Below are 57671 nucleotides of genomic sequence, written 5' to 3' on the forward strand. Positions count from 1 at the left end.
TTGCAGCTTCAATTTTTAAAAAGTTAAAAATTAAACTCAGGTAATGTCAAAAGTTAAAGTAGGTTTTGTGCAAATGTCCTGCAATGGCAATAAGGCTGATAACCTCGCCAAGGCAATAGAGCGGGTACGTGAAGCGGCAGCTAAGGGCGCGCAGATTGTATGTTTGCAGGAATTGTTTACTTCCCTTTATTTCTGTGACGTGGAGGATTATGATAATTTCTCCCTGGCAGAACCTATTCCTGGTCCGTCTACCGAGACTTTACAGCAGGTAGCAGGTGAGCTGGGTGTGGTGATCATCGCTTCTCTGTTTGAGAAACGTACGCAGGGTATCTACCATAATACGACTGCTGTGCTGGATGCTGACGGCAGCTACCTGGGCAAGTACCGTAAGATGCATATTCCGGATGATCCGGCTTACTACGAGAAATTCTACTTCACGCCGGGTGACCTTGGCTATAAAGTGTTCAAAACTAAATTCGCCACTATTGGTGTATTGATCTGCTGGGATCAGTGGTATCCGGAAGCGTCCAGGATCACCGCACTGATGGGTGCAGAGATCCTGTTCTACCCAACTGCTATTGGCTGGGCTACATCCCAGGACGAAGCGACCAATACGGAGCAATACAATGCCTGGCAGACTATCCAGCGTAGCCATGCAGTAGCCAATGGTGTACACGTAGTGAGCGTAAACCGTGTAGGTTTCGAGCAGGAAGGCGCTATGAAATTCTGGGGCGGTTCCTTCATTGCCAATCCGTTTGGTTCTATTATCTACCAGGCAGATCATGAAAAAGAAGAGGTATTCGTGCAGGAACTGGACCTGTCCAAGACTGACAGATACCGTACACACTGGCCGTTCTTACGCGACAGAAGAATTGATTCCTACGCTCCTATCACCAAAAGATTTATCGACGAAGCATAATGAACGGACAACCAACTTTGAAACAGCAGGGATACTTCTTCCCTGCCGAATTCCATCCGCATGTCGCAACCTGGCTGAGCTGGCCGCATAAAGAAGCCAGCTGGCCCGGAAAGATCCACACGATCTATCCCTATTACAGCCAGTTCGTGAAATACCTGGCGGAGAGTGAAATCGTCCGTATCAATGTGATTGATGAAGCCATGAAGGCTTTTGCTATTGGCCATCTCCAAAGAGCGGGGGTCAATATGAACCAGGTGGAGTTTTATTTTAACCCGACGAATGATGCATGGTGCCGCGATCACGGTCCGGCATTCCTGATCAATCCGGCGGAGAAGAAGAAGGTCATCGTCGACTGGAATTATAACGCCTGGGGCGGTAAATATCCTCCATTTGACCTGGATGACGTAGTACCAACGCGTATTGCGGAGCATTTCAACCTGCCAGTCTACCATCCTGGTATTATCATGGAAGGTGGTTCCGTAGAGTTCAACGGTAAGGGCACTGTCCTGACATCACGTTGTTGCCTGCTCAATGAAAACCGTAATCCGCACCTGAATCAGGCGCAGATCGAGACGTTCCTGCACGATTTCTATGGTATGGACCAGGTGTTGTGGGTGGATGAAGGGATCATCGGGGATGACACTGATGGTCATATTGATGACACAGTCCGCTTTGTGAATGAGGATACGGTGCTGACGGTCGTCGAGTCCAATAAACAGGATGAGAACTATGAGCTCCTGCAGCAAAATCTCCGAGAACTGAAACAGATGCGTTTACTGAATGGTAAGCAGCTGAATGTAGTGGAGCTGCCGATGCCAGATCCAGTAGTGTTCGAAGATCAGCGTTTGCCGGCTTCCTACGCCAATTTTTACATTAGCAACAAGCATGTGATCGTGCCGGTGTTCAATTGTAAGCATGATGACAAGGCGCTACAGGTGATCAGCGAGTGTTTTAAAGACCGTGAGGTGGTTGGAATTGATTCTACAGAGATCATCTGGGGATTGGGCAGTTTTCACTGCCTGAGCCAGCAGGAACCTGCGGTATAGATTTTTCTTATAATTCTTTCGGGCAGCACCACGGGTTTCCGTGGTGCTGTTTTTTTTTTGTGATAGCGGATTCGCGATCTGCGTTATTTCGTTTGTATTCGTTTATGGCATATTGTTAATGCTTGTTTTGAGTTTGGCATGTTTTATTCCGGAATACAGTTGTAAAGGCTGTTACTTTGTTTTTTGCGCTGCAAGATCTATTTGGTTTCGGTTGATTTGTCTGTATCTAACTCGGACTTATCGAATTCCCTTTTAAAGTAAAAGTGATAGACGTTGGTGCCTGTACTGCTTGTGATAGGAAACGCATTGACGAGCTTCCAGCCGATGCCGCCCATATAGTTCAGCGCATCAACGACAGAGTTAAATTTCTTCACTTTGCCCAGTTCATCTTTTATGCGGTGATCTTTCATTTCGAATAATCTTCTTTCTTCTCCAAAGTCGACGTCAATGGTGACTTTGTTACTCATCATTCTTGCCTGTGCCACGACTTCACAATATTGTTCGACTTTCTCCTGGGCAAATGCTGATACCGGTAGGAGGAACAATATGGATATAAATAGTTGCTTCATATGGAAATAATAATTAGATAGTATATAGGTTTCGTTGATGCCTGCAAGGTAACATATCGGGTGTGCTGAAAAAACAGGAGATTTCCCCTTTTAATAAAAAACAGCCGGACGATAATGCCCGGCTGTTTCAGCTTTTCAAATATTAAAAAATGGCCGCTACTTCTTCCGCGCTGTTCCCCTGTAGATCCTCTGCCGTAATGAGAATTTTTGCACCAGGGAAGAGCGTCCTGCTTTTGCGGAAGCACGGTTAGTGTTTAGGAAACGATGACGTCCTTCTCCGTCTTGTTGCCCGGTACATCCGTTACTGTTACGACCACGCGTGTGCCGGTAAGGGCAGCATTAGGGGCAGTTACAGTATAGATCCAGGTACGCCGGTCTGTCTCTTTCAGCACGGCAGCTCCCTGCTCCAGTTCAACACCAGCCTGCGAGAAGATGGTAACTATTGCTGATTTCGGGGTAATGACATCCCTCGCTCTGATGGTGATCAGATCACCTGCCGCGCCCTTGTAATCGCCGATGTTCACATCATCAATTACGGGCGGACTTGTGGCATCCCGGAAGGCGGCGTTATAAGCGGTTTGCGCTCCTTTTGCTGCTTTCTGATATTGAGCCTTGATGACAGGGTCTTTTATGGCCCCCTGTGCGTACAGCGTGGCTGTGAAGAAATTCTCGCGTGCTTCCAGTTGTGCAGCTGTTGGTGGTGTGGTGCTTGGACCACGTTTGATACCAACGATCGTTTTACGCTTCGTCACACGGAAGTTCATCTTTTTACCGATAGTGCCGGATACGCCACTAACGAAGATGTTGTTTTTTACATATGCCATTGTGATGCAGTTTTCGTGATTAAAAAGTTGATTAATCACAATCATGATCACCAGGTCAAACAGGAGGCACCTCACTCCTGCCTTAGGTGCAGCCCCTTGATCGCGATTGCTGACACAATGTTAAGCTGATTATTACCCCGATCTTACGCTATGTACGTGAACTGCAAAATCATGTACGTAAACCGCATAAATCCGGGGGCGGATATTCTAAAATAGTGTTAGAAGCATTCAAAGTGATTGAGCAACTCAGCCTTATGCTCCCTGCCGATAGGGAGTTCATCGCCATTTTTCATGATCACCGTTTCGCCAATCAGCCGCACATGGTTTAGACGCACAACGTAACTTCTGTGGATACGGCAAAATGATTCCGCAGGAAGACGTTCCTGGGCTAACTGCAGGCTGGACCTTATTTTAAATTTGCGGTTATCGGTTAATTTAAACTCAACGTAGTTATCTGATACTGAAAAATAAACGATCTCTTCATCCTGGATCGCTTCATTTACGCCATTCTTGGTAACGAAAAGCAGGGGACGTCCCATATTTCTTAATAATAGAATTAGATGTTGAAGAATAATTGTGGTAGGAAACTGAGTATTGGGCTAGCTGTAGGACAGGTAGTCGTAGGACGGATAGTAGGTATAGTCGTAGTCGTGGCTGTGAAGTCAGGTGGGATAAACGGTACTGAAGGAGGAAAAAGTTAACAATGAAATTTACTACTGATACGGGTCTGATCAAATAAAGCATTTTATACATTTAATTTCGAGGGTTAATACGTGGATCATCTGTGATACACGTAAGGTTTCTTTCTACAAGTTTAAGTAAAATAACAGCTTAAAGATCAATCTGATAAAAATTTTCCTGAAAAATTAGCAAAAAACAGTGAGGCAATAAAATGAGTAAAACATTGAAAATTAATATATTACCCAGCAACCAACGCGACTACATGGCGGCCATTGTCTACTATTATAGATTGTTCTGGTACTCTTTGAGGATGAACTGATTGTCGGATACGGATGTACTCCGTTTTGTGATAGATAAAGGACTTGTTATTGCCATCGTTCTTTTGGTAAACTCTGGGAAAACGGGATGGCGGGTTTTACGTGATTTATAACAAGGGAAGGCTGGATGGTACTATTTATTGCAACTTACCTAATTCATCACTCAAAACCCTATCATATAGCTGACAGCGAGAAAAAAATACAAACTAGTTGGTATTGTACAACATACTTAATACCACTAATTTAGGATAATATAATCCCATATGAACACATTAAAAATAATAGTAATTGTGGCGATTCTCTCGTTAGGAATCTATGTTGCCCTATCTCCTGGGGTGGTGTATGCACCAACTCCGAGGATAGTCCTATATTTCCTAATCTGCTTTCTGCCCAGCCTCTTGCTAGGAGCCGAAGCTACATCAAGATTTGAACTACAATTGCCAGGTTTTGTGTTCACTACAGCAGGAGCATGTGCAATTTGCTTTGGAGCCTTACTGTTAGTCACCCACCTGGCGAAACCCGAAGAGAAGATAGCCGTCTTTCAAATATATGATGAGCACAATGAACCTGTTGCTTTAGACTGGGATGGTGCAATAGATATTCCTATAACCGCGCAGGGATTATCTGTCACAAGGTTCATTGATAGAAATAGTGTTATCGTTATATTTCCAGAACAAGTTAGTCTCGTTGAAATTCGCATAAAAAAATCCTATACAGGCCATACATATACTGGGAATATTAGTTATTCAGGCAATAGAACAGCAAAGATCGTCCTGGGAGAATCGTTAAATTAAAACATTACACAGGTATGCCACATCAAAAAATTGACCTACTTACATTAAGCATCATACTGCTATTCATTCCCAGCATAGCAAATGCCCAAATAGATCAGGAAAAACTCGACAATTTACGAGGTAAATATCCGTGGGGCAGCATTTACGTAACGTATTCCTCTATCATAAATCTCAGCTCCATCCTAAAGGACGATAAAAGGACTCCCCGACTCGAGCAGCAATACTCAACAACAGCAATGTCTACTCTCAATCAGTTTTTACAAGGGTTCAGAAATAGGCCCAGTAATGAAAACATTTCATTCATAGAAATTGACCTAAATAGAATCGAAGCAGGCTATAAGAGGGCCAACGATGTAGGAGGTGAAATAACTTCAATCGCATGGAGTAAAGAAAACGTGGTGAATATTGCTGATATATGCGACAGACAATTAATAGTACTTGTCAACTTAAAACGCACTCTTTCACTGATGTCGAATGATTCAATCTCTATTCAACTGGCTTATGATAATCTTAACTTACTCAAAAGCGATCTACTATTATCCGACGAAGCTTATTTTCTGGCCGCATCTGAATTTCAGCTTTTAATGGTAAAGAAAGATTATAATGACATTGCAAACCTCGACATAAAAATCCGATCCGACATAGCAGCATTCCTTAAGGACTATGACAACAAATACATGCAATTGAAGGATTTTAAATTGTCTAACGACAACATTAAAAACAAAAATGCAAATTTATTTCTGCAAAATATGGCCGGATTAGAAAAAAACTTATATCCCAACCGTAGAACGACATCCCTGGGCGACACTGTTAACTTCTGATAATTCAGGCAACAACGTTGATTACGTTAGACACTAGCCAAATAGCAGCATAGCACCTGATGTCATGCTGACACATCAATAATATAATTGCGCTATAATGTAGAATCAAGAACTAGTGCAGCTGAACAAGTGCGGTGAGTCTATAATGACAATTCTAATGAAGCTACGGCATTAAAATTATTAATCGATACTATGACATACTGGATCAAATAGTAGAGCACAATATAACCGAAGAGAAAGAGGCAAGGCATAGCGACATTGAATTTAGACATTGGTACCAGGAGTCTAAAACAGTAATTAGTTCGTCAAGGCAGCGGTGCGAAGCTCTTTTGGCTGAACGAACTGACACCTTTATCAGCAAGCTACTAAGACCAATAGATACTTACAAATCGGGAAAAAGCAGGAGCCTGATTATTTCCGAAGAAACTGCATTCTTTGAATAAAACCAAGACGGTAAATACGTTCCAATAGTATCATTTTGATTTTCCATAAAAAAATCATTAATTGCAGTATTAACTTATCTTATTTGTAATAATTAATCAATCCCAATACGTTATGTCCCTTTGAAATTTGGTCTGTTTAACCAACATTAAGATTATAAATAAGCAAAATTAAAGATCCAGGATACTATTGCTATATCAGGCAACGATCGCCTTTTATAGGCTGATAGCAAGCTTTATTTGATCCATACAGTAGTATGGATATTCCATCCTGTATTATCATTAAGCTTCAAATCGTCTCTATACGTTTCAGTTAAAGAAATACTTCGTTACAACCACTACAATCACCCAATTTCATGGCCGTCACAAAATTGATACTAAAACCGGTTTGTCAGCTCCGTGGTGAGCGTTTTTACGTCCCTGCCTATCAGAGAGGATACCGGTGGACTCAGATGCAGGTATTAGCCCTGCTGGAAGATATATGGAAGTTCAGGATTGACAATCATAATTCCCAAAGGGAAGTATTCTATTGCCTTCAACCGCTGGTTGTTGCCCAGTCACCCCAAGGGTGGATTGTCATAGATGGACAACAAAGACTAACCACCATTCAACTCATTATCATTTATTTAAGAACGCTCACAGAAGATCCTGAATATTTTAAATTTGTCCTCTCCTATGAGACGAGACCTGAAAGTCAACGGTTCGTTGAAAACCTACATACCATGGAACATGCAGATAATATTGATTATCATTACATGATTGAGGCCTATCACGCAATCGATACATGGTTTAAAGGGAAAGGACCAAATGCAAAAATTAATTTCCAACAAACGTTATTGAATGATGATGAAGACGGGAAAAATGTAAAAGTAATTTGGTACGAAGTGGAACATGCAGAGACTGCCAATCACATTGATATTTTCACCCGTCTCAATATTGGCAAAATTGCATTGACAAACGCAGAATTGATCAAAGCCTATCTTTTACAAAAAACCCATTTCAGTCCTGAAAAGGCTAACCTTAAACAAATTCAGATCGCCTCCGAATGGGACTACATTGAGAAAATGCTTCAACGGGACGACTTCTGGTACTTTATTTATGATTCCTCTGACTCATCGGCATATGAAAACCGGATAGAGTATCTTTTCGACAGAATGTTTGACCGGAAACCAGAACATGATCATTATTATACGTTTTACTCATTTATTAATGAAAGGAATCTTATCAAGGATCAAAATAACAATGTAGACGTTGGCGCGATGTGGATAAGGGTCAAAAATTACTTCCAGGTATTTGAAGAATGGTTTAATAATAACGACCTCTATCATTTAATTGGATACCTGATTTGTTGCGAATATAGAATCGATGCACTAAAGCAAACTGCAGATAACCAAACTAAAGACAGCTTTGTTCAAATCCTAAATCAAAAAATACAGGATACTGTTAACTTCTACATTGAGGACCTCGAATACGGTGCAGACAATGATAAGATTAAAAAAGTATTATTACTTTTCAATATACGCACTTTGATGCTCTCTAAGGGAGATAGCAGATTCCCATTCAATTTATATAAAATGAATAGATGGGACATTGAACATATCAGTTCTCAAACAGAAAAAGACATCGACAAACGTTACAGAAAAGAATGGATGGCTGATATTATAACCTATTTTTCAGGGCAAAGCATAGATACTATCGTGGAAAATGAGCAGCCGGAAAGCGTCCTTTTTATTGGTTTGAACGATCGGGACAGGAGTATCTGTGAGCGGCTATTCAAACTGTATACGAAAGAAACAGTTAACGACCGTGAATTTGACAATGTGAAAAATGAAATAGCAGAGCGGTTTAAGGAAGGTGTTAAGGCAACCAACAAATATATGGATAATATAGGTAATCTGGCCCTACTTGATTCAAATACTAACCGCGGTTACAAAAATGCATTTTTCCCTATTAAGAGACAACGTATCATCGAGAATGACAGTATCGGAAAGTTTGTGCCAATCTGTACCAAGAATGTATTCCTGAAGTATTATTCAGATCAACTAGGAGACGTAATGCACTGGAAAGAAAGCGATGCAATATCCTATACCCATTCAATTAACCGCATTTTGGAAAAGTATCTACCTCAAAAGAAAAACAACGTACCATGCAACTAAATGAAATAAAGATTAATGAAGGGAAACGTTTGTCTTTTTTCCAACTGTTCGCTACTGAACAGTTAAATGTTGAGATCCCAATTATTCAACGTGACTATGCACAGGGAAGAAAGTCTGCTCATGAGGTGAGAACGCAGTTCCTCAAAACACTGCATGGTTATCTTGAAGAGAACATTCCCAATAGAGACCTTGACTTTGTATATGGTAGTATTACGAGACCGGCAAAGGGAAATCCTTCGCTTATTCCACTCGATGGGCAGCAACGGCTCACTACCCTGTTTCTGCTCCACTGGTATTTGGGTAATCTGAGCGGAAATATCAGGCTCTTGCGTGATCGGTTACTGGACGGTCGGAGATCAAGATTTACATACGAAACCCGCGCAAGCGCCAGGGAGTTTTGCGATGCATTATTAATAAATGATATTGACTTCTCTCTATTGAAAGAAGGTCGTAGGCTGTCTGCTACTATCATGAACGCGGGTTGGTACTTTCAATCCTGGGAATATGATCCCACTATCAGATCGATGATAACCATGCTGGATGCTATTCATGAGATGTTCGATGATAAGGAAGCATTCTTTGACAGACTGATCCAGACAGCATCTCCTGTCATTACATTTCAGTTTCTTGATATCGGAGAACTACACCTGACAGACGACCTGTATATCAAAATGAACTCGAGAGGCAAAGAGCTCACTCCATTTGAGAATTTTAAAGCCAAACTTGAAAAAGAGATAGACGACCTGTTTGCAAATGACGATCAGCGCTGGGAATTCGTGTCAGGTGGAAAAAAAAGCCAACTGTCAGCTCATGAATATTTCGCCCATAGCATCGATACCAAATGGCTGGATTTTTTCTGGTCCCGATCCCTCAATGACGGGAAACCAGGCTTCTCGGACGAGCATATGATGAATTTTATACGTGTTATACTTACAAATGAATATGCCTGCGGTGCCGGATTTGAAGATCGAAACCTCAAAATATTACTGGATACCCAGGATATCAGGAATGATCCTGAATATAGTAAGAATTTATCTTTCTTCATTTATAAAACCCTGGGGGTCCTAAAGCCCAGGGCTATTACATCTCTTATTTCCTCATTTGATTGTCTGTTGAAGATCCCAACAGTATTACCTGCTCACATGCCTGAAGAGTTTCATTATGCTCACCAGGACATACTAAAAAAAGCATTCCTCCATGATCTCAGAAACTTCGATAGGATCAGATTCCATGCGTTTCTGAAATATATCACAGCAAATATTGCTACTGATGGACTTTCCGAATGGATGCGGGTTGTCTATAATTTGACTGAAAACAGCGATTTCGATGACGCAAGAACACTTGCGAATGCAATGAGAGAAGTAGAAAAACTAGCGCCACATATGCAGAACATCCTTCAGCATCTGGCCAGCGGAGAAGCCGAACTGGGCTCTTTTTACAGTCAGCAGATAGAAGAAGAGAAAATAAAGGCCTGCCTGATCCTCAAAGGACCTCGCTGGTCAGAACATATTCTGAGTATAGAAAAGAACCCTTTTGTAAGAGGACAGATAGGCTTTTTACTAGAGTTTAGTGGTATACTTGATTATTATGTGACCAATAGGCATTGTAACTGGACGCCGGAAGAAGACGAGGCATTCTATGATACGTTCAGATGCTACATGCGCAAGTCTCTTTCATTATTTGACTATCTGAATAACCGCAATGCCAGCGAAGACGATAATTACCTTTGGGAAAGATCAGTACTGACGAAGGGCGACTATCTGATCGATGCAACTTACTGGCGGAAAAACTTCCTGCATAGTTCCAACAATATGCGGGATTATAGCTGGAAACGGCTGCTAAGATTGAATGGCAGGTCTGATGCTGGAAATGATTTACTGTTAAAACGTCGAAAACTGGTTAAAGATGTATTCGACGATGCCCGTTATGACCCGGAGAATTTTCAGGCGTCCTGCATCAAAATTATTAGCGACGTACCCAATGACTGGCGGGCGTACTTTGTGACAAACGCAAAGTTGATTAAAGTTTGCAAACAGGGTTTTATACGCGTTGAAAATAATTATGAAAAAATCCGTCTGCTAAATAACAGTAAATTGACCTACCATTATGAGTTACTTACCTACCATCTTTTTACAGAAAAAATGGAAGGCCGGCACTTTGGCCCATTTGACTCCGTCCATTATGAGGAAGATTATGGAGATACCGGAGTTCCGCGAATTGCGCTCAGAGGACTGAATTATGGGAATAAAGCTTACGGCATTAACATTTTCAACAAAGACAGAATATTCATAAACTTTAAGCTGATAAATGGGATTGGTGATGACATCTCTTCGTATGATGATGTCATTCTGGACATTTTGGAAAAGGCTGATTTCAACTACCCGGACGATGAACATGGTGGATATTCAAAGGCAAAAAGTTTTGACTCAATATTTGAAGAAATTGAAATGCTGTGTACGCACCTTCATACTATACATAGTGTAACCTGACGAAATGTACTTGCTCCCTCTATCGGCCCAGGTGTAATATGTAATATAATTGTATTAATAACTTCACCCTTTACAGTTTGGGGGTACTGCCCCCAACTGTTATGATCAATTTTAGCTTGAAAACAACATTTTCCGGATAAGGTTTATATAAATCAGTTTGGCAATCGCCATATTTTCAATACCCCTCGCCCATAAATCAATATACTATGCTATGTCCGCGGTCAACAGGCAATGCGGAATAGGAGTCAATCCATTTTCTGATTTGTATTTCATCCGTACCTAACTCACTGAGATGAATCCGTACAGATAGGCAACTATTCGAAAGATTCATTATCAGATGGGTATATGATCCAACTTCACTATCGCGATAAGTAATCGTTTCAAAATCAACTATCTTATCCCACGTCATCATTACCCCTTCATGTTTCATACCATATTGATCGATGAGTAAAATGACGTCTCTCCTCAATAAGACCATCCATTTATACAAGGACAGCAGCGAGAAGATGATCAGTAATATCCATGTCAAACGTGTTCTCTCCGCGTAAAGAAATATAAAAACGGGTAGCGTCGTTACAAGCAGACATCCGATCATTGTTTTCGTAAAGTCGGCTTTGAGTTTTATTTCATTCTCACGCATAGGTAGTATTGCTCTTTTCACCATAGGGTTTAAATATTTGTCAGGGATGATGCATTTCCTTTACCTGTCTCGTAAATTTACCGGGTACCATCATCAATATCAGCTGTTCATGTAGCCTGAATCTGCGCACCTTTCTATAAACGCAAAGTAGTAACGGTACCACCCGCGGGCGTCCCAGGGCAAGTAACGAGTTCACGTGTTTTGACAAGAGCGACCGCTGAATATCAAGCAGGAGAAAATAACGAAATCCCCCTAAATGCTTTCTGTATTGCTTAAACAGGTCTTCAGTGAAGGAACTTTTTAAAAGGTTACGGATCACCTGGTTTGCATAGATCTCTTTCCATTCGCTGTAGTCAGCGGGGAGATCCTGTATGTGCATTTGCCGGCCAATCCTGGCGAAGGTGCGTACAATTTCATCTTTTTCCTGGTTACTTAATTTTCTTTCCAATAGTTCGAAAGAAGAGATCGAGTAATAGATCAACATGTACAGCACGTCCTGGTAGCCGTCATTCGAGATCTTATGACCACGGGCCGACTCTACATGCTGGTGTATCGTATTTATTTTCTCAATGGATGAAATAGCCTCTTTCTCTTCCCTGAAAATGATATGCTGCGCATATTTTACAGTTGAGAACAAGCGTCCTATAGGATCACCGGGTATTTTACCAGTAAAATATAACCAGTCCACCTCTCTGTTTAATGCAAATTCTGCAGCAGCACCCGCGAAGATAAATAAGGTAATATCCGTAGTACTCCATATTTTCTTGACAATTGATGCATCGTCCACAAACGTATTCATCGTAATATGATTTAAGCGGCTACCGGCGTCAACTGCCCTATCTTCTTGTGGCATATCAGCAGGGGAATTATGCCAATAATGCCGAATGAACAGTCGATCAGACGCCAGAAAACAGGGCTCTGCCTGATGTACCCGGCTATAAATAATCTATGCCTTTATTACTCGCCTTGTTATCGCTGTTTGCATAACCATAAAAGCGCTTTGCAATACAAAGTAAGTAAAGATATTCCACATTTCCAAGCATCGCTTCAATCACTGGGCAAACACCTATCAGTAACCATTGTTCCCCTCCTACCCTGCTCCCCGTTTTCTTAAACTAGTTCAATGGTTTGGGAATTCCGCTATATCTATCTTGCAATGCAATAAAACGCAAGAACATGGATAGAAAGGATTTTCTAAAGAAAGGCTTACTCGGAACCGGCATGTTTGCAGCAACAACGGCACTGGGAAATGTATTAAAGAATGACGTAGATGAGATCAAACCGCTGGAGATCATTGGATATAACCATCTACCCAATTCAGAAGATGTAGATGTACAGGAGAACACCGTTTTACATAAAGCCACTACAAGGGGAAAAGCAGACCATGGATGGCTGTTATCATGCCACACCTTCAGTTTCGCCAATTACTATAATCCCAAACGTATGCATTTCGGCGTATTACGGGTACTAAATGACGACCGCGTTGAAGCGGGTATGGGATTCGGCACACATCCTCATGACAACATGGAAATAATCAGCATCCCGTTGGAAGGTGACCTTGAACATAAAGACAGTATGGGCAATGTGGCACTTATCAAAAATGGAGATATACAGGTCATGAGCGCCGGTACAGGCATTACGCATAGTGAATACAATAAAAACACGGACAGACAGGTAAAGTTCCTCCAGATATGGGTGTTCCCCAATAAAAGGAACGTGACACCAAGATATGATCAGATCACGCTAAAACCCGGGCAGCGACATAATAAGTTTCAGCAGATAGTCTCTCCTGATCCTGCTGATGCTGGCGTGTGGATCAATCAGGATGCCTGGTTCCACCTGGGGAAATTTGATAACAATTTTGCTTCGACATACACGGTGAAGAGAAAGGGAAATGGTGTATACGCATTTATCATTAAAGGTAGTGCCATTATACAGGGACAACAGCTGGAAGGAAGAGACGGATTTGGTGTATGGGACACTGCAACGTTGAGTATTAAAGCGACTTCTCAGGATGCGGAAATTCTGCTGATGGATGTTCCGATGATGCTATCTTAAAAGATTACAGCGAATACCTGGCCTCTACAATCAGGTATTCGCTGAGCTATAAATACCTATATAGCTATACAGGCCTAACCCCACCATACAATTCCGCTGGAGGGGCTCCATTATAGTGCCCAGCTGTATCTTCAATAAACTGCTTTACCGTATGTCTTCCAGTTGCATGTAGAAATATTGCCTCAGGCCAGGGATCCATTGTGATCATCTCTGGACCGTATGGATCAAAGTCCGGCTATCTCCGGCCGTTCCCTTATTATTCCCCCCACACTTTCACATGGGGCAGGGACCAGCTGTAGCGCACCGCTAATAGCCTTATTACAATGATCGTCACAATTGTACTTATAAAGATCACATCCCGGGAAAATGCAAAGTATTCTCCCGCAAAGAACACAACACCTCCCGCCATACAAGCCGTAGCATATACTTCTTTGTGAAAGATGGCAGGTACTTCATTACAGAGTATATCTCTGATCACACCTCCGAAACAAGCTGTTACAGTGCCAAGGAGTACACATACCAGTGGATGCAGGTTAACAAGCAATCCTTTCTGAATACCAATAAGCGTAAAAATTCCCAGGCCGATCGCATCAAAGAACAGCAAGGACAATGGTAGTTTCAGCAACACTTTCCGGAAGAGAATTGTAATGACCACCGATCCGGTTACTACATAGAAATTTGAAAGGTCCGTTAACCAGGTAACAGGAAAATTACCGATAAGTATATCTCTTAGTGTGCCGCCGCCAAATGCAGTAACGATCGCAATCATCAAAACACCAAAGATGTCCATCCTTTTTTCGATTGCTGTCAATGCCCCTGAAATAGCAAAAGCGATGGTGCCTATATTATCCAATATTGAAAATAACATATTACCAAATTCAGTTAAATAAAGCCCTAAATATAAGGAAATCATCTAATTCAAACTGGCCCATCCGGGCAAAATTTAGGGCATCTTATACTATAAAATGGCTCCGATCTAAGAAATGGTATCATAGTTGCCATAGACAACAATGGGGCGACAGATTGTCCTGAATGTTCCGGATAAGGCACCAGGATGATCTTTAAAAAGCCGGTAAAACCACATTGGGAAGATGTTCCGGGGCCGCACATCGTAAACTACTATATTAACAATGGCTATCAGGTTAGAAGTGAAGAAATCTATGATGCAAAGGGTGAAAGTGATTTTTGTGGGTTTATTTATGATCAGTAGCCTCGTTGCAGGCGCCCGCACTACACAGGATACTACAAATCGGGCACAAAAAACCGTTTATCTTTTCAGCGGTCTGGGGGCTGACTCCACTATATTTATGAATCTGAAACTGCCGGGGTACCGAAAAGTGTACATCAACTGGATTCCCGCACTGCCAAATGAAACCATTACCGAATATGCAGGCAGAATCAAGAGTCAGATCACTGTTGAAAATCCGGATATCATCGGGCTTTCCTTTGGAGGGATCGTTGCGGTGGAAGTCTCCAAACAGCTGAACGTAGATAAAATGGTATTGATCTCTTCCGTGAGAACCCGACGTGAACTGAACCGCAAACAGTTCTTTTTCATGAAACTGGGTCTCTATCGTATCATACCCGGGGCATTGATACAACGTACTAATTTCCTCACCTACCAGTATTTTGGCGCGCGGTCACAAAATGACAAAACAACGTTAACAAATTTACTAAAGCAAACAGATGTAACTTTTTTTCGCTGGGCCCTGAAGAGTATCGCCTACTGGGACAACACGTCGGCTCCGGAAAGGACCATTCAGATACATGGCACGGCTGACAGAGTGATCACCGGCAGACGTGTTCATCCTGACTACCGCATTAAAGGAGGAGGCCATCTCATGGTTTTTAATAAAGCAGATACGATCAGTAAGATCATCACGAACTATTTTCATGAATAATTACTATTAAATCGTTATATAATAGATCCGTGCAGATCAGCTGATCTACACGGATCTATTATATGATGTGATGAACTACAACTGCTTTTTAAAGTTCTTATCTATATATTCATCCAGTTTATTGTCGTCGTTAGCCGCTATCACTTTCTCGAGCGCCTTATTCTTCACTACGGCAAGTCCTTTCTGATATACCCTGATCACTGACAGCAAACCCGCCTTTGCTGCGGCTGCCTTATCCGCTGAAGACTGCTTGCTGATACAGTAGCTGGCATAATTAGCCATATAGACCATCAGCAGCTGAGGATTTTTATCAAATACTTTCAACAACGGATCTCCCATTTGAACCGTGACTGTAGGTGAACCGGTAAGCCATTCCATTAGAAAGCCATTGGACAGCAAACGCTCATCTTTTTGTTTGTCAAGATCTGTCTCGGTGATCCATTCTGTTAATTGCTGGAACAGGGGTTCTGCTTTAGCATAATCTTCCTTTGCTTTAAGTGCAGGGAACGCAGGCCGGTTCTGTGCGAACGTCGTTAGCCCCAGCAGCAGTGCAAACGTTACTGACAATAAAAATTTCATATTTATGAGAGGGTTGTTTTAGACACGAAAGAAAATTACAGGATTAGTGGACAATAAAAAAAACGTCATCACGTCTTTGGTAAACGGTCAGCGTTCAAGTTAAGTATTATCTATTAATAAAATATTAAAGAATATGTTAAAATAAACCGGGACCATTGTGATCACCTCCGGATAAGGAACAGATCTGTTCCGGCCTCATAACCGGCAAATGCCATGAAAGTACACAGATAACTGCACTGAGATTGTCTACATTCATGTATTGTTTGTTTTTAGCACTTAATTCCAATCCACATGAAAAACCCGATCTTATTGTTTCTGTTCCTTCTTTCTTGCGTCACCGGCCATGCACAGGTCCCCTGGTTATACGTAGACGGTAACCGGATCAAAGACTCCAGTGGTAACAATGTCACCCTGAGAGGTGTGTCCATCCTGGCCCCGGAACATAATAATGAATGTACGACCTGCGCCAGCAAACCTATCAGTGAAATGCTGGAATGGCAGGCAGATGCCGGCAGAGGTTGGCAGTCGCGCGTTGTACGCCTCCAGGTCACGTGCGCAAAAGTAAGCGACCCCGCACAGAGCTTCGCTGATATTATAGACCCTTATGTACAGCAGGCCATTGCAAAAGGGTTGTATATCATCGTCGACCTTCACTTTGTGTCGAACTACGGATCAGGTGGCATACCACAGGTATTTGTGATGAATTTCTGGAAATATGTAGCGCCGAAGTATGCCAATACCCCCAACGTGCTGTTCGAAATTTATAATGAACCTATTAATCCGGATGTATGGACAACATGGAAAAGTTACATCCAGCCGGTAATAGATACGATCAGGACAGTAGCGCCAAGGAACATCATCCTGGTAGGTGGCCCCCAATGGAGTACAAGAGTGAACAGTGCCGCCGCCAACCCTATGACAGGCGGCAATCTGGTGTATGTATATCATATTTATCCCAATCAGGGAGCCGCCACAACGGCTAACCTGAATACAAGGTTTGGTACAGCTGCACAAACGATTCCCGTGATGGTAACTGAATTCGGCTGGAATGATAACAGTGATTATTCAGATGGGGTAACACGCGGTACGACCACCGGCTGGGGTACACCTTTCAGGACTTACCTGGATGCGCATCCTGAGATCGGCTGGACGGGGTATATCTTCGATAACTTCTGGAAACCTCAGTATTTTGACTGGAACTGGAACCTGATGAGTGGAGAGAACCAGGGGCAGTTTATGCAACAATGGTTTGCCGGTAAGAAAAATGACGGACAGCCCGAAGCCGTACAATTAAGCGCCTACCCTGTCTCGCCAACTGCGATTAACCTGACATGGCCAGCTGATTCAACAGGTGTCCTGAAGCGTGCTACGATTAGCGGCGGCCCTTATACGGTCATTGATTCTCTCACTGCTACTAATTATTCCGATACGGGCTTAACCGCCAATACGACCTATTATTATGCGATCAATGATGGTCCGGAAATAGCTGCTACGACAGACCCCAACGGATATGCCCCTGATGTGCCGATGTACCTGACAAGCATCGCCGGCAATGCGGCTATTGAATTGAACTGGTGGAAAAATGCAGTAGGTGCCACCAGTTATAATGTTTACAGGTCTACGGCAGCAATGGGGCCCTACACGCTGATGGCAACAGGTATTACGGGCACCACCTATACGGATGCCAGTGTGACAAATGACGTGACCTACTATTACAGGATCTCATCAGTGAGTACTGTAGAAAGTGCACAGGGCCATGCAGTAGCAGATGTGCCCTCCGCCAATATGGTGATCGTGGATAATGTTGCTGCGGTGGCCACCGGTTCATGGACAAACAGCACGTCGTCCCCCGGGTATTATGGTTCCAATTATATGGTAGACGGGAACACAGGCGCGACCGGAGGCAGGCAGATGCAGTTCACACCAGCGCTGCCCGTAGCAGGCACATATGATGTGTATATGCGCTGGGCATCGGGCACAAACAGGGCTTCCAACACCCCGGTTGATATCAACTACGATGGTGGCAGCAGCAGTTACCGTATCAATCAGCAGATAGAGAATGGTGTATGGAAATACCTGGGGACTTACAATTTCGCAGCCGGTACTACAGGAAATGTCGTGATTCGAAACGACTCCGCAAATGGATACGTGATCGCTGATGCTGTGAAATTTGTGCTACGTCCGGCGGCATTATCTGCCAGCATGCTAAAAAAGACGAACGTACAGGCGTTCACCATCTATCCTAATCCGGCTACAAACACGATCCGGTTCTCGGGGGTGGATGTAAGCGGCAAGATCATCACGATACACGACCTGTCGGGGGTACGGAAAATGTATGTGGTAGGGAGACAGCAAACACTGGATATATCAGCATTACAACCGGGAATGTATTTTGTAACGATCTCCGGGGAAAAAATATTAACAGGTACTTTCATCAAAAACTGAGGGCTGGCTTTTGGCAGCTATAGCCAGGTAGCAACAGATGACCGCTAACACTCATCTGCAAAATATGCAGAGAAATGTTGGCGGTCTATCCGTGATCTGCATGATCAGTGTCCACCTGTAATATCATCCGCCAGCTCCACCACTACTCCGCTGTTCTGCCCGCGGAATAGCGCTGGCGAGGCTTCTTATCAATAATGGCGCACTGGCACCTACCTGCGCCACCATCAGCGTTGTATATTTAACCTCACTTCCGTGAAACGTACAATATCCCGCGAACCCTCCCAGGAGAGGTGCAGCAATATAGGGTATCCAATACGTAAAACGGGTAAAATCCGGGGCTCTGGAAGCATCCAGCTTTAAGGCTTCCAGTAAGTTCAATAGCTGCACCATGAAACCAGCCAATGCCGGCAACCAGATATACTCTTGCATACAAAATAATTTAGGAGTTAATCAATACGATTCTTAAATGCACCTATTATTTGGTTCATCAGCGGCTCACTTCTCGAAAAATCTTCCTTCGAAGCGAATAGCTGATCGCCCTCTTTGGAAAGCCGGGCTGATCTCACTACCTGGGGCGAGGCATTCAGTGCCTTCATCACCTCAAGTGGATCCGCTTCTGCCTTGCTGGCCAGTTCAGCGAGAGGGTACCATACCCGCTCTTTATCAGTGTTCATGTAGTTTAATATGTTTGTAATATTCATAACGGTAAGTTTTAAATCCAGTTCAAACTTAACACGTCCTGACGATAGCTGTTACGGGAAAAACAGCCGTTGACCTTACGGGGAATTTCCCGTAGTTGTAGATACTATGCTTATACTACAACGGTTGCCTGCCTTTACTTCATTTGTCACCCAGAAAGAAAAAGGCGTCTCAAAAGTAATTGAGACGCCTTTTTCATTGGAAATAGCTTTTGCCTAATATCCACCGGTATTTGAGGCCCAGCGTGCAGTCGCACCCTGGTAAACCACCAGATTACCATCGTTCTGCAGCACGAGATAACTACCTGGGTAAGCAGATGTACCTGAACTCCAGTATGGAACAAAATTGTTATCATACAGTACTAAGTTACCGTCACCCTGCATGATCGCCTTCGTAATGCCAGGATTACCATAAGTACCGGAGTTCCACAGTGCCACATTGTAGTAGTAGAGAACGAGGTTACCATCTCCCTGCAATACGAGGATAAACCGGCCGTCTTCTGAACGGATCAATTCACCCTGTGCAAGTTGCTGACCAGGTTGCAGGTTATTAGGACCACCCAGGGTAACAGGATACAGTGACAATAAAGCGACCTTATCATAATAAGACAGTCCAGCCCAGCTTGCGCCACAGGTGCCGCCATTCATGATGGAAGAGCCGTCAGTGGAAGGCGTGCTTGGGATATGGATAGCAGCTGATTCGCCGCTTGGCTGCCAGTTGGTATGACGTAACCCGATACAATGCCCGAGTTCATGGGCTACCAGCATGGTTAACTGCGCTGTACTGGTAAGACCGTAGTAGTTCAATGTGTATTCAGAAATATAGACAACATTGAAAGGCTGCCCATTGGAGAACGGAAATCCTGCCTGTCCACAAACGCCTAACTGTAAGCTGTTCTGTGTTACGGTGATGTTCGCGCTGGATGAAGAATACACCCTTGTCAGCCGTATGCCTGATCCTACGGCGTTATACGCTGCTATTACGTTATCCAGGATCGCACTCAGGTTGATCGTACTAAATGAGCCGTCAAGATACACGTTAATATTGCGGTAGGCAGGCGCCACCAGGTATGGTGAACGGGCCTGTTCAGTTGTTGGCGCACCAGTGCCTTGTCCGGGTTCTTTTTTGTAAAAGATCAGGTCATGCTGCACGATGTAACGATCCGGCAGTTCTTCGATATCGCTGAGGGTATACCCTTCTGACAGGATCCTTTTGATAACAGGATCATTGGTGTTGATGGCACCGGAAGATGTCTCTTCGGTTGTATGCTCTTTGGAACAGCTGATAGCGAATGACATCAATAGGACTACATAAAGTATGTACTGAAATTTGCGCATAAAAAAATGGTTAACTGATTAATAAATTGCTCTTAGGGTGATAAAGGATCGTGTCTGGTGGGGCACGTGAAGTCATTGTAAAGTATAATTGGGTTTTCAAATACGGGGTTGAGATACTGCACGCCACATCGCGTCAGGGGCAGCTGCTCGCGTGACAGGTTGGGACATAACAATAGCTACCGGCTGACATACCTGATCAGTCAGTCGTGATAAGGGGGCATCCTTTCTAACAGATTATCTAGCGCATGATGCTTCGCGGAAAGAGGTTATGGAACGTGTAGTATACAAATCGTTTTGGTGGAGTAACAATACGGGTTACAATAACAGGGTTCATGAGGGAAACATTTTCTGTAAGATAGGAAAGAATCCACGAAACACAAAGGGCTTGTGCCAAATAATTTTCGTAAAGGGACAGGTCGTCGCCCCTATCCCTTTACGTTATAGTATTTTTATTGTTAAATGTACACTTAACTAATAACGGTATAAGCAGATCTGTTTTACAAACACAATGCTTCTATCACATCCAGTACACCCTCCTCATTATTATCCTTCTCTGTCACGAAGTTCGCCGCCTCGAGGATCTTCGGATAAGCGTTCTTCATAGCATAACTGTACTTTGCCGCCTTCATCATCTCATAGTCGTTCATAAAATCACCGAATACCAGTGTTTCATCCGGACTTGTACCAGTCAGCTGCTGCAACATCTGCACCGCCTCTCCCTTATTGGCATCCGTACGTGTCACATCTACCCACAGGGCACCACCCAGGGCTACCTTCAATCTGTCCGCAAACTGCGTATAGTGAGGAAAGCTATGATGATCTGCACCTTTCAGATCGAGTACAGACATCTTCAGTATAGGCTCTTCCACTTTGGTGAGATCTTCCACGATTTTTATATTCTTCTGATAGATGAGGACCTTTTCCAGTAACACCTTGTCCTCACATTCCAGGAACCAATAGTCTTTACCACATAACACGGGATAGGTACCCGTTATACCACGGGAGGTATTGACCAATGGGGCAATCTCCTCATGAGGCAATGGCTTGGACAGGATCTCCCTTTTATCATGCATGATAAAACTACCATTATCAGAAATAGCATATACGTGCGCCATGATAGGCGGAAAATTCTCAGTAATGCTGAAATGCGGTCGGCCGGTAGCAATACCCAGCTTAATTCCTTTCCTGAACAGGCGGCTGGCAATATCCCAAAAACGCTTCGGCACCTCGTGCTGATCATTCAACAGCGTACCGTCCAGGTCTGTGACTACTAACTTGATCATTAGGCAAAGCTACTATCTATTCTTTATCTTCCTAAGTAATTTACAACTAAAAATCCCTATGACCCATCTCCCGCTAACTGGCATACAGTGCTTATCTGCCTGGCATCTGGTACAGGCTTAGTCTGGTATTTCCATAAATATATCTGTTCGCCCATTCCCGGGGTAACGTGTCAGCAGCATGCCAGATCTGGCAGCGGGTAACAGCTGCACCTCCTGCACATAACTGACTAGCCTCCACCCGTGTTTCTGAGGTGCCGAAAGGTGCCTGATCCCCTATCTTTATCGTCACCATACCGTTATCTAAAGGTCACTTCAAGGGCACTTCAATATCCCTGGGATATTGAAGTGCCCTTGAAGTGACCTTTAGGTGACCTGTTAGTACCCATTTGGTATACCTATCAGGTAATATTTTGGCAGGGACCGGGCAAAAAGAAAATGTACTACTTACTATTGACACATTCCAGTTATTCACATAGTATATGAATATCATTTTATAGATTACCTTTGCCACCCCAAACCCTTTAGAGTTACCATACCCTAGCAAAAAATGTTTTTATGAAAACCAGGTTCATTTACCAGGACGACAAATCACACAAATTCTGGCATATCGACACAAATGGTACTGACCTTACCGTACAATATGGCAAAGTTGGCACGACAGGACAATCCCAAACCAAACAGTTCGCTTCTGCAGAAGAATGCCTGAAAGCGGCGGACAAACTGATCGCTGAAAAAGAAAAGAAAGGCTATATCCGGCAGCATGACGACGTAACCACCACGACGCCTACACCGGTGGATGACGCATTTGCACCTCCCGCCGAACTGTATGCAGATCTCCTGGCCTTGGCAACATACCTGGAAGAATACTATCCGGAAGAACAACCGGAGGTAAAAAAGGTAAGCGAAGACGATATTACGGCTATGGAAGACAGTGCCGGATTCGAACTACCTTCTTCCTATGTGGACTACTGGCTTGAAAAAGGTAGCTTCCTTTTCAGCAAAGATGATTTCACCTGCGAGATCTATGCCTATACCGGCGACGAGCAGCAGGGTGATAACCTGTATAACACACTGGTCATCCTTCAGAATACCTATCATTTCACCTTCCGGCTGACAGAACAGGAGAAAGACTATTTTTCACAGTGCTGTTGGGTACTCGGCACGGCCGGCACTGACAATGAGGTACGGCTGTACGTAGCCGATCCGCTGGAAAATGTACATATCCTCCATTTCCCGAAGGGATTTGCAAAGACAAATAATGAGGGCTTTGAGGAAGCAATGGCGCCCATCATGCGTGAAAAGAGCAAATTCAGCATGATGATCTCAAAAACGGGTACTACATCGGGTACACCGGTTGCAGTAGCTGAACCCACCTATCAGGAGACCCCGGCTGCAAAAATGGGAGATGGTTTCGAGGAACTGGCATATGATGAGGTACTGGAACGCCTGGGGGTAGACCAGCTGTTTGACTACTGGGACGATGAAGACAGTGACTACGCTGAAGACTATGAAAGCGAACGTGAATACTTCGAAGATGGAACGATCACCTTTCATGACGGCGACCTTCATGCCGGAGAAGATCATGATATCGGCGGACTGATTGTGGTGCGGGGCAATATGACCATCACAGGAAAGGTCTCTTTTCAATACTACGTGACCGGCAATACGACGGTTGATTATATCGACCTGTCAGATTTCCAGCGAACACTGGGTGAGGAAACCATTAGATACGTTGCCTCCGCCTACGCTGAAGACGACGAAGCATTGCGTAAATTGGCATACAGAAAGATCAATGCTCCCTACTTCTTCTCCTGGTTCTACGACCTCGCGTATTTTGATTTTGCGCCGGAGACGGTGATCACGGCCCTCTACAACTATGATGACCTGACCGCCTACGAAACGGATAACACCTTCCTGATGTGGCATGAGTATGCCTATGCGTTCAAACCGGAGCTGTACTACACCGTTGAAGCATCTCATCACGATGAACTGACTGTGGCAATAGACTCTTTTTATGAGGCCGTGAAGGGCGGACTGAACCCCTTCCTCGATGGCGTAACGCCCGAAGGCATCAATCTGGTAAAAAAGGGAGAAGCACTGGAACAGGAAAATGACCTGCTCGGCGCTTACCAGACTTACAGGAAAGCCATCAGCACTTCACCAGGATATTACCCTGCTTATAAGGCGGCCGGCAAACTCTTATATGACCAAAAGGCCTATGCGCAGGCCATGGAACTTTATGCTAAAGCTATTCCGCTCACGCCGGAAAAAGTGCAGTACGAGATCAGCTGTATCGAAAATGGCGGAATAGCCGCCATCAGACTGGGCAAATACGATCAGGCCATTGAATGGGCACAGATAGGAATTGCCAGAGACAATCAGGTAGCTTTTTCACTAAGGATACTCGCAGAAGCATTGATCTGCATGGGGGAACTGGAGGAAGCGAAGCCTTATCTGGAAAGATCGATTAAAATAAAAAACTTTTTCAGCAACAACTGGTTACTGGGGCTCATCTACTTCCTGCAGGGAGATACGCAGAAAGCCGATACCTACTATCAGGTGGCCGTTGAGAAAAATGGTAAAGCCAGACCTTACACAGAACATAAAGACCTTACCTACATCTACGGTGAACCTGTCACGGTAGACTGGGACACCCGAAAACCAGTATCGACAGAGAAAGGACAGGAATACTGGGACCGGTTCCTGACAGAAAGCCTGCCGGAATATGGTCTGGATCTCTATTCAAGAGTCGGCCAGTGGCCATCGCAATGGATATTTGCAAAGGTCAGTAAAATACCAGCAAAGTACCGGACCAGTGAAATGCTACACTTGCTACTGGACCATACAACCCGGGAACAACCGGATATCACCGGACGTGTGATCGCTTATTTTGATCCGGCGTTACTGACGGAAGAGATCATTTTCCAGGCAGTGAACAGGATGGAACCAGCACAGTATGAGGAAATTCCTGCGGCCTGTATATCCGAGAAACTGCTACGGATACACCCCAAAGGCATCGACCTCTCTGTACTACCGGCTGACCAACTGAATTATGCCCTCTGCTTTGACGCGGTGAGCCAGAACCAGCACAACTACAAATACGTACCAAAGGCGTTTCAGGACGAGCGGATGAATGTTGCACTGATAGCAGGTGGCAACCTCGGAGACTATCCTGTAAAGCGTCTACCTTCTAAATATTATACCAACGAATATATTAAACAGGCGATCGATATTCATATCATGGCGATCACCAGATTACCCATGGCGCTTGTCGACAAAGAAGTCTACGAGCATGCAGTGAGCCGGTATGGTAGTGATCCTATGTGGCCTTTCATTGTAGAACGCTATGACGGGAATACCTGGCGTTACGGTTCACTGTCAACGGTAGAAATACTGGGTGAAAATGTCCGGAAATTCGGGATTGACGTGTTTGATCATGTAGAGGCAAAATATATTTCCAGACAAAGTTACAGCTACTACAAAAAACACCTGGGACACCTGCCGGCATTTGAGGAGAAGGTAAAAACCTATGGCTGGGAAAAGAACAGGCAGAAGAGCAGCGAATATGACGAGGAGAAACAATTCTCCTATGACACTTTCCGCAAAGTATGGTCCTGCTTCTGGACGGAAGACTTTATTATAAAGGCGCTGGGCAAAAAAGAGGATAGGGAGCGCCTGCTTAGTCTCCCGGATAAATTTAAGACACAGCGGATCTGCGATATCGCCGTAAAGATGAACGCCTATGACTTTGCGTTCGTGCCGCGCCAGTTTATTACGCAGGAGATGTGCATGGATGCCTGTTCGAGTAAATATGGCAGTGCGCTTGAATACGTTCCTTTGGAAATGCGGACCACGGAGATCTGCAAAGCGTCAGTGGCCAGAAGTGCGGACAATATTAAATTCGTCCCTGTACCACTCCGTAGTACTGAACTTTGTATCAATGCGATCTTACAGGACAGCAGGCTCACGACTTATATTCCGCATGCGTTATACACAGCAGTATTCGAATCCTGTTTTAAGAACAGGAAGAAAAGCTTCTCCGAAGATTTTCTCCTGGTCAACTGGGGCCTGGGCCTGATCATCGATAAACAATACAGCGCTGCAAGAGAAAAACTCTCTGCTGTAAGTACAGATAGCAGTAAGCATTACCATCATGCCACTTATTACATCGGCTGGAGTTATTTCCTGGAAGGCGACCTCAAAACTGCCAAAGAGCACTTTACCAAATCGCAGGACGTGGCCAAACAAGCCGATCTGTATAACGCAGAGATGCTGACAATTCCTTACGCATCCTTCCAGCTACTGCCCGTACCGGAAGTCTATCCATTCTATAAAGAGCAGTTCAACACACAAATGGAAGAGGCCTCAGTGCTGGTACAAAACGGCGATTACAGTGAAGCGATGGCTTTACTGAAAAACCTGGAAAAACAGCTCACTGATGCGCAATGCTCCGAAATGAACTGGTGGGCCTACGTATGGGATCATCAGCGTTATGCACTGTATGAAGCCGGTGAACAGGGAGCTTCCCTTGATCTCTGCCGTCGCATCATTGCCGAGTTGGGGAAGGTCACACTCTGGGACTATCTGGAAGACCACAATATTATCCGGGCTGCGTTACGTGCGGCGCATAATAATCTGGCCTACAGCTATTATCAGACAGCTACGGACCTTGCCGGTGTGAAGGAGGGCCTGCATCACATCAAGGCTACGGTGAAGACCATCGCACCTATCGAGAATAAAAGCGTACTGAATATATTCTACGAAACACAGGCACTGCTGCTGTATAGGGCCATGGGCTTTGACCCTGCCTACAGAAAAGACCTGGAGAAGGTCGTCGCGAAGATCGAAAAACTGCGGTCGAAAGATCAGATCGAGCTGAGTGATGAGTACGAACAGATAAAATTGTAAACAGAAAGCCGGATGTAGATCGTACATCCGGCTTTCTTATAGTAGCGCCCCTGTTCACAGGGCACTGTATGCGTAATTATCTGACTACAGGCGCGGGCTTTACAATGCCTTCCTTCATCTGCTGCTGTTGTTCCAGGTAAGGCTTTCTATAGGTCTCCAGGAACTGCTTTTTAGCATCCCTGCAGGAACTAACGCCACCAATAAGCTTCAGTGTCCAGATATAGCACCATGCAAGATCGATCTGTCCTTTCAGAAATCCTGAACGGGCACTGGCAGGATAAAGGTGGTGGTTATTATGCCATTCACCAGCTACGATACCAGGCCACCACTGATTGATAGACTTGTCTTTATTGTTATAGTCAAATCCGGACACCTGTTTTTCTTCTCCTTTCGCATGACCTTCGTAATTAAAGGTCCTGACACCTATACCCCAAACACCTGCACCAGCCATGGTCGCCAGTACCAGATAAGTACCCCCTATCAGGTAAAAGATGGTCAGCCAGAAAGCGAGGTTAGCCGCCATTGCCAGCAGCGTATACCATGGATTCGCAATAGAACCCCATTTCTGATAAGCTGCATAGCTGTTTGCCTTCACACCGGTATGACGCAGCATTGCGGCCGCTTTTTCATAGTCTTCCTTACTGAGGTCTTTGGCGATCGGCTGATGATTGGCATCTGCCAGGAAGCAATATAAAAAGCCTCCTTCCGCATTGTAAGGATCACCGGGTTGATCGGACAAGGCATGATGCACATGGTGAGATACGATATATAATTCTTCCGGTATGAGTTTGATGACAATATTTTCAGTAAAGAAACGCCAGAACTTATTACTGAAGGTATACGCATGATGGGTGCCATAGCGATGGTACCAGATCGTACCGTGTGTACCCATGAAGATCATACCATATACAAATGCTACCAGCAGGTACCAGGCATTAAAGTCAGTGATCTCTTTCCAGATGAACAAGACAAAGAAGGGTGCCAGGCACAAAGTACTCATCCATGAAAAAAACGGCAACCAGTTTTTGCGGGAAGCAAAGATGTTGATCCGCTTAAAAAACTCGGAGAATAATTGTCTGGTTGTAGGTTTTACCAGTGCACCATCGCTGGTCTTCCACCCATAACTGGGAGGAGCTAAAACAGTTGAAATAAAGGACATAGTTCAAATAAATTGCTAGAAAAAACAGTTCCAGGTATTGTTAATAGAGTTTAGAACAGATAAAAGGAGAGCTGAAAATGAAAAGATTAGTTGTTACTGTGGAGAGTAAAAAATAATGCAGTGATAAAAAGCCCGACAAATATGTCTCTCTAAATGTATCACAAATTTTTCACATTACATATTATTATTTGAAAAAGAATGCTATAATAATTGACATAGTATATATTAATATATATCATATACAACATAGAGCGTGTGACAGGTGCGAACCCATCTGCATCGGCAGACCGGCGAAATCTTCCAACATTTTTCGTGTTCCAACATCAATATGTCAGAAAAAGTATCTAACTTATATGAACATATCATCCCGTTATGACACCAGGATACTGGCTGACGGTTTCACTGGCGTTAACGTTTGATCAGACCCATTTCATGCACACATATACTATGAGCGATAATCCCTTTTAAACATCTCAAATAACCCTTGTATGATGAAAATCCCCCTGAGGCCCTACCTGATGGCAGGCGCACTATCACTGTTTTTTTATTCCTGTAGCAAGCATGCGGAAAAGACCACGGAACTCAGTCCCTCGAAAGATGACGCTGTTATAGCCTATATCAAAAAACTGGGCTTTCCGGCGTCGGCTATCAAAGATGCCGGCAATGAGTATATCGTGGAAGGTGACATCTCGTTTCCAAAAGACATGGAGGTTCCGTCCCTGACGGGTCCCACTACCGAACAGTATTATACGGGATACCTGGTTAGCCAGGCAAACCGTACCAATATCAGGGTAATGGTGGATGCCTCTATGCAGAGTATGATCGCTGAGGTCAATTCGGCTATTGACCAATGGAACACTGTACCTAATACAGATCTCCATTTTACGATTGTGACCAGCGGGTCTTATGACATCCTGGTCAGGGACCAGAACCTGGGCGCTGGCGGCTGCGGACAGGCAAGATTTCCGATTAACGGCCTGGCAGGCGGTCTTGTAATGATTAACAAGTCCTACATTGCCGGTAACAGCTTCGAGCAAAGACAAAGGACCATTACGCACGAGTTCGGGCATTGTATCGGCTTCAGGCACACCAACTGGGCCGCGAACGGAGAGCCACAGAATGGCACGGATGATATTGGCACACCGGCAGGCGCCATCGATGTACCTGGCGTGGGTGGAACCGATGCGGGTTCACTGATGAATGGCAGCCAGTGTGGCATAGGCGCCAGCCGTTTGTCTGATAAGGATAAGCAGGCAGCAGCCTCGCTATATCCGAAGACATTCCCTAACGGTTCTTCCGGTACATTAGCTACCATGGCCGGTATTGATATTGGTAATGATGATGCAGTGTATTTCTGGGGACTGGCTGGTCAGGTAACAAGGGGTAACTCGACTTTGATCTATGGACCGACCACGGGTTACACGTTACCGGCAGGCAAGACGTATGCAGATGTGATTGACATGGGAATAGCCAATACAGGGTATGCCTATGTATGGTATAAGGACGGCACCGTGTCCGCAGGTAGTCAATATAATCTCGGCTCCTTCTTTGCACCCAAGCCCTTTCAACTTCCTGCGGGAAAAACACCTGCCGATATAGTAGGCATTGCTATTGCCAAGAATACAAGTTATTGTTATGCATGGTACTCGGATGGGACAGTATCTGCCGGTTACTCAGATAATCTGGGTGCATACATTGCCCCTTACCCCTACACACTGGCTCCTGGTAAAACATATACCGATATCGCTGATATTGGTATAGCGGCAAGTTCCGGCTGGTGTTATGCCTGGTACAAGGATAATACCATGTCAGTCGGATATTCTGACGATCTGGATTACTATATTCCGTTAAAGCCGATGAACTGATCTATAATTGGCCATCCATCAAACAACAACGCCGGAGATGGTCTCCGGCGTTGCTGTTTATAAATATTTCTTCGGTTTTACTTCTTTCTATCCCTCCTGATCCTCATCATCACCATCTGCATCATCAAACTCATCTGACATGATCACACGCTCAATGTATAGGGTGCCAATAAACTGTTTGAATTTCTTCCGCATGAGGTCGAACACTTCAGCAGGCGCCTTGTCCTTCTGATAGTAAAGTTTAAAGGTATCCATCGGGATGCCCAGTTCGGCAGCGATGTCCGTATCGGTCAGGGTCTTACCGGCGTCTTGTGCCCGTTCTATTAGTCTGTCGATAGTTGCAGGAAATACCTCCCGTACATTTTCTTTTTTGGCTCTCATGATGAATGGTTTGCTCAGAATCCTGAAGGGGGAACGGATCGTAAGTTATCCTAACTTGCTGATATTCCGCGCTCAGAGTTCTGCGTTGCCCGCAAAAGTAGTTAAAACCGGGAAAATGCAACTGAAATTTTCGGGGAGTTATGCAATAGTGCCGGACGAGCTGTAGTGTAGTGTAAAAAGGCAATTCGCTGATTATTACTGCCTTCCTGTAACGAATATTACAAAATACCTATATCTTTATCGCACCTTATTTCCCTATATTAATAAATGGCTATGCGCAAATTGCTGCTTAAGAATCTGCTACTGACATTGTTATTCTCATTTTTATCAGCAGGTTTTATATTCAGTATGTACTATTCGGCTTCAGAGCCGGGATTCGAAGCAGGACAGGTATTGTTCATCATTCTTATCATTGCGGAGATCTTCGGGCACCTGTTATTATTTTTGTCGGCGCTGCCCGTATTGGCGCTTGCTAAACCCGTCAATTTTGCTAACAAGTCCACCAGAATTGTGTATTACTTCGGAGGCCCGGCGGCGCTGACGATCCTGTTGATCCTATTGATTGCTACATCAGATGGATTTAGTGAGATGCTGCTGATGATGGTGCCGCATGTCACGTTTCTGAGCATACATACGACCTTTTACTACAGGTTGGTTAAAGCGCAGCAGGAAGTGTGATCATATGGAATTTTTGCAGAAAGCGCAAACGGGTAAATGTTGTACAGATAGCATTAAAGAGAGCTTGCTGAAACTTTTCTGTTAACGTTACGACTAGTGGTTATACATCAACTAAAAGAAAAGATGCGATTACCCTTTCCCATTCAAAATATCCGTTGGATACTGCTGCTGACATTCACTTTTTCAGCGACGATCACATCCGCCCAGTATCCTGATGATGAGGTGAATGTCAATCAGGATCGTAAAGCGAAAGACCCCTTTATATTTTGCAGAAATATAGCGACGGACGTCGATACGAAACAGGTTAAAATAATCACGCTAGCCGATGCGGCTCCATATCGAAAGGATTTTTCAGGCATGGATATCTCCGGGATTGAAATCATCAATGCCGTTAGTGATTCTTCGCTCCTGGGCTATGTACAGAGACGGGTATTTGATCAGTGGGTGGAGGCGGTTCCGGACAAACCCTACACCACGTATTTACAATCATATATAGACCAGCGATATCAGTCGGTATATAAACCAGGCACTGCAAAACTCGTATGGGTCATACAGGAGTTGCGCATTGGTGAGCGCGGCTTCAGCATGATTGACAAAAGCTTTTTACGTCTCAGGGCAATAGCATTCGCAGGCAATGATGTGGATGCATTCAGACTGATCTCAAGATTAGACACAATACTTACCAAAAACAGTACTGAGTTGACAGAAAAACATGTTGAGAATATCAGTACTGCCATGGATATACTGCTGAAACAATCGCTGATCCGGGGGGCATCCGCACAAAAATCCGATAGCCCGGCTTATACAAAGGATATGATAAAGGAAAATGCATTAGCACGTTATAAAGTGCCGGCGCTGCAACAGAAAGCCCACGCGGATGGCATTTACCTGACTTTTAAGGAGTTCATTCATGATCAGCCCTCCATTCCCACTGTAACGTATAGTCTTGAGCATAATGCAGTGCGTTTCTATTATACAGATAGTAGTGGGAATAAAACGTTTATTGATAAATTCTGGGGCGTACGTAAGAATGGCATACTACTCAAACAATATGATGACGTGTTGATCCCAATTGAGCAAAAACAGCATAGTATTGTTGTGATAAATTATTGTTTACCGGCAGATGGCGTAAACGCCACCGTGGTTGTGCCCACAATGTTAGGTGGTCTCATAGGAGCTGCCATCGCTGAAGCTGCCAGCAGCAGGTCTACCCTTGTTGGGAAGCTGCCTGTCGTAAAGAATATTCCCTATATCCGCAAGAGAGCCCCACTGGCCACTTCCGTAGATATTGAAACGGGTGAATTTGCATTGTAAAATAGCGGAACGCAATTGATCGCCACGCATTGCCACCGCTATCAAGCATTATTCCTGGCGACAGGATCCGTTATTAGCGTTTAACTGAAGCTTTGCCGGAACGCCAGCGGTGATGAATTTGTTTTTATCTTAAACAGTTTACTGAATGACTGCGGATGTTCAAATCCTAATTTATAGGCTATCTCGGCAACAGATAGTGACGTAGTACTGAGCAGGTCTTTCGACTGTTCAATTACCTTATTCTGAATATATTGTTGTGCAGTATAACCAGTGAGCGAACGGAGCATATCGCTGAGATACCGTGCCGATAACTGTAACCGTTTACTAATATACTGCACGGAAGGGAGGCCCGCCTCTTCTGCAAAGTGCTGCTCAAGCAGTCTATCCAGCGAAACGATGATTTCATGGCTTACCATCTTCCGCGTGATGAACTGACGATTGTAAAAGCGGCTACTGTAGTTCAGCAACAACATTATCTGCGTGATCAGGACATCCTCGCTAAACTGATCGATACTGTTCTCTAATTCGGCGGCGATAATGCCAAAAATATTATTAATAACAAATTTTTCCTTCGCCGACAGGCAGAGTGCCTCCGATACCGCATAAGAGAAAAAACCGTATTTGTTGATAGCGTGTCCTAACGGACTATTCCTGATAAAATCAGGATGAAAATACAGGACACACCCCTCATAGCTGGCACTATCGGCTGAAGCAGTCACGATTTGCCTGGGTTTCAGAAAGGCAAGTCCACCGTCTTCAAAGTCATAGTGCCCCTGTCCGTATTTTATTTGTCCATGGAAGCTATTTTTGAATGAGATCTTGTAAAAATCGAGTGAGATCCTGGTACCCTTTCTTATCACCTGATGAGAGATCTCATCATAGTTAACAAATGCCACCAATGGATGCAATGGCGGAGGTTGTCCAAGATGTCGCATCAATTGCGAGATACTACTGAATGAGTGAATGTCTGCAGATTGTTTCACATACCACTGTTTAAGGCGCGTAAGATAATCAGATTTGTGCTGCCGGACGAATTACAATATCACCTACCTCTACTTCTTTAGGTTGGCTCATTGCATATATCACAGCATGAGCGATCGCTTCCGGCGCTATACCCAGCTGTTCCATATTTTTTAAGATAGCGGATCTCATTTGCTGATCTTTCATACCATTTACTAACCCTGTTTTTACGACACCAGGCGAAATGCCGGTGATACGTATTGTGCCGTCAGATTCCTGTCGGAACGCTTCTGCTATCGTACGGACGGCATTTTTAGTGCCGGCATACACTCCCTGCATAGGCACAATTTTTATACCTGAAGTAGAAATGATATTGATAATATGTCCGGACGCCTGTTGCTTAAAAACAGGAATAGCTGCTGCCATGCCATACAGTACCCCTTTGAGATTAATGTCTATCATTTCATCCCAGCCATCAACATCCAGGTCATCGATCCGACTCAGTTCGCTGATACCCGCGTTATTGATGATCACGTCCAGCCTGCCGTATTGCGCAACAGCTGCGTTGACCAGACGGGCTAAATCAGCCCTGTCCTTCACATTGATGGCTATGTAGCTAGCTTCGCCTCCGGCGCTTTTAATGTCGTCTACGATAGTTGCAAGCCGACCGGCACTTCTGGCGCCTAATACAACCTTTACTTCATTACTGGCCAGGGTTCTTGCTATTGCCTCTCCAATGCCGTTGCTTGCTCCTGTGATTGCGACTACTTTTCCTTTGATAAGATGATGCATGTTCTTTGGTATTAGGCTACAAAGTTCCTGGTAATCTCTCACTGAAAAGTAGCCAGATCTGTCAATGTTGTAGTCGGATGTGCAATGACATCATTCATCATACGAACATTCACCTCATGACTTTCTCAACTGCGTAAGCTGCTATCTGTCTAACAACAATGGGCGGCAGATGCCGCCCATTGCCAAAAATATATCTTCATTACCTTATGCCTTCAGATCAATCGGCAATGAATAGATCCGCTTACCCGTCGCCGCATAGATAGCGTTGCATAATGCAGGCGTGAACGGTGGTACCGGTGGTTCTCCAACACCTGTAGGTTTCGCTTCACTTTCAATAATATGCACATGAATTTCCTTTGGCGACTCAGGCATCCTGATGATCTGGTAACCATCGAAATTACCTTGTTGCACCTGGCCATCCTTCACTGTGATAGCGCTTTTTAAAGCCAGGCTCGCAGCAAATTGTGCCCCGCCTTCAAACTGGGATTTCACCCTGTCTACATTGACCGCTACGCCACAATCAAGCGCATAGTCTACGCGTTGTATAGTAATTTTGTTCTCCGCATCCACATAGACCTGTACGACACAGGCTACATACGTCAGGAAGCTCTTATGCGCGGCAAAGCCTATACCCGTTCTCTCCGGAAGCGCTTTTCCCCAGCCGGATTCCTTTGCTACACGCTGAATGACACCTTTCATACGACTGGTTTCCCATGGGTAATCGGTGATTGCCTCACCATAATTCGGATAGGTGGTCTTAACCAGCTCCTGGTCGAACGTGATACTACGATCTTCGCCCAGGAGGTCCAGCGCATTGGCTATCGGGTCCATGCCTCTGGCAACTGCAATCTCATCCAGCATAGTACCAATGGCAAATACCTGGGGTATATTACGCACAGACCGCAACCATCCGATACGGAGATGTGACGGCGCATCATGCGTTTCTATCCTGATAGCCGGCACATTATAAGGGAAGTCGGAAGCACCGAGCATCAGCTCACCATCGCTCGGCTGGATAACGAAAGTATCTTCAGTGGCCGAAATGGACGGATAGGCGATATGATGGTTCCAACCGGTTAATTTGTTGTCGGCATCTATCGTTGCGACTATCCGCTGTACACTTAAGGCGTGGAGATAATCGTGGCGAATATCGTCTTCACGGGTCCACTGTACTTTCACCGGCAAACCAGACTCCCTGGCCAGTAAAGCAGCTTCCACGATGTAGTCGGGTTTAGACTTACGGCCAAATCCGCCTCCCAGTAAGGTGACGTTCATCTTTACCTTGTCAGCCGGAAAGCCCAGCGCTTCAGCAACAGCGTCTCTGGCGCCCTGGGGATTCTGGGTAGGCGCCCAGATCTCGCAGACACCATTTTTCACCACGGCCAGTGCATTCGGTGGTTCCAGCGTGGCATGCGCCAGGTGAGGTGCGATATAGGTATGATCTATCACTTTTTTTGCTTTTGCCTTTGCCTGCGCAAAGTTGCCCCTTTCTCTCCTGACAGTTCCATGCTGCGCCATTTCTTTCACCAGTGTGGCTATCTCCTCCCCTGAATCATAGGCGGCATTAGGTCCAAGATCCCATTCTACCTGCAGCAGATCGCGTCCTTTGATGGCTGCCCAGGTATTATCCGCAATAACTGCCACACCTGCCAGTGGCTTACTCAAAGTGGCAGGCAGCCCTGCACCCTTGATAGGGATCACTTTGATCACTCCAGGCACTGCGCGTGTTTTCGTATCATCAAACGATTTCATGGAGCCCCCGACTACCGGACAACGCCTGATAACCGCTATTTTCATACCTTCTACCTCCGCATCAATACCGAAGACCGCTTTACCTGTGACGATATTATGCAGGTCAACGATCGGCGTTTCCTTCCCGATCAGTTTAAACTGGCCGGGTTCCTTCAGTTTTATGTCTTTGGCAGTAGGTATGGGTAGCTTGCTGGCTATCTCCACCACATCACCGAAATCAATTTTCTTAGCTGACCTGGTATGTATTACCTGACTGTCAGCGGTATCACACTCTGTTACCGGCACCTGCCACTTTTGGGCGGCTGCCTGCATCAGTAGTAATTTAGCAATAGCACCTGCCTCACGCATTGGCCTGTAAAACATCCTGACGGAAAACGAACCATCTGTATTCTGGTTACCATATTTCTTCTCATCACCCTCCGCCTGAACAATATTCACCCTGCTCCAGTCAGCGCCCAGTTCATCTGCCAGCACCAGCGGCAGACCGGTTCTTATACCCTGACCCATTTCCGAGCGATGGGCCACTATGGTCACCATGCCATCGGAAGAGATGCTCAGGTATACATTAGGCGCTACAGTGGTCTTTTTATCACCTTTACTATTGCAGCTCCAGAAGCTGATCCCCACCATCAGTCCACCGGAGAGGATCCCTCCTACTTTCAAAAAGTCCCGCCTGGAAGCACTGAACACTTCTGACGTGATAGTCTCCGTCTTATTTATTTTCTTAAAAGGAAATGATATCTTCATGACTAATGTTTCACTTTGATGAATGATTCCGCTCAGGTACAACGAGGGCAGGCGCCTTTTCCGGAGATGCGACACTTACAATGGCCGCCTTAATCCTGTTATAGGTACCACAGCGGCATAAGTTCCCCTGCATAGCTTCTTCAATCTGCTGGTCGGAAGGATGCGGATTGCTCTTCAGCAAGGCTACAGCATTCATAATTTGTCCTGTTTGGCAATAGCCGCATTGCGGTACGACGTAGTTTTCCCATGCCTGCTGCATAGGATGATCACCCTTCTCTGACAAGCCTTCAATGGTGGTGATCTTTCCTTCCCCAACCGCTGAAACGGGAAGACTGCAGGAACGAACCGCCACATCATCCAGATGTACCGTGCAGGCACCACACAGCGCTTTTCCACAACCGAACTTTGTTCCCTTCAGGCCAATAATGTCGCGGATGACCCACAACAATGGCATATCCTCGAGCGCCTCTACGTCATGCCTCGTTCCATTTACCTGAATCGAATATTTAGCCATATGATCTATTATTTTGTCTTGATTATACTTTGTTGGCAATAAGCAAAGCTATTGATTAATGTGGCATCAATAGTTAAGAAAAAGAAATCATTCGTTAAGGAAATCAATAAATCTGATAATACAATAACCCATAGTGCCAGTCTGTTGTTCATTTCCTTTTTTTATTTGCATTTATTATAGTTTGACCAGGCATTGATCTATTGGTATATTAACAGCAAAAGCCGTTCGCCACATATTGGCGAACGGCTTTTGCAACCTGTATCCATTACAGCTGATTGGTCTATACGGGCACCTGATGACTACGATGCGTCCCACTTTGACAGGTATGCAATGGTAATTATTAACCATATCCTGCAAATATCACCATCACATTACTTATGCAGACAGGCCTTTACTGATCTGACGCAGGAGTGCTTTCTTATTAGATCTGCTGAAAACAATACTCCGGCAACGATTGAACCGCATAAAATCCTTCAATGACTGGATGAGTCTTTCAACAATAACCGGCGCTGGATCAACATCTTCAAAATGGAGATTATGGACGATCAGTACTTGTTCTTTACGATCGGCTTTGGCATCCATCCTGGCTATAAAGGTATCTCCCGCGAGTATTGGCAATGAAAAGTAACCATATAATCGTTTAGGAGCGGGTACGAAACATTCTATCTGATAATCAAAATTGAAGAAGTCTTTTAAGCGATGACGGAAAACGTTCAATACATCAAACGGAGACAGAATAAAGACTTCGTTGTCCAGTGAAATATCTGTTTGCTGATCAGGCAGCATATAGTGCGCGGCTTTTACCCCTTCTACAGTGACCGTTGTTAACTGACCGTCCTGTGCCATCTTTTCCAGTTCCTTTTTAACCAGATTCCCCTTTACATGACGCGCCCTCCAGGCCATTTCCTTCGCGGACGCAATACCTAATGCACCAAGGGTACGGACAATAACAAAACGGGCATACGCTTCGTCCGTAGGCATCGTCAGGTCTGTTTCCTGTGGTACTAAGTTGCGCGGCAGATCATAGATCTTCTGAAACGTCCTGGTACGCCTGATCATCAGGCTTCCACTGAGATATAATCTTTCAAGCGCAACCTTCGCCGGCCGCCAGTCCCACCAACCGGAGCTGGCCTCTATACGGTCATTATCAAAGTCGCCGACCATCACTGCCCCATCCCGTTCTATGCGGTCCATTATCTGTTTCATCAGGCGGGTCTCTGCTGGCGTGACGGGTTTGCTTTGTCTTTTAAACGCTTCCTTCACAGGCAGTGAAAAGCGGAAATCATGCATAGGGAGAAAGCCGGCGTCCGAAGTGAGGTATTCAAAGATGCGGCCGTCTTCGCACAGATCGTCGAGCCATACCGGCTGATAATCAGGTATACGTGCTGCCATTACATGATGGTGGGCACGCTCTACGACATAATTTGTATCCAGTTGCACAAAACCTAAATGGTCAATTACCCGGTAAACAGCTTCAATGCCGTTCCCGAACGCTGCTTTACGGGCGAGTCCGGCGGCGTTAAGGATGATCTTTCCAGCCTGCTGTTTTGTCAAAACAAGAGATTCCATCTACCTAAAATAAACAATCTGGGAATATTGCTACAAAAACTATATTTTACTGCCATCATCCCCTATCCAGCTAAAAATGAAGAAAATTATCACGTTTGTTTACTTACTGTTCACCACATTCATGGCCGGTGCACAAACTACGCTTACTTCCTACACCGGGACGATCAGGGGTTATAACAGCAATATGGGATTCAGCACCGGGCAGGTTATCGTCAATAATGTTATTACCGGCGTACATGACAATTATCTCATTACTATTCAGTCTGACGGTAGCTTCTCTGCCAGCTTTCCGTTGACACACACACAGGAATGCTTCATCATGCTCCCTTTTTATAACACGACGGTGTATTTTGAAGCCGGGAAAAGGATCATACAGCATTTTGATATCACAGATTCCGGGCAGGTAAATGCTGTATTTAAAGGAGATTGTGCCACCATTAACAATGCACTCAATGAGCTGAGGCCCATCTCCACATTCTTTGACTGGGATGCGGTAGATAATGATATCTTCCAGCTACAGCCTGCCGCCTATAAGGCTTATTTCCTGAAAATGATGGACCGTAGGCTGGCCGCTATAGACAGCGTGGTACATCTCAGAAAATTAAATACCCGTGCGGGCAGGCTGGCAAAATTACAGGTCACCTATAGCATCATGAGCACGCTCATGAACTATGCATTTGAAAGAGAATCAAGTTACCGTAGAAAGATGAACATATCCTTCAATGATAGAAAACAAATACTGGAAGAAATAAAGACAGATAGCAGTTATTACGATTTCCTGCAATCATTATCATATAACGATCCTAACAATATGGTTTCATATGGCTACTTTGAATTCATCACCCGGTTGATGCATATCCCTCCGGTTGAAGAAGAAGCACAACGGACGAGTATACTGGCTGCCAACGAAATCATAGCACGTGCCGCTAGAGACACTTCCTATAAGGGCCTGAACGAACTTAAAAAGGCATTCGAAGAAATACGGAATGGAAGATCCACGATAGCTGGTACACTGGAGAAGGCTCGTCCGGTAGTACTTAAAAGGCTCATACGTAAAGACATATCACTGGAGCTGGACCTGATATACCTGCACAGTATCGGGAGCCGCCTGCATATGCAAAAAGACACGTTATCAAAGGTGGACATACAGAAGATAAAATCTGACATTAAAAATAAAGTGCTGATAACTGATATAGCTGCCTTAAACGACCAGGTTAAAAAAAGCATTTGGGAAGCCCGCAATGCAGACAGCAAACAATACATACGGCTGGCAGCAGACTTAAAAACGGACAGTACCTATAAAGCAATCTTTGAGCAGTACAAAGGAAAGGTTGTTTTTGTTGACTTCTGGGCGACGTGGTGCAGCCCATGTATACAGGGTATAAAAAGAATGGCGCCGTTGAAAGATGAACTGGCAGCAGACAGTAACGTTGTTTTTTTATACATCACGGACCAGACTTCCCCGGAACAGGTGTATCAGACAATAATGCCAGGCATCAAAGGGGTACATTACCGGATCACCAATGATCAGTTCAACTACCTTAGTACCATCTTCCGCATGAATGGACGGCCGCACTATGCTATAATCGGTAAAAAAGGGATTCCGGTCCATACACATTTTGTATGGACGGACCCTGCGCAGATAAAGAAAGAATTACAGTTGCTGGAAATTGAATAGACAAATCAGCCTGATAATCAACAAAAATTTGATAATATTACATTTTGTATTAATTTGCTTAATTGTTCCATTTTAAAATGGTTTATGCGTTTATTAAAAGATAATATCAAAATCGTTCACTTTTGTTTATTAATAGGTTGTCTTAACTTCTTATTCTTTCATTATCCCTTTTTTAAATTTATTTTTAACAGTCTTGATTATAGAAGCTTTAATGGCATTACCATTATTATTTGTTTTATTATTCTAATGGTGATTGCCAATTCCTTTGCCTTTTTTTTGATACTCTATCTATTACGCTTTGCGGGAAAAATTGTCCTGGCGTTATCCTTTGTTATCAACGCAATGGCAGTTTACTTTATTAACACTTACGGCGTGATAATAGATGGCGGCATGGTAGGCAATGTGCTAAATACCAATTATGATGAGGCAGCTGGTTTCTTCTCCGTAAAACTCCTACTTTATGTAATCGTGCTCGGTGTTATTCCGGCCATTATTATTATTAAAGCTAAAATAGTAACAGTAACATTCAAGCGATTTTTAGGGATCACTTCAGCTACTTTATTATTTATCTTAATTGTCGCATTTGCCAATTCTCAAAACTGGTTGTGGGTTGATAAAAATTCAAAAGTATTAGGTGGCCTGGCAATGCCATGGAGTTACACAGTCAATCTTTCGCTGCATTTTATACATCAGCACCAGGAAAATGAAAAGGAAATATTATTGCCAGATGCAACCATAAAGGATCACCAGAAATCGGTAGTAGTCCTGGTGATAGGAGAATCCGCCAGAAGTGAAAATTTTTCTTTATACGGCTACGGCAAAAATACAAATCCGCTTCTTTCAAAAACCCCGGATGTATATAAGTTTAATGCGACCTCCTGCGCTACGTACACTACTGCAGGTGTAAAGTGTATTTTAGAGCATAAAAATACCGGTGAGCTGTATGAGATCTTGCCAAATTATTTATATAGAAATGGCGTAGAGGTGGTTTGGAGAACTACAAACTGGGGAGAGCCACCCGTTCATATAAAAAATTACCTGAACAAAGAGGCGCTGATGAAAGATTGTAAAGGTGATGGATGCGCTTACGACGAAGTGCTTTTGAATAACCTGAAAGAGCAAATAGCGGCCAGTACGAAAGATAAGGTATTGATAGTATTGCACACAAGTACAAGTCATGGACCTGAGTATAGCAAAAAATATCCTCCTCAGTTCGAAACTTTTAAACCAGTATGCAATAGTGTAGAATTAGCAAAATGTTCTAATACAGAACTGGTCAATGCTTATGACAATACGATCGGTTATACCGATTATATCCTATACAATGTAATTGAAGATTTAAAACAATTAAAGGAATACAAAAGTGCAATGATCTTTGTGTCCGACCATGGAGAATCTTTAGGAGAAAAAAATCTATACATGCATGGTTTGCCATTAAGCCTGGCGCCGAAACAACAATATGACATTCCTTTTATAGTCTGGACATCTGATAACAGTTTAAAACAACTGAAGACAGAAAATTCATTGACACAAGAATATGTATTTCACAGTGTTTTAAATTTTTTGGGCATACAAAGTCCTGTTTATAATGAGGAATTGAACATTTTCAAGTAGCGAACGACTATCATGAATGCCGGTTGACGCGGAAGATAAGCTGTCCGCGTATCCGAAATACTGTGCCGGACCTGCCAACTTATCGGAAAGCTTTTTGGCATAAAGCGACGAATGAGGACTTAAGCCACCTTCAAATCCAACGATCTGAAGGTGGTATGGCAGATAGCCGGCAATTATACCTACATGCTGACGTGGCTAAGAGTTTTCAGTTCAACCTTCACCAAAAGCATAAGCCAGCAGATCTTTGGGTAGCACCTGCATCTAAAAACCGACAACAGCCTGAAAGGCTTTTTTAGGCTGAAAATTCCTGTCAAACAACAAAGGATAATCCTTTCTACCCCTTACAGGGAAATCATCCAGCCAGCTATGCCTGTCCGATATATTCCAGAAAGTCACACCAGTCAGCAATGCTTTGTACTTACGGAATATTTCAAAGCATACCCGGTATTGTGCCGCCTGGGCAATTTCCTTCTCCTTTGTAAAAATGGTATCATAGTCATTCGCACGCCTTGCCCTGGCCTCATGCTCTTTCGGATAAACCGAAATATCGAGTTCCGTGATCTGCAACGGCATTTTCAACACAGCGAAGTCAGCAAAGGTCTTCTCTAACTGTTCCGCAGAAGGTTCATTTACAGCCCAGTGGCCCTGTAATCCAACGCCCTGGACCGGTATGCCCTTGTTCCGCAACTCCGTGATCATCCGGATGATCTTGGTCCGCTTATCGGGGTCTATCTCATTATAATCGTTATAAAAAAGGACTGCCTCCGGGTCTGCAGCATGCGCCCATTCAAACGCTTTTTCAATAAACTCAGGGCCACAGATCCGCAGCCAGGCTGAATTGCGGTAAAACTCGCCTTGCCTGTCACTGATCACTTCGTTGACGACATCCCAGGCGTATATCTTCCCCTTATACCTTGTGACAACCGTTGTAATATGCTCCTTTAGACGCTGCAATAAGATGGCTTTGGATACCGTATCGCCCTTATTATCTATGAACATCCATCCGGCCACCTGACTATGCCAGCAAAGTGTATGGCCTCTTACCTTCATCCTGTTCCTGACCGCGAAGTCAACAATAGCATCTGCCCTTTTAAAATCGTAGTCATGCTCACGTGGATGAATAACGCCCATCTTCATATCATTTTCCGGGGTGATACTGTTGAATTGTGAGAGGATGAACTGTCCTTCATTTCCCTGTAAGGCACGCGGGGAAACCGCTACGCCAATGGGAAACATGGCTCCATAGTAGTCTTTTAAGCCTTTTTCGGATGTAAGCTGGGCAAAAGAGGAGCCTGCAAATAAAACGCCTGAGACACATATCAGCAGGTGTTTTGCTATCTTATAAAAACCTGATCGTCTAAGCATAACTAAAAGTGGTGTATAATTTCCTAACTGTCAAATTTTTCCGGTGATTTCTAGGTCCCCTCACTCAAACGGCCCGCCTTCAACACATTTTGCTATGTAACAGATATTGGACATGATTGGAAGCGAATTACATGCGCTTCCGCAGCATACTTAGAAACACCGGCGTTATGCCCAGGTAGGAAGCGATATGCTTTTGTGTAATACGCAATTCCAGGTCAGGGTAGCGCTTACGGAAGCGTTTATATCTTGATTCTGCCGTCTCTGACAGATTGGAGATGGTGCGGCGCTGATAAACGTACAGGCCATTCTGTGTGAGAATGCGGAAGAAGCGTTCCAGCTTGGGCACCTCCTGATACAATTGTTCCATCGCATCGTAACTCAGGTAACAGACAGTCGTATCCTCCAGCGCATCGATACTCATAAAGGCCGGCTTTTGCATGGAAAAGCTGGTAATATCTACTGCCCACCAGTTCTCCGGAGAAAAGGAAATATTATGTTCATCACCATTTTCATCGGTATAGAAAAGACGCAGGCATCCGCTAACCACATAATAAACGTTCCGCGCGGTTGTACCGGCATCCAGCAGTACGGTATGTTTAGGTACATCCCTTACCTGCAATACAGCAGATATTCTTTCAACTTCGCTGGCATCGAGATGAATGTGTAGTGCGAAGTTCTTAAAAATGGCATCAAACATCAGGCACGTTTTAACAAAAATAATTGATTAATCGACAGCACAGTTTAAGACAAATGCAGTTATGAAATCTTCAAGTAGTTATATTTTATTCTCTGCGCCTAATGGTTTATTTGTAGTCTTAAAACTTTCAAATATGAGAATAACAACGATTGACCATAAAGGTCTGAAAGAAACCGCCTGTAACATTCCACCCAACACTCCTGTAGTGATGCTGAACCTGCTGCGCTTCAAGCCGGACGGTGGCCGCGAGATCTATTACCAGCAATATATTCCCTCTTTCCGCGAATTGGCAGCAAAGCTGCAGCTGGAAGGCATCAAACTCAAGTGGGGAGGTAATGTATCGGGCAGAATGGCCATAGCAGATAATGAGTGGTGGGACGACGTCTTACTGGTAGAGTATCCTGACTTTGCCAGCTTCCTCTTGATAGCCGAGAGTGATGGTTACAGGAATGATGCAGAACCGTTTCGCTTAGCTGCGATCGACGATTGCAGACTCATACCGATGGTGGGATTTATGAAGGAATAAATTTTCAGAAAATGATAATGCATTCCGCGGGTTGTTTACCTACCAGGTAACAAATAATTATTGCAAATGAAAAAGGGACTATCTATGATCATCACGGATAGTCCCTTTTACGCAGTCACCGCTGGAGAAAGGTAATTGGGGCCGCTGTAACCTTTGCATGTTTAATTTGTAGATACGCAATTTTCCTGCCTGGAGCGTCGACAGTAGTATAGACAATGGTAATACAGCCATTAACAGATCAAAGATATTTTATTGCACAGGGTTAAACAGTTCCAATAGTCGTTCCTGGGCCTCGTCTGCCCGCATCCATTGACTCATCTCGATAGAAGATCTCGCTTCTGCCGTGCCTCTCTCCTGCATAGCCGCCTCATATGCGGCAATAGCCGCTTTGACATCTGAAAAACCCTCACTGGTAAGGCATTCAGCCAGGTCCAACGCATCCAGCATAGCCAGGTTCACGCCTTCGCCGGAGGGCGGCATGATATGGGCCGCATCACCCAGCAGCGTAACATTAGCATGGGGCTCCCAGCTTTGATCAAAGGGAATGCAATACTGCGGACGCAACAAATAAGGCGAATCCGCCTTCTCAAACAGGGGTGCCCATACATTATTCCAGCCTGGTGTTTCAGAGAGGAACCAGGTCAGCACCTGCTGCCCGTCGGAGAAATCTATGCCGCTACTGTTCCACCAGCCTTCCGGCTTTTCCTGTACGAAGTAAAAATCTATACTGCCATCGCCCTTAGAAGAAATGTGCAGGTATTTGCCATCGGCATGCACGTAGACTTTCCCGCCTTTAAGCAGTTCACTGGCCTGGGGCACAGTGGTAGCAGCATGGCTCACATTGCCCTGCACGATCACCACGCCCGCATAGCTTGGGCGAATGTCTGTAACGAATGGGCGCACTTTGGAATTGCCGCCATCTGCGCCGATCACGATATCGGCGGTAACTGTATCGCCGTTGCTGAATTCGATCTGCCAGCCATAACCTGCCGGCGTCATATTTTTAAACTGGCGGTTCCACACCACAGTGCTTGGTTGCAGGGAATCCAGCAGCATATCGCGTAGCGGCGCCCGGTCTATCTCTGGCCGGGCATATTCACTCTCCAGATCCAGCAGGTCTACCGTGGCATTGAAGTTCATACTATGCTCGTCGTAAACGACCTGGCCGTATTTATCGATCACCCGGCCCTTTTCCGCCCCGGGACGATAGTTGGCCAGGAATGCATCGCGCAGGCCCATAGCTTTAATAGCCTTAAGGCCCGATTCAAAGTGAAGGTCTAACGTTGCGCCCTGTACGCGGGCTTCGGCGTCCACATCTCGTTCATATACGGTCACATCCACACCTTTCATTTGTAACAGGCGTGCCAGCGTCAACCCCCCTGGGCCACCGCCAATGATGGCTACTTTTTTAGCTGCTATTAACATAAGTATTTTGTTTACAGTAAATATTCCGTTTTCACAAGCAAATAACCGCCTCATCCACTGCTGTCATCATCGATTTCTTCTTTGCCAGGTGTCGGTTGCATAGTGCAAAGTTGCCGCCCTATCTTCCAATAAAATAGCCCTCTCCGATAATAAAATAGTCGTAAATGAAAATCCGGTCAAAAGGCGCTTCTCTGGTGTTGCCGCAGGAGCAAGTGCCGATAACAACTATTTACAATTGTCAAGGTCACTGATGGTCACAGCCGGCTGCAGAAAGATGTAACAACTGTAACGTCTGACCTAACGGGCATATAGCATCACAATGACAGAAGCTGCCTCATAAAAGAACGAGGCAGCTTCTGTCATTAAGTAATAAGCCTTTAACTTCTCATCACCGTAAGTCCCAAGTAACCGGGCGACGAATAAATGTCACTATCAATATTTCTTCTAAACAGTTTTAAGCAGGTCATTCGCATAGCCTGGTGAGGTTCTTCTCCTTTTAAATGCGTGGAAATCCTATACTGGTCTAATTATAGTGCCCCATTGCCTGGAATACTTTCCCATTTTCATCGAACGCAAAAAATTCTGCCGCCTTCTTTCCGTTGACGCTGGTATAATAGATGATCACCGTATTCATGCACGATAAAACTTCATGCAGCTCGAAATGAAGATCGCTGTATTTCGCCAATGCCTTTTCCCAGTAGTTCCGCACGTTTTGTTTTCCTTTCAGACGGCCATCCGGACTAATGCCCATTTGTAATATAAAGGGACTGCTCATTTCAAAATCTCCGGTATAATGTGCGAGTACTGCATCAAGGTCATGCGCATTCCATGCAGCCACCCATTCGTTTGCAAATTGCAGGGCTTGTTCTCGTGAGATCATTTTTTTTGATAAAAGTACTGCACTGGAATGTAAAAGAATAGGACAAAAAGGTCAAATTTCTAGCTGACCCGGTGTGCGCCCATAGGCCTGTTTATACCTGCGGATAAAGTAAGAGACATCTTCAAACCCGCTCCTGTAGCAGGCTTCTTTCACAGATAGCCGCTTGTGCTGCAGAAGGTACTGTGCCTGTTGTAATCGCTTTTCGATCATCCATTGTCCAGGGCTACAGCCTACATTCCTTTTGAACCATCGCTTAAAAGTACTTAGGCTCATATTGTAATTGCTGGCGTAATACTGCAATTGCATACGGTCCGCAATGTGACAGGCCATAGAACTGAGCAGCGTATCCGCATCGCCAAGCAGTAAGTTCAGGCTTACAAAAGGCTCCCGCTTCACGATAATTTCAGAATATAAAATGCTGTTTTTCGGAACGAAAAGCGCATCACCAGCTTTCATATCATACCGCTCCCCATTCAGGAAGACCATTTTCCGGCCTTCACGCACATAAGTAAGTGCAGCGTGAGGCATAAAGAATGCATCTTCCGAAGAGCGGCGGTATTGGCAGAAAGCCATATTAACTGCGCCGTCAGCATACACGGGCTCTACCCTAGCCCTAGCCTGGTTGAAGTTTTCATATAACCTGATCATCAAAGAAAAATTAGTGGGGAGATTACTGCCGTCCTGTACTATCTAATGTGCTCCGGCTCATTGTTTCTTAACTGCCAGTGGTTGTCCATCCCCACCGAGGTAGACTACAAATAACACGACATCAGTAGTATCCTTGTTTGTTCCTCTGTGATAAGTATCATAAGATTCCACAAAGCTATCCCCTTCCTTATATTCAGCAGGCGGATGGCCCTCTATCTCAACCGTCAGCCTGCCTTTCAGTACATAGGAAAATACAGGGATCAGATGTTTATGCCAACCCGTAGTCTCACCGGGAGGAAAGGTAATTTTAGCCATGGTAACCTTTGCATCTTTAAACTGCGGGTACGCAATTTTCTGCCCGATAGCGTTTACAGTAGTATCCACCAACCTTTCAATCTTCAGTTTTCCCGCGTACTGCTGTGCATGCACGGCTGTGGTGATAAAAATAAGTAGTGCAATAATGGTCTTGATCTTGGAAAACATTACTTTTGAAATTTGATGTAAATATATCATCAAACAGTTAATTTCATACCATCTTACGACTATGACGCTAAAATGATTGTGTCGTAGTTATTATCATCTTCGATCCCAATCGGCCTAACCGAAAATACAATGCCTGTAGCACTAGACGACTTTATAGAACAAAAGGAATGCATCTACAAAGATGACCATTACTGCGTACGTAATAATGGCGCTATTATGCGTTCCGCCCGTGACGGAAAGCGCGTGCGAAAGAATGATAGTCAGTGGACGTTTGGCAAACCGAACGACAAAACTGGCTATATGGAGATGTCTTCTGAAGGTGTCCATAGAATAATAGCCACCGCCTTTCACGGACCTGCCCCGTCGAAGGACCATGTTGCTGATCATATAGATACTAATAAACGTAACAACCGTCCGGAAAATCTGCGCTGGGTGACCCGGCTCGAGAACATCCTGCTCAACCCCATTACCGCAAAACGAATAGCGCTCGTATGTGGTAGCGTTGAAGCTTTTCTGGCTGATCCTTCAAAGTATCGTAGCAGGTTCAGGGATCCTAACATAAAATGGATGCAGACGGTGAGCGTTGAGCAGGCAAAGGCCTGCCGGGATAATCTGATAGCATGGGCGTTAAGTGACAATCATGCCGTAGCGGGGAAACCTGTAGATGAGTGGATCTTCTGGGAGCGGCGGGGTTCATTTATAGCCCCGGCGCAACCAAAACCGACTCCTTCAGCGACAGCTAATGCTATACAGAAAGAATGGCAGCACCCAACCGAATTTCCCTTTTGCCCACAGGAGCCGCAGGACTGGCCACTATATGCCTATAGGCAGAAGCTGGTACATGGTAAGGTCTTTTCCCTGAACGAACACGTCACCACAACTGTATATGATTTTGCGCTTTCCGATGACAGGAATGTGTTATGGATATTAACAAAGTCGGCGAAGGAAAATCCTGTAAAAACCTGGCTGTTATTGCAGGTGACCTATGAAAATGAGATGTTTGTACATACCAGTCTTGGAACCTATTTGGACCAGGATGGAGCGGAAAAACAATTTGCAATCGCGCGCGGCATTGAGTGATTATATTAGAAGTGAAGTGACTGACGGTCAGAAGTGACCTATATATAAGAACCCGATCTGTTCATAACCGGAAAATCATCTCAAAGACTGTGTAAAAAATAAAGATCGGAGCTTTATGAATCCATCTTTATTATTTACACAATCTATCCTTCGTGGCATCCTGGTTTAATTAGGAAACCGGGTCGAACGATATAATCCATTCAATACCATATTTATCCCTGAACATCCCGGCGTAGGTCCCCCATGGACTGTCCCCCATCGGTCCTTCCACCTCTCCACCCACGGATAATCCATTAAATATGCGATCAGCTTCTTCACGGCTTTCGGTGTTCACATGTATCTTAGACCGGTTTTCACTTTCGCTTACCCGTCCCAAAAATCCTGGAACATCGTTGGCTATTAACACATTGTTCTTACCTAGCGGCAAGCTGATATACATTATCTTATCTGCCTCCTCTTCGGCCACCTGAAAATCAGGTCCGGACAAATCTTTAAAACGGGTAATTTTTGTAAACTCACCCCCAAAAACTGATCTGTAAAAAGTGAACGCCTCTTCGGCATTGCCATTGAAGTTAATCCACGGATTGATTGCTCTCATAATTTCTTGTTTATTGTGTTCCTGATAATTTCAATGCTGAAGCAGCAAACCGATAATTCAGGGCCCCAAAGACCTATCTGAAGCCTTCTGTAAACCTACCCATGCATTCAACCGGTTCATTATAGTGAAATACAGCAACTTCATTCATACATAAACCGCCTACATCAACAAAATTAGGCCGTAAATGTTTCAAAGGAACAAACAAGTTTCGGATTCTTCCAAAATGGTATGTACATAACAAAATAAACACTTGAATACTCAGTAGCTTTATATCACAATAACAATGGGGAGAAAAAGCAATTAGCCCTTTCTCCCCATTTTGTTTTAGTATGCTTGTCAGTGATACTCATCTGACTAGCCATTTCAAGTAGTCCTATATTCTGACTAAAGATGTAATTTATCTTTTTTCGCCAGCAGTTCTGCGATAGACTCCTGGTACATTTCGTCCGGCACGCAGCAGTCCACCGGGCAGTGGGCTGCACATTGAGGTTCCTCGTGAAATCCCTGACACTCTGTGCATTTGTCTGCGACAATGTAATACAGATCGTTGGACAGGGGAGCATTGTGCTGACTGGCATCAATAACGGATCCGTCGCTCAATACAAAATTACCTTTCAAGTTTGTGCCATCTGATATTGCCCATTCTACGCCACCTTCATAGATCGCGTTATTGGGACATTCAGATTCACAGGCACCACAGAAAATACATTCCTCTGTAATTTTAATAGCCATAATAATCTAGTTTGGAAGCTGTCTATGCTTCATGGTGTAATAAAAATAATCAGGATAAAATTAGTAGAAAATTATTTATTATCCCAACAACCCGTGAATAAAAGCAGACGTGCAAAGTACAAGTAGAATAATTCCTTTCTGTTCATATAAGATGAATCTAAATGCATCATATTATTGCAGGACGTTAACTGATGCCTCCTACACAAAAGGACACTTATCAGCATCGGGTAATATAGATTTCATTACTTTAGGTATCCGAAAGAAGTACAGAGACAGGAGAATGAATTTGCCTGATGGCTGACTAGACATCGGAAGATATAAGACCTAATAATGATGAATCATGTGGATATATATACAGATGGAAGCTGTGATACCCAAACACGCCGCGGTGCATGGGTAGCCATCTTATTGATTAACGGGGAAAAAGTTGTCTTGTCCGGCATTGCACCCGATACCACCCATAACAGGATGGAACTAGCTGCAGTGATAGCAGGTATCACCTATATAGAAAAAAACTTTGAAGATATTCAACAGCTGCACATTTACACTGATAGCCAATATGTAACGGGATTGATGTTGCGAAGGGATAAACTCATCAAGACAAATTTCATTACAAGTAAGGGAACCCTGCTACGTAACGCAGATCTGATAAAGAAGCTTTATGAATTAGAGACACAGATACACCTGGTATTCACCAAAGTAAAAGCCCATCAAAAACAGGGTACTGCTATCAATTATAATATTGATGCGGATAAACTGGTGAGAAAGCTGATGAGAGAATCGTAGTAGAAAGAAGGCGGGGACGATGAATACATTAAATAAGGCTCACTCGCTGAGTGAGCCTTACTCGTTAGGTTATTTATGTTACGCCACAAATGCAGTTTCAGTACCAAATGGTTTCGCTCAGCACAATGAACTACGTTTGCACTCATTCACTGCAGTTACAACATTGGTAATTGATCGTCCAGGTACATCGCAACTATTATACATAAGCCTTAATTGCAAAAAGGATAAAGTGGGCAGAGTTTCAGCTTAGCTTTCTTAATAGATTCATAGCTGACTTCAAACTCTTCAGTATTGTTGGTTTTAGGCGTCTGTGCACCTTTGATCTCTGTTAGTAATGTCCGGTAACGTTCGAGGATCTTAGCCAGGTTTTTACTTGATCCATCCTGCTGGTACGCCTCAGTTGCCTTTTGCGTCAGGACGTCAAACGCCTTATTTGCGTTGTCGTTAATAACGACATTCGCCAATATCTCACGTTTAGCTTCCGCCAGCTTTACATTCAATGAATCCTTGGACTGTGCTTTGGTTTGGAGACAGAAAAGCAGCAGAAATCCACATAATAGTTTGTACATCTTCATAAGATTTAGTTAAAAACGGAGTAATGAGCACCTCGCGGGCAGACTAAATAGTAGCGTCTGCCGATTTACTTTGCCAGGTATTCGATCCCCCGAAGTTGTAAAAATACCAACTACCTGCTAGTTTTACAAACTCCCTGGGCAAATCAGCCCTAATTTTTACAATCAACTGAAATACAGTACACTAAAACAGCAACAGCTACCGGGCTACAATACTACAGCCGAAATCGCCAATACCTGTGGGTACTCAACTTTGTGACCAACCTGAGAAAAACTTACCGGCATATCACATTATCTGTCATCAATAGACGATATCCATCGGCCCACCTAACATTGTAACCTATTCTTTGTATATACAATCCGCTTCATCGTCTACGGTTAACAGTATTTTTATTTTTTTAAAACAGGCTCCAGGATGAACCGATTTCACAGACAAATTGATTCTATGGCGTTTATGCGTCATTGTGACTAATAGAGACGTGGATCCGTCATCCCATCAAGACAGGATGGCATAACTAATAATTTTTATATTTAATATATGCGTTTATCTTTACAGCCAATTGTTTAATTAAACCTATTTCTATGAAAGCAGTGAGATCTGCATTGTTAATCGCGAGTCTGGGTTCCCTGTTATTTTCCTGTAAAGATGATGATGCTCCGACGCCTGATAGTCCGTTGTCAGGAAATTATGATTTTAAAGAGTCCAGGATCACGGGTCGGCTGGTAGTTATCAGTGATACCGAAGTATCAGACTCTGTTGTCACCAATTATAGCTATACAGCAACCGGATCAGGTGAGGTTCAGATTGATAATAAATATATTCATCAGAAGAACATCACTTACAAGTATGTTGCTCAGACAAATTACATGACCTATTTCAATGGTGAGGTAACGAATCAGGGCGAAACAAAGTCGGAAGAAGATGTTGTAAGTTTTACCAAAAAGATAGAATATGAGATCAGGAAGGATACACTTCATTTTTCCGAGCCACTGCTAGACAATGGCAAAGATCTCGTTGCATTTCCTTTACATGGCGGTGGCTACATGACACTGGAAGGCTCTGCCACGCTGGTGCTGGGTTATACGACTGAAAAAAGAGATACGACCACTACTGATGGCATCCGTAAAATCACTATCAGAAAAGAAACCCATGCTATACCATTAGCGAAGAAGCTCAACTAGTTACATACAGGTGCGAAAATCTGTTAATATCGGTAACGGGTAAAAAGAAGAAGCCATTCCAAAACGCGGGATGGCTTCTTCTTTTTAAGCAAATAATTGTGTAGCATTTATGGAAAATAATCACATAGCAGCGATGATATCTGATCCTATTTGTTACTCTTAAGAAAATAAACTGTTGTGATAATGAAGACCTTTCAAATGCTGACGAACATCTCTGGTCAATCAGAGTCCTCCGATGAACTCAATACAATATCCTACGGAACAGGCATTGCTGATATGGAAATAAACACCTGAAATAGAAGTTTGTGTTTTCATCGCAAGGCCACCGGCAAGGTAATTATTAGGTGAACTCAAAGTGTATGGATAAGTTCCTAACGACGTACCACCTGTTGTTGTAAAGGTGATCGAATAGGGAGTTGTGCCACTGCCACTAATCGAATAGTTGATCGTACCAACCGGCTGACCGGCACCCTGTGTACCAGTGGTAGTACCAGTGATCGGGAAAGTAAAAGAAAGTGGCGCTTTACTGATTACAGGCGGAATTTTGTCCGCAGGAACAAAACCTGAAAAGGAAAACAGGCACAATACCAGTGCAAAGGGAAACAAGTTTTTCATAGATAATTTTCTTTTGACTTGGGTTAAAAAATGTCCTGACGAATATAAACTATTTTATCAATACAATTAGCTACCAACATAAATAACACTATAAAGAAGGTCTGCTGACACCAATAAACCGCCTATTATCAGTTCACCCATTTGTCTATACAACTTTGTTCCTGTATTTTACCTAAAAATAACCCAATGAAGATGCCCGCCAGCCTTATACTTCTACTCACCACGTTGTTGACCTTATATCACCAGGCGACCACAGGACAGCAACTGTCTAAACCTTTGCTGCTAAAAGGTGTAAAACATCTACCCCTGCCGGATTCCCAACACATGGTATTTACCTTACTCACCTTTAATGATACTGCAGAAAATATTGCTGTGGCCAATCTCGATGTAGACATGCCGATAAAAATGAACGTCATCACGACTTCATTACTCGGCAAAGGAAGGATCATTGCCTTTGGTACTGGTGCTTATTTGCGGAAAGACCTGCTGCATGATCCCAACGTACATCAATTCGTTGATAACATGTTCACATGGGCTGTAAACGGCCGTAAACGCCCTAAAATGGGCATTTTTACCCATGCAGATAGTGTGTTCCTGCAACTGGCACACCAACGCCAGATAAGCACCTATTCCGTAAGAAATAGCGCTATCGAAAAAAGCACCGATATTATTTATCTCGAAACAGATATAAGAGATACTGATGCCCTCAGCGCCCTCGAAACCTTTGTACGCAGTGGCGGTACGCTTATCCAGGTATCTCCGTATGAGCAGGTATCTTATAAGTTACTGGCTTCGCCAGGTAGCCCCGTACAGGATCCAGGTATCAATAAGCTGCTCGCAAAAGCGGGTATCTATGATGTAAACATGGCCTTCTACGGGAGCGCCAACAACAAAGACCTCATTATAGACAGCTTGCCCGACTACCTGCGCCATGGGCAGAACTGGCCATGGATAAGATCATCCTTACTGTGCCCTCCTATCGCATCCGACAGTTGAATAATCCGGAAAATCAATACCGGTATCAGACCACGTCAGGAAAAAAGTGACCGGCTATCCTGTATGGCTACCCGCCGAACTTAAACCGTACGATATGCAGAAAGTGTCAGCGCTGCAGACGAAATAAAGTAATAGCACGCATCTCTGATACATCTTAATCCATCCCGTTCAAAAGCTAAATTCCTAATAATGAAACGAATCATTTTACCATTACTCCTGTTAATTCAGTTAACCATCTATGCGCAAACCGACCAAGAAAAAATACTGGCAACAGAGAATAACCTGGTCGGCATAGTACAGATAGCCGGCGAAGCGCCATGGACAATTGCGGAAAGAATGGCTCATTACAAAATACCAGGACTTAGTATAGCCGTTATACAGCATTACAAACTTGTCTGGGCAAAAGGCTATGGTTGGGCAGATGATAGTCTGAAAATTCCGGTTACAACACAAACACTTTTCCAGGCGGCCTCTGTCAGCAAATCTCTTAACGCGGTAGGCGTGCTCAGGCTCGTACAGGATAAAAAACTGGACTTATATACTGATATTAATGCTTATCTCACCAGCTGGCACTTTCCTTATGACAGTCTGTCTAAAGGGAAAAAGATCACGGTGGCTAACCTGCTGAGTCATTCTGCAGGATTGACAGTACATGGTTTTGGAGGTTATCAGCAGGGAACCGCTTTGCCAACTGTTGTACAGATCCTGGATGGCATAAAACCAGCCAATTCATTAGCAGTACGCTCTATGTATGAACCTGGCATAAGAACGCAATACTCAGGCGGCGGTACAACAATATCCCAGTTAATTGTAATGGATGTAACCCACCTGCCGTATGCTGATTATATGGAAAAAGAAGTACTAAGACCTTTAGGAATGCATGCCAGCACTTTTTCCCAACCGCCTGCCGATATAAAAGCAGCGCATCTTGCGACCGGTTATCGCATAAATGGAAAACCACTGGCGGGAAACTATCACATCTATCCGGAGCAGGCAGCTGCAGGCCTGTGGACAAACCCTACTGACCTCGCAAAATATATTATTGAAACGCAGCTGGCTTACGAAGGTAGATCTGCCAAAGTGTTAGATCAGGCGACAACCAAACTCCGCCTCACTCCCTACCTTGATAAAAATGCTGCTTTAGGTGTATTTACGGATACTGATAGTGCCGGGTACTTTGGACATGGAGGCGCGAATGAAGGATTTCGTTGTCAATATTTCGGAAGTCTGAAAGATGGAAATGGTGTAGTGCTAATGGTGAACTCCGACAACGGCAGTATTTTGCAGGAAGTGATAAACAGCGTCGCTAAGGTCTATGGATTTAAAGAATTGTACCATTCCACTATTAAGGAAACTGTAGCCCTGGAAGATTCCGCACTGCATAGCTACCTTGGCCAATACGCACTGTCGCCCACTTTTATTATCACTGTTTTCAAAGAGGGCAAAGGCATATATGCACAAGCAACCGGACAGGACAGGTTTGTTATCTACCCTGAAACACAAACTAAGTTTTTCGCTACAGAACCTCCGCTATCACTCGAGTTCAAAAAAGATACTACCGGTAAGGTAAATTCGTTCACACTTTACCAGAATGGCCGACAGCTTGAAGCAAAAAAGATCAGATAGTATAGCACATATAGCTACCTGAAGCCAGCGTGTGACAGCTACCTGATGCCTGAAGGCAGGTCTTTCTTCTTTCGAATCCCTCAAAAGAAGAAAGACCTGCCTGCAGGCATCATCCATCATGATCTGGAATTATAATTTCCATTGCTATCATTGCAAGAATAAACGTCTCTTTAGGGGCCACATTAACACAAGGTTGTTATCTTTACGTCTAATGTAATTAACGCTATAGATATGGATGCTACCGACATCATAGACCTCCTGAAAGAGAAAGCAGATACCAGGTATCATACCGGTATGCAGCGCTTCGGTATTGACAATGAAAAGGCGTTGGGCGTCAGCATACCTGAAGTGAGGAAACTGGCCAGGATAATAAAAAAGGATCATGAACTGGCGCTTCAGCTTTGGAACACCGATATACACGAAGCCCGTATACTGGCATCGTTAATTGCCGATCCTAAACTGGTTACTCCCCAGTTGATCGACAGCTGGGCAAATGAATTTACAAGCTGGGACATCTGCGACCAGACTTGCGGCAACCTGTTTGACCGTACACCTTATGCTATAGAAAAAGCACTGGAATTCAGTGAACATGACAAGGAATTTGTTAAACGCGCCGGCTTTGTACTGATGGCGGCATTATCAGTACATGATAAAAAGGCAAAAGATGCCGTTTTTATTAAGTTCTTCCCCATTATAGAACGTGAAGCATGGGATGAGCGCAACTTTGTGAAGAAAGCCGTTAACTGGGCTTTACGACAAATTGGTAAACGCAACGGAACATTATTACCTATGGCCATACAATGTGCAGAACGTATTTCACAGCAGAACACCAGGGCCGCCAAATGGATAGCCAGAGATGCATTAAGGGAACTAAGAGAAGTACCCAATAAATAAGTTTATCTTCATATGGCATGATTCCCGGCTGATAGCTGATCTAATGCGCGCGCTCACAAAAGGATACGCCCCAAAGATCTACAGCTACCATCGGCAGTACGCCTCCTGCAGTCTATGTTTTCGATCCGCATTAAGGTCATCTCGACAGCTCATACTCCCGCTGTGCCACGCCTCCGACGATCCCGAATCCCTTTAGAATATTGTTATACACAATCACTTTCTCAGACAAGCCATCTTCATTCTTCTCCTGTGCCTGATAAGCGCTGTTCAGGTAATTATAGCTATGATAGGTCAGCGAGCTTACTTCAACGATCATGGTCTTAAGATTATCCTGCACATCTGCTTTCAGTGTAACTACCAGGTTACGGCCGTTAAACAATGCATCTGTTGTATAGAACTCAGGATGAGTATCGTCTTCTAATAATGGCAGTCCCATCTCACCCGATTCAAAATACTGAGGTAATTTTAAACGTACAGTATCACCATCTGCGCCTACCCAGTTAAGTACCTGGTAAAGTCTGATGCGATAATAATTCTGTACAGCGGGATCATCGTGCAATTGAATATTGATAACGGCTCTGTTACGCCATTGGTCAATCCGGCTAACCGTCATCCTTATGGGACCGGGATCCACCGT

Annotated in this window: 51 protein-coding genes (1 of these 51 only partly in view); 22 read left to right on the forward strand and 29 right to left on the reverse strand. The window is 44.2% G+C overall.

Features of this window, described 5'->3' with window-relative positions; translation table 11 throughout:
* The first annotated feature begins 43 nt into the window (after positions 1-43).
* Together GWR21_RS03890 and GWR21_RS03895 are read left to right on the forward strand one after the other, a co-directional pair.
* Positions 44-919 carry a carbon-nitrogen hydrolase gene (locus GWR21_RS03890; RefSeq protein WP_162330474.1) on the forward strand — a complete coding sequence of 292 codons (876 nt, stop codon included), beginning with the start codon at positions 44-46 and terminating at the stop codon, positions 917-919.
* Positions 919-1965, forward strand: a complete 1047-nt coding sequence (locus GWR21_RS03895) for an agmatine deiminase family protein (RefSeq protein ID WP_162330475.1) — start codon at positions 919-921, stop codon at positions 1963-1965. The genes GWR21_RS03890 and GWR21_RS03895 overlap by 1 nt, the downstream gene beginning before the upstream one ends.
* A 197-nt stretch (positions 1966-2162) precedes the next feature.
* Here the strand turns inward: GWR21_RS03895 and GWR21_RS03900 are convergent, their stop codons facing one another.
* The 3 genes from GWR21_RS03900 to GWR21_RS03910 all read right to left on the reverse strand — a co-directional run bounded on the left by GWR21_RS03900 (position 2163) and on the right by GWR21_RS03910 (position 3897).
* Positions 2163-2534, reverse strand: coding sequence for a hypothetical protein (locus GWR21_RS03900; protein WP_162330476.1), 372 nt, complete (start codon positions 2532-2534; stop codon positions 2163-2165).
* Between the two features lie 254 nt (positions 2535-2788).
* A complete protein-coding gene (locus tag GWR21_RS03905) occupies positions 2789-3358 on the reverse strand; it encodes a hypothetical protein (RefSeq protein ID WP_162330477.1) in 570 nt (189 codons plus the stop codon).
* A 218-nt stretch (positions 3359-3576) separates the two neighbouring features.
* Complete coding sequence (locus GWR21_RS03910) at positions 3577-3897, reverse strand: LytR/AlgR family response regulator transcription factor (RefSeq protein ID WP_162330478.1); 321 nt, start codon at positions 3895-3897, stop codon at positions 3577-3579.
* A 722-nt stretch (positions 3898-4619) separates the two neighbouring features.
* Between GWR21_RS03910 and GWR21_RS03915 the strand changes: the two genes are divergently transcribed.
* The 4 genes from GWR21_RS03915 (at position 4620) to GWR21_RS03930 (ending at position 11056) form a co-directional block, all read left to right on the forward strand.
* The gene (locus GWR21_RS03915) at positions 4620-5150 is read left to right on the forward strand and encodes a hypothetical protein (protein WP_162330479.1); all 531 of its coding nucleotides are present in this window, start codon (positions 4620-4622) and stop codon (positions 5148-5150) included.
* A 14-nt stretch (positions 5151-5164) separates the two neighbouring features.
* Complete coding sequence (locus GWR21_RS03920; protein ID WP_162330480.1) at positions 5165-5971, forward strand: hypothetical protein; 807 nt, start codon at positions 5165-5167, stop codon at positions 5969-5971.
* A 796-nt stretch (positions 5972-6767) separates the two neighbouring features.
* Positions 6768-8567 carry a DUF262 domain-containing protein gene (locus GWR21_RS03925; RefSeq protein ID WP_162330481.1) on the forward strand — a complete coding sequence of 600 codons (1800 nt, stop codon included), beginning with the start codon at positions 6768-6770 and terminating at the stop codon, positions 8565-8567.
* Positions 8558-11056 carry a DUF262 domain-containing protein gene (locus tag GWR21_RS03930; protein ID WP_162330482.1) on the forward strand — a complete coding sequence of 833 codons (2499 nt, stop codon included), beginning with the start codon at positions 8558-8560 and terminating at the stop codon, positions 11054-11056. The genes GWR21_RS03925 and GWR21_RS03930 overlap by 10 nt, the downstream gene beginning before the upstream one ends.
* A 680-nt stretch (positions 11057-11736) precedes the next feature.
* Here the strand turns inward: GWR21_RS03930 and GWR21_RS03935 are convergent.
* A complete protein-coding gene (locus GWR21_RS03935; protein ID WP_162330483.1) occupies positions 11737-12495 on the reverse strand; it encodes an oxygenase MpaB family protein in 759 nt (252 codons plus the stop codon).
* 377 nt (positions 12496-12872) lie between these two features.
* On the opposite strand from GWR21_RS03935, the gene GWR21_RS03940 reads away from it, so the two are divergent.
* Complete coding sequence (locus tag GWR21_RS03940; RefSeq protein ID WP_162330484.1) at positions 12873-13754, forward strand: pirin family protein; 882 nt, start codon at positions 12873-12875, stop codon at positions 13752-13754.
* A gap of 256 nt (positions 13755-14010) precedes the next feature.
* Here the strand turns inward: GWR21_RS03940 and GWR21_RS03945 are convergent, their stop codons facing one another.
* Complete coding sequence (locus tag GWR21_RS03945; protein WP_162330485.1) at positions 14011-14622, reverse strand: trimeric intracellular cation channel family protein; 612 nt, start codon at positions 14620-14622, stop codon at positions 14011-14013.
* 262 nt (positions 14623-14884) lie between these two features.
* Between GWR21_RS03945 and GWR21_RS03950 the strand changes: the two genes are divergently transcribed.
* A complete protein-coding gene (locus tag GWR21_RS03950) occupies positions 14885-15655 on the forward strand; it encodes an alpha/beta hydrolase (protein WP_162330486.1) in 771 nt (256 codons plus the stop codon).
* A gap of 75 nt (positions 15656-15730) precedes the next feature.
* Here the strand turns inward: GWR21_RS03950 and GWR21_RS03955 are convergent, their stop codons facing one another.
* Positions 15731-16234: a hypothetical protein gene (locus GWR21_RS03955; RefSeq protein ID WP_162330487.1), complete on the reverse strand. Its 504-nt coding sequence runs from the start codon at positions 16232-16234 to the stop codon at positions 15731-15733.
* A 291-nt stretch (positions 16235-16525) separates the two neighbouring features.
* Here GWR21_RS03955 and GWR21_RS03960 point away from each other — a divergent pair, with 291 nt between their 5' ends.
* Complete coding sequence (locus GWR21_RS03960) at positions 16526-18679, forward strand: cellulase family glycosylhydrolase (RefSeq protein WP_162330488.1); 2154 nt, start codon at positions 16526-16528, stop codon at positions 18677-18679.
* Positions 18680-18802: 123 nt separating this feature from the next.
* Here the strand turns inward: GWR21_RS03960 and GWR21_RS03965 are convergent, their stop codons facing one another.
* From GWR21_RS03965 to GWR21_RS03985, 5 genes are all read right to left on the reverse strand, one after another.
* Complete coding sequence (locus tag GWR21_RS03965; RefSeq protein ID WP_162330489.1) at positions 18803-19108, reverse strand: hypothetical protein; 306 nt, start codon at positions 19106-19108, stop codon at positions 18803-18805.
* A 17-nt stretch (positions 19109-19125) separates the two neighbouring features.
* Positions 19126-19380 carry a hypothetical protein gene (locus GWR21_RS03970; RefSeq protein ID WP_162330490.1) on the reverse strand — a complete coding sequence of 85 codons (255 nt, stop codon included), beginning with the start codon at positions 19378-19380 and terminating at the stop codon, positions 19126-19128.
* Positions 19381-19593: 213 nt separating this feature from the next.
* A complete protein-coding gene (locus GWR21_RS03975) occupies positions 19594-20715 on the reverse strand; it encodes a M57 family metalloprotease (RefSeq protein WP_162330491.1) in 1122 nt (373 codons plus the stop codon).
* Positions 20716-21212: 497 nt separating this feature from the next.
* Positions 21213-21998, reverse strand: a complete 786-nt coding sequence (locus GWR21_RS03980; protein WP_162330492.1) for an HAD family hydrolase — start codon at positions 21996-21998, stop codon at positions 21213-21215.
* Between the two features lie 91 nt (positions 21999-22089).
* Positions 22090-22290 carry a hypothetical protein gene (locus GWR21_RS03985; RefSeq protein WP_162330493.1) on the reverse strand — a complete coding sequence of 67 codons (201 nt, stop codon included), beginning with the start codon at positions 22288-22290 and terminating at the stop codon, positions 22090-22092.
* A 263-nt stretch (positions 22291-22553) separates the two neighbouring features.
* On the opposite strand from GWR21_RS03985, the gene GWR21_RS03990 reads away from it, so the two are divergent.
* A complete protein-coding gene (locus GWR21_RS03990) occupies positions 22554-26906 on the forward strand; it encodes a WGR domain-containing protein (RefSeq protein ID WP_162330494.1) in 4353 nt (1450 codons plus the stop codon).
* Between the two features lie 76 nt (positions 26907-26982).
* Here the strand turns inward: GWR21_RS03990 and GWR21_RS03995 are convergent, their stop codons facing one another.
* On the reverse strand, positions 26983-28065 hold the full coding sequence (locus GWR21_RS03995) for a fatty acid desaturase family protein (RefSeq protein WP_162330495.1): 1083 nt from the start codon (positions 28063-28065) through the stop codon (positions 26983-26985).
* Between the two features lie 488 nt (positions 28066-28553).
* Here GWR21_RS03995 and GWR21_RS04000 point away from each other — a divergent pair, with 488 nt between their 5' ends.
* On the forward strand, positions 28554-29930 hold the full coding sequence (locus GWR21_RS04000) for a M57 family metalloprotease (protein ID WP_162330496.1): 1377 nt from the start codon (positions 28554-28556) through the stop codon (positions 29928-29930).
* 87 nt (positions 29931-30017) lie between these two features.
* Here the strand turns inward: GWR21_RS04000 and GWR21_RS04005 are convergent, their stop codons facing one another.
* Complete coding sequence (locus GWR21_RS04005) at positions 30018-30311, reverse strand: hypothetical protein (protein ID WP_162330497.1); 294 nt, start codon at positions 30309-30311, stop codon at positions 30018-30020.
* A 273-nt stretch (positions 30312-30584) separates the two neighbouring features.
* On the opposite strand from GWR21_RS04005, the gene GWR21_RS04010 reads away from it, so the two are divergent.
* Together GWR21_RS04010 and GWR21_RS04015 are read left to right on the forward strand one after the other, a co-directional pair.
* Complete coding sequence (locus GWR21_RS04010) at positions 30585-30989, forward strand: hypothetical protein (protein WP_162330498.1); 405 nt, start codon at positions 30585-30587, stop codon at positions 30987-30989.
* Between the two features lie 123 nt (positions 30990-31112).
* Complete coding sequence (locus GWR21_RS04015) at positions 31113-32303, forward strand: hypothetical protein (RefSeq protein ID WP_162330499.1); 1191 nt, start codon at positions 31113-31115, stop codon at positions 32301-32303.
* A gap of 80 nt (positions 32304-32383) precedes the next feature.
* Here GWR21_RS04015 and GWR21_RS04020 read toward each other — a convergent pair whose 3' ends face one another.
* The 5 genes from GWR21_RS04020 to GWR21_RS04040 all read right to left on the reverse strand — a co-directional run bounded on the left by GWR21_RS04020 (position 32384) and on the right by GWR21_RS04040 (position 38637).
* A complete protein-coding gene (locus GWR21_RS04020) occupies positions 32384-33286 on the reverse strand; it encodes a helix-turn-helix domain-containing protein (protein WP_162330500.1) in 903 nt (300 codons plus the stop codon).
* A 28-nt stretch (positions 33287-33314) separates the two neighbouring features.
* Positions 33315-34055 (reverse strand): SDR family oxidoreductase, encoded by a 741-nt coding sequence (locus GWR21_RS04025; RefSeq protein WP_162330501.1) that lies wholly within the window; start codon positions 34053-34055, stop codon positions 33315-33317.
* A gap of 204 nt (positions 34056-34259) precedes the next feature.
* The gene (locus GWR21_RS04030) at positions 34260-36554 is read right to left on the reverse strand and encodes a xanthine dehydrogenase family protein molybdopterin-binding subunit (RefSeq protein WP_162330502.1); all 2295 of its coding nucleotides are present in this window, start codon (positions 36552-36554) and stop codon (positions 34260-34262) included.
* A 10-nt stretch (positions 36555-36564) separates the two neighbouring features.
* The gene (locus tag GWR21_RS04035) at positions 36565-37068 is read right to left on the reverse strand and encodes a (2Fe-2S)-binding protein (RefSeq protein WP_162330503.1); all 504 of its coding nucleotides are present in this window, start codon (positions 37066-37068) and stop codon (positions 36565-36567) included.
* A 375-nt stretch (positions 37069-37443) separates the two neighbouring features.
* Positions 37444-38637, reverse strand: coding sequence for a winged helix-turn-helix domain-containing protein (locus GWR21_RS04040; RefSeq protein WP_162330504.1), 1194 nt, complete (start codon positions 38635-38637; stop codon positions 37444-37446).
* Between the two features lie 76 nt (positions 38638-38713).
* Here GWR21_RS04040 and GWR21_RS04045 point away from each other — a divergent pair, with 76 nt between their 5' ends.
* The gene (locus tag GWR21_RS04045) at positions 38714-40315 is read left to right on the forward strand and encodes a TlpA family protein disulfide reductase (protein ID WP_162330505.1); all 1602 of its coding nucleotides are present in this window, start codon (positions 38714-38716) and stop codon (positions 40313-40315) included.
* An 84-nt stretch (positions 40316-40399) separates the two neighbouring features.
* Positions 40400-41929: a phosphoethanolamine--lipid A transferase EptA gene (gene eptA, locus GWR21_RS04050; RefSeq protein WP_162330506.1), complete on the forward strand. Its 1530-nt coding sequence runs from the start codon at positions 40400-40402 to the stop codon at positions 41927-41929.
* A gap of 261 nt (positions 41930-42190) precedes the next feature.
* On the opposite strand, the gene GWR21_RS04055 is transcribed toward eptA, so the two are convergent.
* Positions 42191-43294 (reverse strand): endo-1,4-beta-xylanase, encoded by a 1104-nt coding sequence (locus GWR21_RS04055; RefSeq protein WP_238430169.1) that lies wholly within the window; start codon positions 43292-43294, stop codon positions 42191-42193.
* Between the two features lie 127 nt (positions 43295-43421).
* Complete coding sequence (locus tag GWR21_RS04060) at positions 43422-43991, reverse strand: Crp/Fnr family transcriptional regulator (RefSeq protein ID WP_162330507.1); 570 nt, start codon at positions 43989-43991, stop codon at positions 43422-43424.
* 133 nt (positions 43992-44124) lie between these two features.
* Between GWR21_RS04060 and GWR21_RS04065 the strand changes: the two genes are divergently transcribed.
* Positions 44125-44517, forward strand: a complete 393-nt coding sequence (locus GWR21_RS04065; RefSeq protein ID WP_162330508.1) for a hypothetical protein — start codon at positions 44125-44127, stop codon at positions 44515-44517.
* 249 nt (positions 44518-44766) lie between these two features.
* Here GWR21_RS04065 and GWR21_RS04070 read toward each other — a convergent pair whose 3' ends face one another.
* The 4 genes from GWR21_RS04070 to GWR21_RS04085 all read right to left on the reverse strand — a co-directional run bounded on the left by GWR21_RS04070 (position 44767) and on the right by GWR21_RS04085 (position 47953).
* Positions 44767-45942: an FAD-dependent oxidoreductase gene (locus tag GWR21_RS04070; RefSeq protein WP_162330509.1), complete on the reverse strand. Its 1176-nt coding sequence runs from the start codon at positions 45940-45942 to the stop codon at positions 44767-44769.
* A 523-nt stretch (positions 45943-46465) separates the two neighbouring features.
* Positions 46466-46822 (reverse strand): nuclear transport factor 2 family protein, encoded by a 357-nt coding sequence (locus GWR21_RS04075; protein ID WP_162330510.1) that lies wholly within the window; start codon positions 46820-46822, stop codon positions 46466-46468.
* Positions 46823-46873: 51 nt separating this feature from the next.
* A complete protein-coding gene (locus GWR21_RS04080; RefSeq protein ID WP_162330511.1) occupies positions 46874-47470 on the reverse strand; it encodes an AraC family transcriptional regulator in 597 nt (198 codons plus the stop codon).
* A gap of 57 nt (positions 47471-47527) precedes the next feature.
* Positions 47528-47953, reverse strand: a complete 426-nt coding sequence (locus tag GWR21_RS04085; RefSeq protein ID WP_162330512.1) for a cupin domain-containing protein — start codon at positions 47951-47953, stop codon at positions 47528-47530.
* Positions 47954-48082: 129 nt separating this feature from the next.
* Between GWR21_RS04085 and GWR21_RS04090 the strand changes: the two genes are divergently transcribed.
* Entirely contained in the window at positions 48083-49033 is a 951-nt protein-coding gene (locus GWR21_RS04090; protein WP_162330513.1) for an HNH endonuclease signature motif containing protein, read from the forward strand.
* Between the two features lie 169 nt (positions 49034-49202).
* On the opposite strand, the gene GWR21_RS04095 is transcribed toward GWR21_RS04090, so the two are convergent.
* Together GWR21_RS04095 and GWR21_RS04100 are read right to left on the reverse strand one after the other, a co-directional pair.
* Entirely contained in the window at positions 49203-49631 is a 429-nt protein-coding gene (locus GWR21_RS04095) for a VOC family protein (protein WP_162330514.1), read from the reverse strand.
* A gap of 384 nt (positions 49632-50015) precedes the next feature.
* Complete coding sequence (locus tag GWR21_RS04100) at positions 50016-50363, reverse strand: 4Fe-4S binding protein (RefSeq protein WP_162330515.1); 348 nt, start codon at positions 50361-50363, stop codon at positions 50016-50018.
* Between the two features lie 330 nt (positions 50364-50693).
* On the opposite strand from GWR21_RS04100, the gene GWR21_RS04105 reads away from it, so the two are divergent.
* Positions 50694-51149 (forward strand): RNase H family protein, encoded by a 456-nt coding sequence (locus GWR21_RS04105; protein WP_162330516.1) that lies wholly within the window; start codon positions 50694-50696, stop codon positions 51147-51149.
* 209 nt (positions 51150-51358) lie between these two features.
* Here the strand turns inward: GWR21_RS04105 and GWR21_RS04110 are convergent, their stop codons facing one another.
* Positions 51359-51718, reverse strand: coding sequence for a hypothetical protein (locus GWR21_RS04110; RefSeq protein ID WP_162330517.1), 360 nt, complete (start codon positions 51716-51718; stop codon positions 51359-51361).
* A gap of 585 nt (positions 51719-52303) precedes the next feature.
* Between GWR21_RS04110 and GWR21_RS04115 the strand changes: the two genes are divergently transcribed.
* The gene (locus tag GWR21_RS04115) at positions 52304-52903 is read left to right on the forward strand and encodes a hypothetical protein (protein WP_162330518.1); all 600 of its coding nucleotides are present in this window, start codon (positions 52304-52306) and stop codon (positions 52901-52903) included.
* Between the two features lie 222 nt (positions 52904-53125).
* Here the strand turns inward: GWR21_RS04115 and GWR21_RS04120 are convergent, their stop codons facing one another.
* Complete coding sequence (locus GWR21_RS04120; RefSeq protein ID WP_162330519.1) at positions 53126-53518, reverse strand: hypothetical protein; 393 nt, start codon at positions 53516-53518, stop codon at positions 53126-53128.
* A gap of 186 nt (positions 53519-53704) precedes the next feature.
* Between GWR21_RS04120 and GWR21_RS04125 the strand changes: the two genes are divergently transcribed.
* The 3 genes from GWR21_RS04125 to GWR21_RS04135 all read left to right on the forward strand — a co-directional run bounded on the left by GWR21_RS04125 (position 53705) and on the right by GWR21_RS04135 (position 57034).
* The gene (locus GWR21_RS04125; RefSeq protein WP_162330520.1) at positions 53705-54514 is read left to right on the forward strand and encodes a hypothetical protein; all 810 of its coding nucleotides are present in this window, start codon (positions 53705-53707) and stop codon (positions 54512-54514) included.
* A 189-nt stretch (positions 54515-54703) separates the two neighbouring features.
* Entirely contained in the window at positions 54704-56140 is a 1437-nt protein-coding gene (locus GWR21_RS04130; RefSeq protein WP_162330521.1) for a serine hydrolase, read from the forward strand.
* Positions 56141-56371: 231 nt separating this feature from the next.
* Entirely contained in the window at positions 56372-57034 is a 663-nt protein-coding gene (locus tag GWR21_RS04135; RefSeq protein WP_162330522.1) for a DNA alkylation repair protein, read from the forward strand.
* 136 nt (positions 57035-57170) lie between these two features.
* Here GWR21_RS04135 and GWR21_RS04140 read toward each other — a convergent pair whose 3' ends face one another.
* Positions 57171-57671 carry the 3' portion of a DUF4249 domain-containing protein gene (locus GWR21_RS04140; RefSeq protein WP_162330523.1) on the reverse strand. The gene runs 372 nt beyond the window's last position, so the window shows 501 of its 873 coding nt (coding positions 373-873); its start codon lies beyond the right edge, outside the window; it ends in the stop codon at positions 57171-57173.

Origin of the sequence: Chitinophaga agri, assembly GCF_010093065.1 — a bacterium.
GTDB classification, from domain to species: domain Bacteria; phylum Bacteroidota; class Bacteroidia; order Chitinophagales; family Chitinophagaceae; genus Chitinophaga; species Chitinophaga agri.

What these genes read in the sequence shown, in the direction of transcription:
- GWR21_RS03890 (WP_162330474.1), top strand. Translation starts at nt 44, where the DNA reads ATGTCAAAAGTTAAAGTAGGTTTTGTGCAAATGTCCTGCAATGGCAAT.
- GWR21_RS03895 (WP_162330475.1), top strand. Translation starts at nt 919, where the DNA reads ATGAACGGACAACCAACTTTGAAACAGCAGGGATACTTCTTCCCTGCC.
- GWR21_RS03900 (WP_162330476.1), bottom strand. Translation starts at nt 2,534, where the DNA reads ATGAAGCAACTATTTATATCCATATTGTTCCTCCTACCGGTATCAGCA.
- GWR21_RS03905 (WP_162330477.1), bottom strand. Translation starts at nt 3,358, where the DNA reads ATGGCATATGTAAAAAACAACATCTTCGTTAGTGGCGTATCCGGCACT.
- GWR21_RS03910 (WP_162330478.1), bottom strand. Translation starts at nt 3,897, where the DNA reads ATGGGACGTCCCCTGCTTTTCGTTACCAAGAATGGCGTAAATGAAGCG.
- GWR21_RS03915 (WP_162330479.1), top strand. Translation starts at nt 4,620, where the DNA reads ATGAACACATTAAAAATAATAGTAATTGTGGCGATTCTCTCGTTAGGA.
- GWR21_RS03920 (WP_162330480.1), top strand. Translation starts at nt 5,165, where the DNA reads ATGCCACATCAAAAAATTGACCTACTTACATTAAGCATCATACTGCTA.
- GWR21_RS03925 (WP_162330481.1), top strand. Translation starts at nt 6,768, where the DNA reads ATGGCCGTCACAAAATTGATACTAAAACCGGTTTGTCAGCTCCGTGGT.
- GWR21_RS03930 (WP_162330482.1), top strand. Translation starts at nt 8,558, where the DNA reads ATGCAACTAAATGAAATAAAGATTAATGAAGGGAAACGTTTGTCTTTT.
- GWR21_RS03935 (WP_162330483.1), bottom strand. Translation starts at nt 12,495, where the DNA reads ATGAATACGTTTGTGGACGATGCATCAATTGTCAAGAAAATATGGAGT.
- GWR21_RS03940 (WP_162330484.1), top strand. Translation starts at nt 12,873, where the DNA reads ATGGATAGAAAGGATTTTCTAAAGAAAGGCTTACTCGGAACCGGCATG.
- GWR21_RS03945 (WP_162330485.1), bottom strand. Translation starts at nt 14,622, where the DNA reads ATGTTATTTTCAATATTGGATAATATAGGCACCATCGCTTTTGCTATT.
- GWR21_RS03950 (WP_162330486.1), top strand. Translation starts at nt 14,885, where the DNA reads ATGGCTATCAGGTTAGAAGTGAAGAAATCTATGATGCAAAGGGTGAAA.
- GWR21_RS03955 (WP_162330487.1), bottom strand. Translation starts at nt 16,234, where the DNA reads ATGAAATTTTTATTGTCAGTAACGTTTGCACTGCTGCTGGGGCTAACG.
- GWR21_RS03960 (WP_162330488.1), top strand. Translation starts at nt 16,526, where the DNA reads ATGAAAAACCCGATCTTATTGTTTCTGTTCCTTCTTTCTTGCGTCACC.
- GWR21_RS03965 (WP_162330489.1), bottom strand. Translation starts at nt 19,108, where the DNA reads ATGCAAGAGTATATCTGGTTGCCGGCATTGGCTGGTTTCATGGTGCAG.
- GWR21_RS03970 (WP_162330490.1), bottom strand. Translation starts at nt 19,380, where the DNA reads ATGAATATTACAAACATATTAAACTACATGAACACTGATAAAGAGCGG.
- GWR21_RS03975 (WP_162330491.1), bottom strand. Translation starts at nt 20,715, where the DNA reads ATGCGCAAATTTCAGTACATACTTTATGTAGTCCTATTGATGTCATTC.
- GWR21_RS03980 (WP_162330492.1), bottom strand. Translation starts at nt 21,998, where the DNA reads ATGATCAAGTTAGTAGTCACAGACCTGGACGGTACGCTGTTGAATGAT.
- GWR21_RS03985 (WP_162330493.1), bottom strand. Translation starts at nt 22,290, where the DNA reads ATGGTGACGATAAAGATAGGGGATCAGGCACCTTTCGGCACCTCAGAA.
- GWR21_RS03990 (WP_162330494.1), top strand. Translation starts at nt 22,554, where the DNA reads ATGAAAACCAGGTTCATTTACCAGGACGACAAATCACACAAATTCTGG.
- GWR21_RS03995 (WP_162330495.1), bottom strand. Translation starts at nt 28,065, where the DNA reads ATGTCCTTTATTTCAACTGTTTTAGCTCCTCCCAGTTATGGGTGGAAG.
- GWR21_RS04000 (WP_162330496.1), top strand. Translation starts at nt 28,554, where the DNA reads ATGATGAAAATCCCCCTGAGGCCCTACCTGATGGCAGGCGCACTATCA.
- GWR21_RS04005 (WP_162330497.1), bottom strand. Translation starts at nt 30,311, where the DNA reads ATGAGAGCCAAAAAAGAAAATGTACGGGAGGTATTTCCTGCAACTATC.
- GWR21_RS04010 (WP_162330498.1), top strand. Translation starts at nt 30,585, where the DNA reads ATGCGCAAATTGCTGCTTAAGAATCTGCTACTGACATTGTTATTCTCA.
- GWR21_RS04015 (WP_162330499.1), top strand. Translation starts at nt 31,113, where the DNA reads ATGCGATTACCCTTTCCCATTCAAAATATCCGTTGGATACTGCTGCTG.
- GWR21_RS04025 (WP_162330501.1), bottom strand. Translation starts at nt 34,055, where the DNA reads ATGCATCATCTTATCAAAGGAAAAGTAGTCGCAATCACAGGAGCAAGC.
- GWR21_RS04030 (WP_162330502.1), bottom strand. Translation starts at nt 36,554, where the DNA reads ATGAAGATATCATTTCCTTTTAAGAAAATAAATAAGACGGAGACTATC.
- GWR21_RS04035 (WP_162330503.1), bottom strand. Translation starts at nt 37,068, where the DNA reads ATGGCTAAATATTCGATTCAGGTAAATGGAACGAGGCATGACGTAGAG.
- GWR21_RS04040 (WP_162330504.1), bottom strand. Translation starts at nt 38,637, where the DNA reads ATGGAATCTCTTGTTTTGACAAAACAGCAGGCTGGAAAGATCATCCTT.
- GWR21_RS04045 (WP_162330505.1), top strand. Translation starts at nt 38,714, where the DNA reads ATGAAGAAAATTATCACGTTTGTTTACTTACTGTTCACCACATTCATG.
- eptA (WP_162330506.1), top strand. Translation starts at nt 40,400, where the DNA reads ATGCGTTTATTAAAAGATAATATCAAAATCGTTCACTTTTGTTTATTA.
- GWR21_RS04055 (WP_238430169.1), bottom strand. Translation starts at nt 43,294, where the DNA reads ATGCTTAGACGATCAGGTTTTTATAAGATAGCAAAACACCTGCTGATA.
- GWR21_RS04060 (WP_162330507.1), bottom strand. Translation starts at nt 43,991, where the DNA reads ATGTTTGATGCCATTTTTAAGAACTTCGCACTACACATTCATCTCGAT.
- GWR21_RS04065 (WP_162330508.1), top strand. Translation starts at nt 44,125, where the DNA reads ATGAGAATAACAACGATTGACCATAAAGGTCTGAAAGAAACCGCCTGT.
- GWR21_RS04070 (WP_162330509.1), bottom strand. Translation starts at nt 45,942, where the DNA reads ATGTTAATAGCAGCTAAAAAAGTAGCCATCATTGGCGGTGGCCCAGGG.
- GWR21_RS04075 (WP_162330510.1), bottom strand. Translation starts at nt 46,822, where the DNA reads ATGATCTCACGAGAACAAGCCCTGCAATTTGCAAACGAATGGGTGGCT.
- GWR21_RS04080 (WP_162330511.1), bottom strand. Translation starts at nt 47,470, where the DNA reads ATGATCAGGTTATATGAAAACTTCAACCAGGCTAGGGCTAGGGTAGAG.
- GWR21_RS04085 (WP_162330512.1), bottom strand. Translation starts at nt 47,953, where the DNA reads ATGTTTTCCAAGATCAAGACCATTATTGCACTACTTATTTTTATCACC.
- GWR21_RS04090 (WP_162330513.1), top strand. Translation starts at nt 48,083, where the DNA reads ATGCCTGTAGCACTAGACGACTTTATAGAACAAAAGGAATGCATCTAC.
- GWR21_RS04095 (WP_162330514.1), bottom strand. Translation starts at nt 49,631, where the DNA reads ATGAGAGCAATCAATCCGTGGATTAACTTCAATGGCAATGCCGAAGAG.
- GWR21_RS04100 (WP_162330515.1), bottom strand. Translation starts at nt 50,363, where the DNA reads ATGGCTATTAAAATTACAGAGGAATGTATTTTCTGTGGTGCCTGTGAA.
- GWR21_RS04105 (WP_162330516.1), top strand. Translation starts at nt 50,694, where the DNA reads ATGATGAATCATGTGGATATATATACAGATGGAAGCTGTGATACCCAA.
- GWR21_RS04110 (WP_162330517.1), bottom strand. Translation starts at nt 51,718, where the DNA reads ATGTACAAACTATTATGTGGATTTCTGCTGCTTTTCTGTCTCCAAACC.
- GWR21_RS04115 (WP_162330518.1), top strand. Translation starts at nt 52,304, where the DNA reads ATGAAAGCAGTGAGATCTGCATTGTTAATCGCGAGTCTGGGTTCCCTG.
- GWR21_RS04120 (WP_162330519.1), bottom strand. Translation starts at nt 53,518, where the DNA reads ATGAAAAACTTGTTTCCCTTTGCACTGGTATTGTGCCTGTTTTCCTTT.
- GWR21_RS04125 (WP_162330520.1), top strand. Translation starts at nt 53,705, where the DNA reads ATGAAGATGCCCGCCAGCCTTATACTTCTACTCACCACGTTGTTGACC.
- GWR21_RS04130 (WP_162330521.1), top strand. Translation starts at nt 54,704, where the DNA reads ATGAAACGAATCATTTTACCATTACTCCTGTTAATTCAGTTAACCATC.
- GWR21_RS04135 (WP_162330522.1), top strand. Translation starts at nt 56,372, where the DNA reads ATGGATGCTACCGACATCATAGACCTCCTGAAAGAGAAAGCAGATACC.